This is a genomic window from Pseudonocardia sp. ICBG601 (assembly GCF_020496245.1).
This window is the reverse complement of sequence record NZ_JAHLJA010000148.1, coordinates 3394004-3451674: the sequence shown is the minus strand read 5'-3', so window position 1 is coordinate 3451674 and position 57671 is coordinate 3394004. Positions and strand designations below refer to the sequence as shown.

The 57671-nt window shown below is 74.1% G+C and carries 29 protein-coding genes and 2 pseudogenes (1 of these 31 cut by a window edge); 10 read left to right on the top strand and 21 right to left on the bottom strand.

Features of this window, described 5'->3' with window-relative positions:
- Window positions 1-480: 480 nt before the first annotated feature.
- Window positions 481-1740 (bottom strand): CdaR family transcriptional regulator, encoded by a 1260-nt coding sequence (locus KPL57_RS70775; RefSeq protein ID WP_226349877.1) that lies wholly within the window; start codon window positions 1738-1740, stop codon window positions 481-483.
- 319 nt (window positions 1741-2059) lie between these two features.
- Here KPL57_RS70775 and KPL57_RS45670 point away from each other — a divergent pair, with 319 nt between their 5' ends.
- From KPL57_RS45670 to dapA, 3 genes are all read left to right on the top strand, one after another.
- Window positions 2060-3427, top strand: coding sequence for an MFS transporter (locus KPL57_RS45670; protein ID WP_226349878.1), 1368 nt, complete (start codon window positions 2060-2062; stop codon window positions 3425-3427).
- Between the two features lie 86 nt (window positions 3428-3513).
- Complete coding sequence (locus tag KPL57_RS45665) at window positions 3514-4920, top strand: NAD(P)/FAD-dependent oxidoreductase (RefSeq protein ID WP_226349879.1); 1407 nt, start codon at window positions 3514-3516, stop codon at window positions 4918-4920.
- Between the two features lie 50 nt (window positions 4921-4970).
- Complete coding sequence (gene dapA, locus KPL57_RS45660) at window positions 4971-5849, top strand: 4-hydroxy-tetrahydrodipicolinate synthase (protein WP_226349880.1); 879 nt, start codon at window positions 4971-4973, stop codon at window positions 5847-5849.
- Between the two features lie 127 nt (window positions 5850-5976).
- Here dapA and KPL57_RS45655 read toward each other — a convergent pair whose 3' ends face one another.
- Entirely contained in the window at window positions 5977-6639 is a 663-nt protein-coding gene (locus KPL57_RS45655; protein WP_226349881.1) for a TetR/AcrR family transcriptional regulator, read from the bottom strand.
- A 74-nt stretch (window positions 6640-6713) separates the two neighbouring features.
- Here KPL57_RS45655 and KPL57_RS45650 point away from each other — a divergent pair, with 74 nt between their 5' ends.
- A complete protein-coding gene (locus tag KPL57_RS45650) occupies window positions 6714-8165 on the top strand; it encodes an MFS transporter (protein WP_226349882.1) in 1452 nt (483 codons plus the stop codon).
- Window positions 8162-9349, top strand: coding sequence for a cytochrome P450 (locus KPL57_RS45645; RefSeq protein ID WP_226356572.1), 1188 nt, complete (start codon window positions 8162-8164; stop codon window positions 9347-9349). The genes KPL57_RS45650 and KPL57_RS45645 overlap by 4 nt, the downstream gene beginning before the upstream one ends.
- 128 nt (window positions 9350-9477) lie before the next feature.
- On the opposite strand, the gene KPL57_RS45640 is transcribed toward KPL57_RS45645, so the two are convergent.
- A complete protein-coding gene (locus tag KPL57_RS45640) occupies window positions 9478-10140 on the bottom strand; it encodes a response regulator transcription factor (RefSeq protein WP_226356571.1) in 663 nt (220 codons plus the stop codon).
- Entirely contained in the window at window positions 10137-11396 is a 1260-nt protein-coding gene (locus KPL57_RS45635; protein ID WP_226356570.1) for a sensor histidine kinase, read from the bottom strand. The genes KPL57_RS45640 and KPL57_RS45635 overlap by 4 nt, the downstream gene beginning before the upstream one ends.
- A gap of 502 nt (window positions 11397-11898) precedes the next feature.
- On the opposite strand from KPL57_RS45635, the gene KPL57_RS45630 reads away from it, so the two are divergent.
- Window positions 11899-12786 carry a CPBP family intramembrane glutamic endopeptidase gene (locus KPL57_RS45630; protein WP_226356569.1) on the top strand — a complete coding sequence of 296 codons (888 nt, stop codon included), beginning with the start codon at window positions 11899-11901 and terminating at the stop codon, window positions 12784-12786.
- 612 nt (window positions 12787-13398) lie between these two features.
- Here the strand turns inward: KPL57_RS45630 and istB are convergent.
- From istB to KPL57_RS45600, 6 genes are all read right to left on the bottom strand, one after another.
- Window positions 13399-14196, bottom strand: coding sequence for an IS21-like element helper ATPase IstB (istB, locus tag KPL57_RS45625; protein WP_226356568.1), 798 nt, complete (start codon window positions 14194-14196; stop codon window positions 13399-13401).
- Window positions 14196-15452: an IS21 family transposase gene (gene istA / locus KPL57_RS45620; protein WP_226356567.1), complete on the bottom strand. Its 1257-nt coding sequence runs from the start codon at window positions 15450-15452 to the stop codon at window positions 14196-14198. Before istA ends, istB begins: the two co-directional genes overlap by 1 nt.
- 279 nt (window positions 15453-15731) lie before the next feature.
- The gene (locus KPL57_RS45615; RefSeq protein ID WP_226356566.1) at window positions 15732-15995 is read right to left on the bottom strand and encodes a hypothetical protein; all 264 of its coding nucleotides are present in this window, start codon (window positions 15993-15995) and stop codon (window positions 15732-15734) included.
- A 1416-nt stretch (window positions 15996-17411) separates the two neighbouring features.
- On the bottom strand, window positions 17412-17810 hold the full coding sequence (locus tag KPL57_RS45610) for a DoxX family protein (RefSeq protein WP_226356565.1): 399 nt from the start codon (window positions 17808-17810) through the stop codon (window positions 17412-17414).
- Window positions 17811-17920: 110 nt separating this feature from the next.
- Window positions 17921-18637 carry a thioesterase II family protein gene (locus tag KPL57_RS45605; RefSeq protein ID WP_226356564.1) on the bottom strand — a complete coding sequence of 239 codons (717 nt, stop codon included), beginning with the start codon at window positions 18635-18637 and terminating at the stop codon, window positions 17921-17923.
- A 50-nt stretch (window positions 18638-18687) separates the two neighbouring features.
- Window positions 18688-19578 carry an ROK family protein gene (locus KPL57_RS45600; RefSeq protein WP_226356563.1) on the bottom strand — a complete coding sequence of 297 codons (891 nt, stop codon included), beginning with the start codon at window positions 19576-19578 and terminating at the stop codon, window positions 18688-18690.
- 275 nt (window positions 19579-19853) lie between these two features.
- On the opposite strand from KPL57_RS45600, the gene KPL57_RS45595 reads away from it, so the two are divergent.
- The gene (locus KPL57_RS45595) at window positions 19854-21278 is read left to right on the top strand and encodes an MFS transporter (RefSeq protein ID WP_226356562.1); all 1425 of its coding nucleotides are present in this window, start codon (window positions 19854-19856) and stop codon (window positions 21276-21278) included.
- A gap of 10 nt (window positions 21279-21288) precedes the next feature.
- Here the strand turns inward: KPL57_RS45595 and KPL57_RS45590 are convergent, their stop codons facing one another.
- The 9 genes and pseudogenes from KPL57_RS45590 to KPL57_RS45550 form a co-directional block, all read right to left on the bottom strand.
- Complete coding sequence (locus KPL57_RS45590; RefSeq protein ID WP_226356561.1) at window positions 21289-22479, bottom strand: 3-deoxy-7-phosphoheptulonate synthase; 1191 nt, start codon at window positions 22477-22479, stop codon at window positions 21289-21291.
- The gene (locus KPL57_RS45585) at window positions 22476-24044 is read right to left on the bottom strand and encodes a bifunctional 3-(3-hydroxy-phenyl)propionate/3-hydroxycinnamic acid hydroxylase (RefSeq protein ID WP_226356560.1); all 1569 of its coding nucleotides are present in this window, start codon (window positions 24042-24044) and stop codon (window positions 22476-22478) included. The genes KPL57_RS45590 and KPL57_RS45585 overlap by 4 nt, the downstream gene beginning before the upstream one ends.
- Window positions 24041-24814, bottom strand: a complete 774-nt coding sequence (locus KPL57_RS45580; protein WP_226356559.1) for an arylamine N-acetyltransferase — start codon at window positions 24812-24814, stop codon at window positions 24041-24043. Before KPL57_RS45580 ends, KPL57_RS45585 begins: the two co-directional genes overlap by 4 nt.
- Window positions 24801-27875, bottom strand: a pseudogene (locus KPL57_RS45575) (type I polyketide synthase); the annotation flags it as partial. The gene KPL57_RS45580 and the pseudogene KPL57_RS45575, both read right to left, overlap by 14 nt.
- Window positions 27876-27880: 5 nt before the next feature.
- Window positions 27881-33052, bottom strand: a pseudogene (locus KPL57_RS45570) (SDR family NAD(P)-dependent oxidoreductase); the annotation flags it as partial.
- Between the two features lie 5 nt (window positions 33053-33057).
- A complete protein-coding gene (locus KPL57_RS45565; protein ID WP_226356556.1) occupies window positions 33058-45993 on the bottom strand; it encodes a type I polyketide synthase in 12936 nt (4311 codons plus the stop codon).
- A 51-nt stretch (window positions 45994-46044) separates the two neighbouring features.
- Entirely contained in the window at window positions 46045-46731 is a 687-nt protein-coding gene (locus KPL57_RS45560; protein ID WP_226356555.1) for an HAD-IA family hydrolase, read from the bottom strand.
- The gene (locus KPL57_RS45555; RefSeq protein ID WP_226356554.1) at window positions 46728-47825 is read right to left on the bottom strand and encodes a Gfo/Idh/MocA family protein; all 1098 of its coding nucleotides are present in this window, start codon (window positions 47823-47825) and stop codon (window positions 46728-46730) included. The genes KPL57_RS45560 and KPL57_RS45555 overlap by 4 nt, the downstream gene beginning before the upstream one ends.
- Window positions 47822-48988 carry a DegT/DnrJ/EryC1/StrS family aminotransferase gene (locus KPL57_RS45550; protein WP_226356553.1) on the bottom strand — a complete coding sequence of 389 codons (1167 nt, stop codon included), beginning with the start codon at window positions 48986-48988 and terminating at the stop codon, window positions 47822-47824. Before KPL57_RS45550 ends, KPL57_RS45555 begins: the two co-directional genes overlap by 4 nt.
- A gap of 210 nt (window positions 48989-49198) precedes the next feature.
- Here KPL57_RS45550 and KPL57_RS45545 point away from each other — a divergent pair, with 210 nt between their 5' ends.
- Together KPL57_RS45545 and KPL57_RS45540 are read left to right on the top strand one after the other, a co-directional pair.
- Window positions 49199-49657 (top strand): type II 3-dehydroquinate dehydratase, encoded by a 459-nt coding sequence (locus KPL57_RS45545; protein WP_226356552.1) that lies wholly within the window; start codon window positions 49199-49201, stop codon window positions 49655-49657.
- Window positions 49654-50721, top strand: a complete 1068-nt coding sequence (locus KPL57_RS45540) for a 3-dehydroquinate synthase (protein WP_226356551.1) — start codon at window positions 49654-49656, stop codon at window positions 50719-50721. Before KPL57_RS45545 ends, KPL57_RS45540 begins: the two co-directional genes overlap by 4 nt.
- Here the strand turns inward: KPL57_RS45540 and KPL57_RS70770 are convergent.
- Entirely contained in the window at window positions 50705-53383 is a 2679-nt protein-coding gene (locus KPL57_RS70770) for a LuxR C-terminal-related transcriptional regulator (RefSeq protein ID WP_226356550.1), read from the bottom strand. The two genes, KPL57_RS45540 and KPL57_RS70770, sit on opposite strands and share 17 nt — an antisense overlap.
- Before the next feature lie 161 nt (window positions 53384-53544).
- On the bottom strand, window positions 53545-56199 hold the full coding sequence (locus KPL57_RS45530; protein ID WP_226356549.1) for a BTAD domain-containing putative transcriptional regulator: 2655 nt from the start codon (window positions 56197-56199) through the stop codon (window positions 53545-53547).
- A gap of 389 nt (window positions 56200-56588) precedes the next feature.
- On the opposite strand from KPL57_RS45530, the gene KPL57_RS45525 reads away from it, so the two are divergent.
- Window positions 56589-57671: the 5' portion of an ABC transporter substrate-binding protein gene (locus KPL57_RS45525; RefSeq protein ID WP_226356548.1), read on the top strand. Its footprint extends 540 nt past the window's final position; the window shows 1083 of its 1623 coding nt (coding positions 1-1083); its start codon is at window positions 56589-56591; its stop codon lies beyond the right edge, outside the window.

Here is a 57671-nt window from a genome sequence, read left to right as displayed (position 1 = left end):
TGATCGCAGCGCCGCCCGGTCGCACCGGGTCGTGGAGCGCGGGTGGCACTCCTGGGCGACGAGTTGCTGGTCCCGGTTCGTGGGATCGGACCCGTCCGCGTCGGGGTCCTAGCCATCTGCGCGACGCTGTGGACACTGCCGTGCGCGCGTTTGATCATCGACCCTGGTGGTGACCGACGGCGGACTCGTCGTCGCCCGTTGTGCCCACGGCACGCTGATCCTGGTAGACCCGGCGGCGGGTACCGTTCGGTGTCCTGCTGATCTCCTGCCACCGCAGGCGCCCAGCTCCACCGCACGTGCGACGGCCATGACCATTCGTGAACATGCTGGCTCTGGCTCTGGCTCCGCCGCAGCTGCTCGATCAGATCCAGGTCGGACGCCGGACGATCATCCGGAGTTTCCCGTTCCGGACCGGGGAGCTCCGCGCGCCCACGCATCCCGTCTCACGGTACGGACGAGCCGTCGGGACGGGTGTCGGTCTCAGGTCCGCCCGCCGCTGCGGGCCTCGACGATGCGTCGCAGCTTGGTGCCCATGTGCAGCGCCAACCGCCCGTTCCCGTCCTGCATCGAGACCCCGGACAACGACTCGATCCGCCCGAGTCGGTAGTACAGCGTCGATCGGTGGATCTGTAGGCGCGCGGCGGTCCGGGTCGCCTCGCAGCCCTCGTCGAGGTAGACCTCCAGCGTCTCCGCCAGGCCGGGCCCCGACTCGTGGGCGAGCAGATTGCGCAGCGGACCCGGATACAGCGACGGTCGGAGTTCGTCGTCGGGTAGGCGCAGCAGGACGGCGAAGACCCCCAGGTCGTCCTCGCCGACGATGTCGCCGAGTGCGGGGAGCATTGTCGCCGCGCGCACGGTCAGCAGGGCGACGTCGTAGGAGTCGACGGTGGCATCGGTCCCCACACCGGATCTCCCGAGGCCCGCGACGACCCGGCTCCGGCAGAGCCTCGCCGCCTCCGCGACCGCCTGGGTGGCCACGGAGCGGGGCGTCCCCGTCATGGTCGCCTCGCCGGTCAGGACGAGGACGGCCCTGGTCGCCACCACGGACAGCAGGGGGCGTGAGATCCCGTGGTCGCGGGCGGCCCGCTCCACTCCCGCGGCCAGACCCGACTCACACACGTCCGTCTCGTGCCCGGCCTCGGCAACGTCGACCACCAGCGTGACGACCGGCGCGGTCCCCTCGACGCCGAGCTCGGCACCCAGCGCAGTGCGGGCGAGGGCACGCGTAGCGGCGGCGGGCGCGACGAGGTCACGGACGAGCTCCCCACGCCGCCGGCCGTCCTGCTCGTGGATCACCAGCCGCCGGTACATCAGCAGCCCGACCTCGGCGGCGGCCGCCGCGGCGAGGTCGACCTCCCACTCCTGCACTCCGTCGTCGATGAGGAACAGGTGGCCGAAGGGGATGCCGTGCGCCCGCGCGGGACAGACGACACGGGCTTTGAAGCCGAAGTCCGGAGCCGCCGGGGTCCGTCCCGGCGCACGCCAGTCGTAGATGCCATGGGCGCGGAAGTGCGCCATGACCCGCGGGTCCGACTCGCGCTGGATGAGTGCGTGGACACGCATGTCGTCCTCGTCACCGAAGTGCCGGCTGACGGCGACCAGACGGCCCCGGCCGTCGTCGACCGCGACCGACCGGCCCAATCTCGCCGCGAGCGCGTCGACGACCTGCTGGAGGCCGTCGGCCACCGCCCCGGTCGGCAGGTCCGGGCCTCCCGGTCCCCGGGCTCGCGGGGCCGTCACCGGCGGACGGGGCCGCGGGTGACGACCGCAAGGTCGGTGGTCACGTCAGTCCCCCGGTCACATCGGTGCGTCGGCGTTCGAGCGTCCGAAGGTATGCGCCCCCAGCAGAGGGGTCAACGGTAGGCGACGGCGGCGCGGTGAGACGGATCATCAGTTCATAGAGCTGCATCCGACACCGTGTCGGAGTGAAGGGTCCGAGGTTCGGACGGTGGCCGGAAGCCGCCACCGCGCTCTCGCTGACACCGTCGTCGGTACGCGCCGCTGGCCACGCGGAGCGTTGCCGCACAGTCGCGGCACGGCACCCGAATCCGGAGTCCCGATGTCCCACAATGTGCTCGAAGACGCGCCGTTGTCCCGCTTCCACAAGAAGCTTGCGCTGTTCTCGTCGGGCGGACCGTTCCTCGACGGCTACGTGCTGTCGATCATCGGTGTCGCCCTCGTCCAGGCTTCACCGACGCTGGGCCTCACCCCGTCCGAGGAGGGTCTGGTCGGTGCCGCCGCGCTGATCGGCATCTTCCTCGGGGCGTTCGTCGGCGGGTGGCTGACCGATATCTTCGGACGGCATCTGCTGTTCACGATCGACCTCATCGCGATCATCGTCTTCTCGGCCCTGCAGTTCTTCGTCACCGACGCGTTCTGGCTGATCGTCATGAGGCTGCTCGTCGGCGTCGCCGTCGGCGCCGACTACCCGATCGCCACGTCCCTGCTCGCGGAGTTCTCGCCGCGGAAGTACCGCGGTCCGCTGCTGGGCGCGTTCGTCACCATGTGGTTCGTCGGGGCGGCCGCGGCCTACCTGGTCGGCGAGCTGCTGCTGGCCCACGAGGACGGCTGGCGCTGGATGCTCGCGAGCGCCGCGCTCCCGGGCCTGATCATCGTGCTCTGCCGGATCGGCACGCCGGAGTCGCCGCGGTGGCTGCTGAAGAAGGGGCGCACCGAGGAGGCCACGGCCGTCATGAAGAAGGTCTTCGGCCCGGACGCCTCGGTCGACGACATCGAGCCCGAGGTCCAGGAGAACCTGCGGATCGGTGCCCTGCTCCGGGCCGGCTACGGCAAGCGGATGCTGTTCATCACGCTGTTCTGGACGTGCTCGATCGTCCCGCTGTTCGCCATCTACGCGTTCGGCCCGAAGATCCTCGGGGCACTGAGCCTGGAGGAGGGCGCGGACACGATCGGCGCGGCCGTCATCACCGTGATGTTCATGGTCGGCTGCGTGGTCTCGTTGCTTCTGGTGAACCGGATGGGCCGCCGGTCGCTGATCATCCACAGCTTCCTGTGGGCCGGCCTGGCGATGCTGCTGCTCGGCATCTTCCCGGACGCCCCCACCCTTGTGGTCATGGGTCTGTTCGTCGCCTACGCCGTGTTCATCGGTGGCTCCCAGATCCTCCAGTGGATCTACCCGAACGAGCTGTTCCCGACCGAGATCCGAGGCGCCGCGGTGGGTCTGGCCTCGTCGCTGTCGCGGATCGGAGCAGCTGTCGGGACGTTCCTCGTCCCGCTGTCGCTGTCCGGTCTCGGGATCGGCCCCACGATGCTCATCGGTGCGGTGATCACGCTGCTGGGGCTGGTCGTGTCCTGGCTCTGGGCACCCGAGACCCGCGACCTCGGTCTGGGCGAGGCGGCCGCGCTCGGCGCCGCGGACTCCCGGGCACGGTCCGCGGTCAGCTCCTCCGACGCACCGTCGTCCTGACCCGGTCGACCCGGTCCCCCGGGGCCAGTTCGAACCCCCGCACCGCGAGAACCGTTCCGCCCGTAACAGCACACGAGGAGTACGACGTGAAGGACGTAGTGATCGTCGGAGCCGGCTTGTCCGGTCTGGCGGCGGCCTGGCGCCTGCGCCACTGGGACACCGTGGTGCTGGAGTCCGGCGACAGGGTTGGGGGGCGGATCCGCTCGGAACGGCGTGGACCGTACTTCCTCAACTGGGGTGGGCACGTCTTCGCCGGGGCGAACACCGCGACCGCGGCCCTGCTGGGCGAGACCGGTGTCGGCTCGGTGAAAGTGCCGGGTTCGCTCACGGGGCTCGCGATGAACGGCAAGCTCCTGCTCAAGGGCCGGGTCGAGAGCTACCCGGTGCGCATCCCGATGTCGATCGCGTCACGGATCGCCCTGGTCCGTGCCGGCGCCAGGGTCGGTCTCGACGTCCTGCGCTACGCCCGCGCAGTCTCCGTCCGCCCCGGCGAGAGCCCCCGGGCCCGGCAGGAGCGCATCTACGCCTTCGAGAACGACCGGACCTTCGCCGAGTACACCGGCTCATTGCCCGAGGACGCCGAGGCCCTGTTCCGGCCCACCGTCACGCGTTCGGCCGCCGACCCCGACGAGCTGGCCGCCGGCGCCGGGATCGGCTACTTCAGCCTGGTCTGGAACATCGGCCAGGGCCTGGACCGCAGCATCTCCGGCGGCCCGTCCGTGCTCACCGAGACCATCGCCGCGTCGATGCGTGACCGGATCCGACTCGGCGCCCACGTCCAAGAGGTCGTGCACCGCCGCGAATCGGTCGTCGTCCGCTACACCTGCGACGGGGTCGACCACGAGGTCGAGGGCCGCACCGTCGTCCTCGCCGCGCCCGCACCGGTCGCGCACCGCGTCGGCGTGGACCTGCCCGGTGACGTTCGAGAGGCGCTGTCGAAGATCGTCTACGGGCCCTACGTCAGCGCCGCGTTCCTGACCGACGAGACCGGTCCTCGCCCGTGGGACGGTGCCTACGGAATCGCCACACCCAAGCGGTCGTTCAACGTCGCCCTCAACATGGGCAACATCGCCCGCGGCGCCGAGACCACCCACCGCCGGCCGGGCGGCAGCCTGATGACGTTCTCCCCCGCCGGCCTGGCCCGCACCCTCCTCGACCGGTCCGACGACGAGATCCTCGACATCTACACCCGCGATCTCGATCAGGTGCTGCCCGGCTCCGCGGACGTCATCTCCGAGGCCCACGTCCAGCGCTGGCCCACCGGAGCCCCGTACTGCTTCCCGGGGCGCGGTGCCCTGCAAGCGGCCCTCACCCGACCGGCCGAACGCGTGTTCCTGGCCGGCGACTACCTCGGCACGCTCTACACCGAGACCGCCGTCTCCTCCGGCTTCACCGCCGCGCAGGAGGCCGCCGGCGTCCTCGCGACCGAACGTCAGACCCGCGGCGGACGCCGTGCGGAGGCGCCGGTCGTCGCCTCCGCCGTCGCGTCCTGAGACCGACCACCGGCATCCGTCCACACCGTCCACCGTCAGGAGAAATCGACATGACCCAGCACCTGCAGGGCGTCCTCACCGCGCTCGCCACCCCTTTCGACGCCGACGGCGCCGTCGACGTCGACGCACTCCGGTTCCTCGTCGACCGCTCGATCGACGGGGGTGTCGACGGCCTCGTGGCCTGCGGCTCCACCGGCGAGTTCGCCGCGCTGAGCACCGACGAGCGACGCCTCGTCGTCGACACCGTCGTGGAGCACACCGCGGGTCGGGTACCCGTGGTCGCCCAGACCGGCGCCACCAGCACCGCGGAGGCGATCCGGCTGACCGACGAGGCCCGGATCTCCGGCGCCGACGTCGCCATGCTCGTGACGCCCTACTACGAGCCGCTGACCGTGCCCGAGACCGTCGACTACCTGCGCGAGGTCGCCGGGGCGACGGATCTGCCCGTCATGCTCTACAACATCCCCGCGGCCACCGGAGTCAACCTCGACCCCGACACCGTCGGCACTCTCGCTCGCGAGATCGACACCATCCGCTACGTTAAGGACTCCAGCGCGAACATGGAGCAGGCGCTGCAGCTCATCCACCACCACGCCGACCACGTCGCCACGTTCGTCGGCTGGGACAGCCTGATCCACGCCTCGCTGGTGGAGGGCGCGGCCGGTGTCCTCGCGGGCGCCGCGAACGTCGTACCGGCCGAGATCGTCGCGGTCTACCGGGCGGTGCGCCACGGCGACCACGACCGGGCCCTCGCGGCGTGGAAGCACGTGTACCCGGTGATCGACGCGCTCATCTCGGTACCGTTCATGCCCGCGATCAAGAGCGCGCTGGCCTCGCTGGGCCACCCCGTCGGCTCACCGCGACGCCCCGTCGCCGACCTCACACCGGTGCAGGCACGGCACATCGAGAAGCGACTCGCCGCACTCTGAGGCGAGGACGGTCAGTGCCGTCGTCCACACGCGCGGGCGGCAGCCCTACCCGGTCACGGCGCACCGCGACCCGTCCGGGAACGTCACCGGCGACGGCCGGGATCAGACGGGTGCCGCATGTGCGTGGCTAGTCGGCCCGCATCGTGTTGCTCACCGGCGCCCTCCAGATCCCCACCAAGGCGTCGACGAGACCGTCCGCAGCCTCGTCCCATGACGACCGCGGCGTGGGCAGTCCGTCGGCCAGCGCCCGCTCCCGCTCCGCGAAGTGGTGCACCAGCAGTTGACGGCAGATGTCGCCGCGCTCGAGCCGCACATCGGGCGGGAGCGTCGGCAGCGCGCTGTTCAGTCCGTCGAGGACGGTGGTCAGCGACCGGGACCCGAGCGACTCCCCCACCATGACCTCGCGGAACTCGGGATCGGTCATGACCTGCGCTCCGAACCGGGCGTACCAGGTCGGCACCCGCTGCTCGGCCAGGTGCTCGGCGACCGGGCGCACCAGACAGTCCACCCAGCCGCGCACGCCCGGTGCGGGACCGAGCGCGGCCACCATCGCCTCGCGTCGCGCGTCCATCGCAGCGGCGTGCCTTCGGACCAGCGCCCGTACGAGGTCGGCCTTCGTGCCGAAGTGGTAGCCGACGACGGTGTTGTTGCCCTGCCCCGCCGCCTCGGCGACGGCACGGTTGGACACCGCACGCACCCCGTGTTCGGCGAAGAGCCGCTCCGCCGCATCCAGGATGCGTTTGCGGGTCGCCCCCGCCCGGTCCACGTGTTGCCGGTCCACTCTGTCCATCTCGCCTCCCTCTCCGCAGACAGTCAACTACCCGCACTTGATTTCAGTCAACTGATTGACTTAGCGTTCGTGACATGACTCGTCCCGACACGACGCCCGGTTCCCCGCCGACCGGGCCCGTCCCCGGGGAACGCGCCCCGGCGTTGGTCGCCGTCCTCGCCGCGGCCGGCATCGTGGTCTCGCTGCAACAGACCGTGGTGATCCCGTTGGTCCCGCTGTTCCCGCGGCTGCTCGGCGCCGATCCGGCCGACACCGCCTGGATCGTCACCGCAACCCTGCTCGCGGGCGCCGTCGCCGTTCCCGTCGTGGGCCGTCTCGCCGACATGGTCGGCAAGCGCCGCATGCTCCTGGTGTGCCTGGGGGTGCTGGTCATCGGCTCGACCGTCGCCGCGCTCAGCGCCACGCTGGTCCCGCTCCTCGTGGGCCGGGTGCTGCAAGGGCTGGCCGCGGGTGTCGTCCCGCTCGGCATCAGCCTGATGCGCGACCTGCTCCCGGCCGAGCGGGTCGGGTCGGGCACCGCGACGATGAGCGCCTCGCTCGGCGTCGGTGGCGCGCTGGGCCTGCCCCTGTCGGCGCTGGTCGTGCAGGCCACGGACTGGCACGCGTTGTTCTGGGCCGCCGCCGCGCTCGGAGCCGTCGTCATCACCCTCGTCGCCCGCCTGGTGCCGGAGTCGCCGCAGCGCACCGGCGGCCGGTTCGACCTGCTCGGGGCCCTTCTGCTCTCGGTCGCGCTGGTCACGTTGCTGCTGGCCGTGTCCAAGGGTGGCGGCTGGGGCTGGGCCGCACCGCCGACACTGTGGCTGCTCAGCGCCGCCGCCCTCGCACTCGCACTGTTCTGCCTGCACGAGCTGCGCACCCCCGAACCGTTGATCGACCTGCGGGTCAGCCGGCGCCGTCCGCTGCTGCTCACCAACATCGCCTCCGCCGTGTTCGGCTTCTCGATGTTCGCGATGTCGCTGGTGTTCCCGCAGCTGCTGCAGCTGCCGAAGGAGACCGGCTACGGGCTCGGGCAGTCGATCCTGGTCGCCGGGCTGGTCCTGGCCCCCGGCGGACTCTGCATGATGGCGATGTCGCCGGTGTCGGCGCGGATCAGTGCCGCCCGCGGGCCGCGGACCACACTGATGGTCGGCGCGGTCGTCGTTGCCACCGGGTACGGACTGGGGGCGGCGTTCCACGCCGCGATCTGGCAGCTCGTGCTCAGCTCGGTCGTCATCAGCTCCGGGGTCGGTCTCGCCTACGGGGCCATGCCCGCGCTGGTCATGGCAGCCGTGCCGGTCACCCAGACCGCGGCCGCCAACAGCCTCAACAACCTGATGCGCGCCATCGGGCTGTCCACCGCCGGTGCCGTCGCGGGTGTGCTGTTGGCCCGCATGACGACGACCGTGGGCGGCGTCGCCGTCCCGACCGAGACCGCGTTCCTCGTCGTGATGCTGCTCGGAGCCGGCTCCGCACTCGTCGCCGTCGCGATCACCGCCGCGATCCCCCGTCGCCCCGCCATCGACTCCGTCCGGGAGGACCACTCATGACCACCACCGAGCTCGATCTGCGCCGCACCGGCTTCGGACCCGCCCCCGCAGCGGAGGCGCTGCGCGACCAGCCCCTCCGCCGGGTACCGACCCCCTTCGGCCCGCAGGCGTGGATGCTGACCCGCCACGCCGACGTCCGCCGGATGCTCGGCGACGCCGACTCCTTCCGCAACGGGTGGACCCCCGCCGACCTGGAGGGCTCCCCGGGCCGCGACCCCCGCCAGCTCTCCGGGGATCGCAGCGGAAACCTCCTCTCGCTCGACCCGCCCGACCACACCCGACTGCGCCGCCTGCTCACCCCCGAGTTCACGGTGCGCCGGATGCGCCGCCTCCAGCCGCGCATCGCGCAGATCGTCGACGACCACCTCGACGCGCTCGAGCACACCGGCTCGCCCGCGGACCTGGTCACCCACTACGCGCTACCCATCCCCTCGCTGGTCATCTGCGAGCTGCTCGGCGTGCCACCGGCCGACCAGGAGGAGTTTCAGACCCGAACCGCCCGCCAACTCGACACGACCACCGGTGAGCAGGAACGAGTCGCGCTCGCCGCCGAAGCGCTGGCCTACATGCAGGACCTCGTCGACCGCGCCCGCCGCGACCCCGGCGAGGACCTGATCGGCATGCTGATCCGCGAGCACGCCGACGCCCTCACCGACGCCGAGCTCGTCGGCGTCGCCAACCTCCTCCTGGTCGCCGGCCACGAGACCACCTCCAACATGCTCAGCCTCGGCACCCTCGCGCTGCTGCGCCACCCCGAGCAGCTCGCCCTCGTCCGCGACGAACCCGAGGCCGTGCCCGCAGCCGTCGAGGAGCTGCTGCGCTGGCTGTCGATCGTCAACTCCGGCTCGCCGCGCCTGGCCGCGCGCGACGTGGAGATCAGCGGCACGACGATCCGCAAGGGGGAACTCGTGCTGTTCCATCTACCCGCCGCGAACCGCGACCCCGAGATCACCGAGCGACCCGGACACCTCGACATCACCCGCCCCCCGACCAACCACGTCGCCTTCGGGCACGGCATCCACCACTGCCTGGGTGCCCCGCTGGCCCGGATGGAGATGAAGGTCGCGTTCCCGGCGCTGCTGCGCCGGTTCCCGGACCTGCGGCTGATCGACGACGGCGACGACGTCGCCTGGGCCGGGCACAGGGCGATCTTCGGGCTGGAGAAGCTCCCGGTCGCCTGGTGACGGAGGCTCTACTGCGATCACGGCATCCCACGGCGACGGCCGGGCTGGGACCAGCCTCGCCCCACGGCCCCGGCTCGCACACCGAACGGGAGCGGATCGCCGCCGCCGAGGTGATCGAGAACGCACACTCAGGGCACGGCGACGATGTGGTTCTGATACGCCCACACCACGGCTTGCAACCGCGAGCTGACGCCCAGTTTGGGTAGCATCCGGGCCAAGTGTGATTTCACCGTCGACGTTTCCACGACCAGCGCATCGGCGATGTCGTAATTGGACATTCCCTGAGCCAGCAGCAGCAGGATCTCGTGCTCGCGCGGGGTCAACAGATCCTCCGCCCGCCGGCCGGCCACGGGCTGTAGACGCCGACGGTGCACGAACTCGCGCAGGATTCGGCGGGTGAGGGTCTGGTCGATGGTGCCCTGGCCGGCCGCGACCTGACGGATCGCGTGCACGATGTCGTCCGGTTCGGAGTCTTTGAGCAGGAACCCGGAAGCGCCCGCCTCCAGTGCCCCGAACACGTAGTCGTCGAGGTCGAAGGTCGTCAGTACGAGCACCGGCACCTGCGGGTCGGCGTGGGGCGAGCACAGCTCGCGGGCCACCTCGATTCCGTTGCGCCCGGGCATACGGATGTCCAGGCACGCCACGTCGGGTACCAGCTCGTGGGCCATCGCCGCTGCCTCGTCGCCGTCGCGGGCAACACCGACCACATCGACATCCGGTTCGGCCCGGAGCAGTGCTGCCAGGCCGGTGCGAACCAGCGGCTGGTCGTCGGCGATCAGGACACGGATCATGCAGAATTCTCCCGGGACGCGCTGCCGGCGCGCAGCGTACCGACCGTCTCGACGAGCGGAACGCGCAGTCGGATCCTCCAGCCGCCCTCTGGTGTCGGGCCGTAGTCCAGGTCGGCGCCGACGAGTTCGGCCCGTTCGGTCATGCCCACCAACCCCAGTCCCCAACCACGTCCCGGGGCGGGTCCGGTCGGGACGCCGTTGGCCACCACCACGGTGAACCACCCATCGCTCTCCTGGCCGATCGCGACCGTGCAGGGCGCCCCCGGTGCGTGCACGCTTGCATTGGCCAACGCCTCCTGCACCGTGCGGTGCACGACCAACTGGGCCAGCGGCCCCGGCTCGGCCAACCGCGTGGGCATCCGCAGCACGACCTCCGTACCGAGCTCACGGCGTGCCTCGACGAGACCGGCCACCGCGTCGAGCGTTCCGGGAGGGCGGGTCACGTCGTCGTCCTCCCGCAACAGACCCACGAGTCGGCGCAGGTCGGCGAGTACGGAGCGGCTCTGCTCGCGGATCTGCCCGGCTCCCTCCTTCGCCGCAACCGGGTCGGTGTCGATCTGGCGCCCGACCGCGGCAGCCAGCATCGCGATCCCGGACATGTGGTGTGCGGCGATGTCGTGCAGCTCCCGCGACAGCTCGGTGCGCTGGCGCGCCACGGCGGCCGCGACCAGCGCCTGCTGCTCGCGGCGCAGTGCGGCGAGCTCGAGACGGCGCGCCTCGTGCGTGGCCCGTCGGGACGCCACGACCGAACCGACCAGCGCCGGCAGGCCCACCACCAGCGCTGCTTGGAGCACCACGCTGACGGCCACCGTTCCCGGCGTCGCCGTCACGGCTCGGATGGTGAGCGCCTGTCCCGTGCCCACCAGCACACCCGAGATGACGAGCCACGGTGCAAGCCGGCGTAACGGATGCGCGACGACGACCAGGAAGACCGCGGCCAGCACGGCCACCGCGGACACTGTGTACGCCGGGCCCGGATCGAGCGGCACCAACGCGAGCGGGACGGCGGTCACCGCCATGAGCACCAGCACCGGCGACCGGCTCGCCCAGGCGATCGTCACCGCCTGCAGCAGCACCACCGCGGCCACCGCCCACCACAGGACACCACCCAGCACTCCGACCGGGCCCAGGCCCGGGTCTGCGGCGGCCGCGGACGGCAGGAACAGCAGGAACCCGACGGCGAACACCGCACTGCCGAACCCCGCCGCAGCATGCAACCGCTGCGTCGCTCGAGGTGGATCAGCGGACTTCGACATGCAACACGGACCCCCGGATCCGACGAGCGCAGTGAGGACACGACCGCCTCTCGAGATCATCGCCCACATCGTCCGGCGGCCACTGCATTTTCCGCGGAGTTGCATCGAAGGAACGATGATGGCCTGTCACACACCGCCACCGGGACCTCACCGTTGCCGGGCTTGCATCCTTCGATGGCATCGGCCGACCTCGTCCTTCGGCATCTCGTCCCGGCCCACCCGAGCAACCCAGACTCCTCCCCATGACACCTCCGAACCGAGCCTGGGGCCCGGTCGACCACACGATCCCGCTCGCTACGTCCCGGCTCGGCCCGTGCCCGCCGGACGGTGATCGCAGCGTCGGTGTGCCGGGCTTGGTGCGTCGCCACCCGCTGCTGAGCTTCTTCCTGCTCGCGAACCTGATGAGCTGGGCGGCCTGGACCCCGTATGTCCTGTCCCAGAACGGGTTGGGGCTCTGGAACTTCCGGTTCCCGGAGTTGTCCGGCACCTCCAGCTCCTCGGCGTGCTGCCCGGCGCCTACCTCGGCCCCATCGCCTCCGCGCTGGTCGTCACCGCCGTCGCCGACGGACGCCCCGGACTGCGTCGTTGGCTGGCCCGCATGTGGCGCTGGCGAGTCGGAGGCCGTTGGTACGCCATCACCCTGCTCGGGGTCCCCGCCGCCATGCTCGCCACCGGCTACCTCTACTCCGGCGGGCAGATCGCCACCCCGTCGATCATGGTCCTCGCCGCCTACCTGCCCGTGCTCCTGCTTCAGATGATCACCACCGGTCTGGCCGAGGAGCCCGGCTGGCGCGACTTCGCCCTGCCCCGCGTTCAGCGCCGCTTCGGCCCGTTCGGCGGGACCATGCTCCTGGGCCCGATCTGGGCGCTCTGGCACGCACCGCTGTTCCTCACCGAGTGGGGCGGCTGGCCCGAGGCGAGCTGGACCCGCCCGGTCGCGTTCCTGATCTTCTGCCTCGGGTTCAACGTGGTCATGACCTGGATCTTCAACCGCACCGGGGAGAGCCTGCCCCTGGCCATGCTCGCCCACGTCGGGGTCAACACCTTCGCCTCGGTCATGTGGACCGAGATGTTCCCGACCCTCGACGGGGACCTCGCCATGCACGCCATGGCCACCGGGGCTGTCGTCGCCGCGGTCGCCATCCTGTGCACGACTCGCGGCCGTCTGGGCTACACCGGGCCCGTCGAGCACCGAATCTCGCGCACACCGCGCCGCGGCCTGAACCGCCCCGTGGTCTGGACCTCGCTCGTCCTTGCCCTCTCCGTCAACGCCACCACCTCGGTCGTCGGATTGCCCGTCGTCCTCAGCGCAGCGTTCGGGCTGGCCGCCCTCGGACTGGCCACGCTGCTGACCCACGACCACTACCGCCGCCGCTCCGCACCACAGTGACCACGGCGCCGCGGAGCGGTGGACCGCCAGCCACAGCTGGTGGCCCACCGCGGTCCCGGTGCCGAGCCGTGGCCGACTGCGCTGTCCCGACTCGGACAAGGCAGCCCACCACCTCACGGGGCTCTTAATGTTCGACCCTCGCGAACGGCAGCCGCTCGGGCGTCGAGCCAACCACGCCCGAGGACGACACTCACGCATACGTCAAGCGGATCGTCACACTCTCTTCCTCGACGGGGCGCGTCGAGCACACCGAGTAAGACTGCCACCAGTCTCCGCGCACCCAAGCATCGTGTGGTCGCAGCCAGGGACAGTCTGATGGGCAGACGTCGTGCTTCGGCTGTGACACGACGACGACCGGCTGTTGGTCAGCGTGGGCAACGGCTCCCGCCCAGACGACGGCAGAGGCAGCCTCGTCCGGAACCGGGTTGGCCGGACTGTGGGAACGAGCGAGGGCCGTCGGTGGCAAGTTGCGGGAGTGACGGGACGCCGATGACTCGCGGCTGACGGCGAGCCTGACTCGGGCCAGCGTCGCGGGCGCACGCTGTCAACTCCGGCTGAACTCTGACCCGGCGTGGTCCGGCTGAAAACTGACCCACCTGTGGTTGTGGATCGTCAGTTGTCAGTCTTGCCGGTCGGGACGCGGCCGAGGTCGCGGTCTTTGAGCCGGTAGCTATCGCCTTTGAGGGAGATGACCTCGGCGTGATGGACGAGACGGTCGATCATCGCGGCGGCGACGACGTCGTCACCGAAGACCTCGCCCCAGCGCCCGAAGGGCTTGTTACTGGTGACGATCAGGGACGCCCGTTCGTAGCGGGACGACACAAGCTGGAAGAACAGGTTCGCAGCCTCGGCTTCGAACGGGATGTAGCCGACCTCATCGATGATCAGCAGTGGGACCCGGCCCAGCTTCACGAGTTCGTCTTGGAGCCGGCCAGCGTGGTGGGCCTCGGCCAGGCGGGCGACCCATTCCGCGGCGGTGGCGAACAGGGTGCGGTGCCCGGCCTGACACACCCGGATCCCGAGCCCGACCGAAAGGTGGGTCTTCCCGGTCCCGGGCGGACCGAGGAACACCACGTTGTCTTTCGCGGTGATGAAATCCAGGGTTCCGAGGTGGGAGATCACGTCGCGTTTCAGCGAGCCCTGGTGGTCGAAATCGAAGTCCTCCAACGACTTCCGCGCGGGGAAGCGTGCCGCCCGGATGCGTCCCTCCCCGCCGTGGGACTCGCGGGCGGCGACCTCGCGTTGCAGGCAGGCAGCCAGGAACTCCTCGTGGGTCCAGTTCTCGACTCGGGCTCGTTCGGCCAGGCGCTCGACCGCCCCGGCCAGCGACGGGGCCTTCAACGCGCGGGTCAGATAGGCCAGCTCGGCGGCCACGTTGCGACCGGTGCTGGTGGTTTTGGTCGTCGCCATCAGGCACTCGCCGCCTCGGCCGCGTCGGTGTTGTGCGGGTCGGTGAGACCGAAGATGCGGTCGTAGTCGGCCAGGTCGCGGTGCTCGACGCCGGTGTCGGGTCCGCGGCGATGGGTCTGGGCCCGGTGCGCGCAGCGCAGCCGGACCGCCGCGGCGGCGTGGGCCGGGTCGGTGATGCTCTGGTGCCGAGCCCAGCACCGGCGGTGGCGGGCGACCTCGACACCGTCGCAGGTGACCACGACCTGCTCGAGGTCGGCGACCAGATCGACACGACGCCCGATGACTTGCGGGTGGACCGAGTAGTCGTTGGCGTCGCAGCGCAGGTAGTGATCGCGCGCCAGCCGGGTCGAGAACCGCCAACCCAGTGCCGGCGCGACCGGCGGCAACGCCAGCATCGCGGCCCGATCGCTGTCCCAACGCTCGACCGGACGCGCACCGATCCGCCGGTGCCGGCGAGTGTTGGCGCGGGCCAGCCAGTCGGTGAGCTGGGAGTTGAAGTCCGTCGGGCCGGTGAAACAACGACCAGGCAGAAATGAGGTCTCGAAGTAGCCGTTGACCCGCTCGACCAGCCCCTTGGCCTCCGGATCGCGGGGCCGGCACTGGATCACCCGGATCCCCAGCGCGCCGCGGAAACCCTGCATCGCCTCGGTCAGCTGCGGGCGGCCCGCTCGCCAGGACCCGATCGCGGACTCGTTGTCCCAGACCAGCGCTTTGGGCACCCTGCCCCAGGCCGAAAGCAGCGCCCAATGCCCGGCCAGCAGATCCTCACCCCGCCGGGAGGGGATCATCCGGGCGGTGATGATCCTGGAATAGCCCGAGACCATCACCAGTACCGGCGGGCGCACCACCTGGTCGAACCCGGCTGGGACCTCGACCGGCGGGAACCACAGGTCGCACTGGGCCAGCTCGCCGGGCTGATACTCGATGCGCGAGACCGGATCCGGGACCCGGAACTGCGGCCGGAGCTCGGCGATCCGGTCGAACAGGACCGTCCTGCCCCGCGTCCACCTGATCCTCTCTCCGATCACCGTCGAGGGCATGTCCGGGAACTGGCACAGCAGATCGCGGATCTGCGGCTCGACCGCATCGACGATCGAGCCCTTCACCGGCCGCCGGTAGGTCGGCGGAGCATCACTGGCCAGCGCCTTCTTCACCGTGTTCTTCGAGACCCCCAGATGCCGCGCGATCGCCCGGATCGGCATCTTCTCGGACCGGTGCAACCGGCGGATCTCCGCCCAGTCCTCCACCCTCAACACCTCACGATGGTCGGAGGTGGGTCAACATTCACCCGGAACCAGAGGGTCAGGATTCACCCGGAGCCGACACACGCCTGACGAGAACGCCCGAACAAGCAGTTCGGTAATAGACGACGGCACGAGACGGCCCGGATGTCGCCGTCGCGCCTGGGGGCATGGCCGCATGCGTCGCCGAGGCGCGATCGCCGGTGCCACCCAGTCCCTGCACGAGCGGCGGCCGGGCCAGGTCGCAGCGCGATGGCGGCGACCCGGCCCGGCCGTGGACAGGTTCCGGGGACGTCAGCGGGCGCCCCCGGGTGGGCAGGTCGGTGCGTGCGGGTGCTCGAACGCGGCGCCGCAGCCGTGCGGGGGCGGCGGGCAGGGCAGCGCCGGGGTGCAGCGCAGCAGCAGACCGCACTGCTCGTGCAGCAGCCCGACCCCTCCGCGGGGGCCGAGCATTCGCCATAGCGGGTCGGCGTCGCTGCCCGGCTCGCTGCACCCCGCGCAGCGGCGACGCGCGATCCCGGCCGCATCGGTCACCGCATCCGGCACGTGCTGGGGCACCGTCGGAGCGGCCCGGGGACCGCCCGGTAGGGGTGCTATCTCACGGCGACGTCCGCTTGGTCCGCGACGACGCCGGTCTGGTCATCGGTCTCGTGACCTTCCTCGACCGCCTTCAACACCGCCTCACCTACGCAGGAGGACACCAAGCCCTACGGGACGGTGACAGGCCCAAGTCCGAGGATGACATCACAGACTGGATCAAGCGCCGGATCGAGGACGACCTCCCTGCCCGTGTCGTCCCGGAACGAGAGCTACAGGTGATGCGCCGCAAGACGTGCGTTCGAACGGGGCCCGACCATGATCTGCACCGCAGAGATGACCATCTCACCGGCCGGTGGACCAGTCCCCATGCTTTACGTGCCCCACCAGGGATTCGAATCTGCGATTGACGATCGCTCTTGCCGATCAAGGCAGTCTCGCCGTCCCCGACACAACCAGCTGACCGGTTCCCATGCTTGCGGCGCCCTGCCGGGGACACAGCGCAGGTTCGGGCCCCGCCGGGGCGGCAAGGCCGCCGCCAGCTCCCCGGAGCCGACCCCATTACCTGACGCCCACGACCGAACGACGACCCTGAGCACACGCCCCGCAGCGAGCACCGAACGGAACCCAACCGCGTCACACCGCACGACGTTCACCCGAACGGCATAGCAATCGTGGAGCAGAACCCTGACCTCATTTCGCACCGTGGAGCGACGTGCTCCACGTTTGCTCCAGAATGAGACCACAGTGGACCCAGTCATGATCATACAAGTCGATCATTTGAGGATCATGGCAGCCGACGATTCCGCAGGTCAGAAGCAGAAAGGGCGGCACCACCCGAAGATGATACCGCCTCATTCTGACCGTCGGGACGACAGGATTTGAACCTGCGACCCCTTGACCCCCAGGGTCATCCCACTAGTGGCCCCACCAGGCGAAACACGCATCCGCGCAGGTCACGTGCCGCACTACCGTGCAGGTCGATGCCACTGAGTTCGGCCCCGCGCAGGGCCGTTGCTCCATGATTGCTCCAGCCGGCCAGTTAATGATCTTCGCGTTGGATTGCGGTTGACTAAGCATCCTGGTGCTAGCCGAATGCCGGCCCGGATACCGCTCACCCCCGGTCAGTCCCGCCGAACTCAAGGACCTCATTTCGCCCGAGTTCCAGCAGCCGGATACGGAGCCGCTCCTGACGTGCGCCAAGAGAACCTCGTGCTGCGGAGGCGCGGAGGACGACCACCGCACGATCCTGGACGTAGCTCCGCTCCCACGCCTCGCCCTGGTCGACCAGCCGACCCCCGGCTCGTCGAGACCGCCGCGGCCGCCCTCGACGTCGTGCTGTCACCGGCCGGGAGCCATCCACCCCCGGCGAGCTGACCGGCGGGCCGCGGCCCTGGCACGGTGCCCCGGGCCGGCTGCCGGACCCACGTCGTCAGCTCACGGCGCTTCCCGGGCGGGCTCCGTCACGGGCGTCCGGGCACCGGGCGCCGTACGCGCCGAGATCACGTGGAGTGCTGTCAGGGCACCGGCGACCACGAGCAGGACGAGAGCGGACGTGCCTGCCGGGACGAGGTCACCGCGCAGGACGTGGAAGCCGACCGCCCCCAGGAGCAGCAGCAGAAGACCGACGGACGCGGCAAGACCGATCGCACGTACGCGGAGTCCCGCCAGCAGTCCGAGAGCGCCTGCGACCTCGAGCAGCCCGATGACCACCACCAGAGCCGCCGGAAGGCCCAGCTGCTCCACGAACGTCGCCGTCGAGACGATCTTGCCGCCACCGATGGCGAGGAAGGCGACAGCGCCGAGTACCGACACGACACCGAGTGCGACGCGCACGGAGGACTCCCTTCGTCCGGGACCCTCGGTCCCGAGTTCGGACCGCAGGAGTCACGCCTGCGGTCGGGTCCATACTCCGACTCGCGGTCCATCCGCCACCCACCGCCGGGTCATCGGTCGGCCACTCGGAGCAGCTTCCTGAACACCGCGAACAGGAACGGCGCATCGGTGTCGAGGTAGAAGTGCCCGCCCGGGCGGGTGAACAGCCGGAAGGGCCCCGTCGTCACGGCGCGCCAGCCCTGCGCGTCGGCGGACGTGGCGCGGGGGTCGGCGTCTCCGACGACCGCCGTGACCGGGATGTCCAGCGGCGGGCCCGGGCGGAACCGGTGGCGGTCGAGGAGCCCGTAGTCACCGCGGATGACCGGCAGGAAGGCCGCGCGCACCTCCGGATCGCCGAGCAACGCCGTTCCGCGGCCGCCGAGCCGCCGGACGTCCGCGAGCACGGCCTCGTCGTCGGCCGGCAACCGCTCGGTGCAGGCCGACCGCGGTGACCGTCGTCCGGACACCACCAGAGCGGCGGACGGTGCACCGCGGGCCTGCAGCACCCGGCTCACCTCGTGGGCGACCACGGCGCCCATGCTGTGCCCGAACAGGACGGTGCGCCGCGACGCGGCGAGCGGCGCGACGACATCGGCCACCGCGGTGGCGAGGGTCATGAGATCGTCGGGGGCGGCCTCGGACCGGCGGTCGAAACGCCCCGGATAGTGGACGGGGAGGGCCGCCACGTCCGGCGCCAGCTCGACCGACCAGCGGTGGAAGTAGGCGGCGGTACCGCCCGCGTGCGGGAAGCACAGGAGTAACGGCGCCGCGGGGTCGACGTCACGCACGGGGACCAGCCAGGGGCGAGCCGCCGCCAACGCGGGCCCGGGAGCCGGGCTCACGGCACGGCCTCGGCCCGGAGGGACCTGGCCAGCGACAGCGCCCCGTGGAGGGACGACGTCCCCCCGAGCGCGGCCGCACGGACCTCCGGGACGGGATGCCCCACCCGCGCGTGTCCCGCCACCTCGTCCGCGACGACGGCTGCCAGGTCCGTGACACCGGCGGCGAACCCTCCGCCGATCACGGCGAGATCGACCCGCAACAGCTCCCCCACCCCGATGACCGCGGCGGCCAACGCCCGACCCGCCGCCCGGACCGCCCCGTCCGCCCACGGGGCACCGGCGCGCCATCCGTCGAGCAGCTGCTCATGGCCGGTCTCGTGTCCGAACGCGGCGCCCGCGGCCCGCAGCACCGCGGGCCCGGATGCGATCCCCTGCAGGCATCCGCGTCTGCCGCAGTCGCATCGTGGGCCGTCGAGCGCGACGATCATGTGCCCCACCTCGCAGGATCCGCGTCCCGACCGAGGGAGCAGCCGGCCGTCGGAGACGATCCCGCCGCCCACACCGGTTCCTACCCCGAGGTAGACCACATCCGACCGGCCGGCGTGCTCGGCCTCGGCCAGCGCCGCGAGATCTCCGTCGTCCGCGGTCGCGGTGGGGGTCGCGGGGAACAGATCCGCGACGAACCCGGCCCAGTCCAGGCCCACCCAGCTCGGGCGGTTCGGCCAGCTCGTCACGTTCCCCGACACGGCGACGGTCGCGGGGAGGGACACGCCGACGGCGCGGGATCCGCTCCCCATCGTGGCCACCGCTGCGCGCAGGAGAGCGAGATCGTCGGACCTGCTCGCCCCCTCTGACCACCGCACGACCGTCTCGTGCGGTGGGGTTCCGGCTCCCTCGCGACGCAGGGCGACCTTCGTCCCGCCGATGTCGATCGCCAGGATGCTCACCGGTCGCACCGCACGGGTGTGTCGGGCATCGTCCGTCCTCACCTGCTCGGGTAGCCGTCGCAGGTCAGCATCGGCGGCGACGCCCATCGCGGGCTCATCCCATGGTCACCGGCCGGGCACGTTCGGTGATCCGGGCCACAGCGACGTCGTCGGGCCCGCGCCGACCAGGACGGTCACATCGCTGTTCCCCAGGCGACCCGAATGTTCCCTCTACTGCCGGTCGCGCTGCCCACCGATGCTGCGAGACGCACACCCGTCTCGACGAAGGGACCCCCGTGTCCGCCGCTCCGTCCCGCACCGTCCCCCGCCCGGGGCTCACCCTGGCCCTGCTCGCCTTCGCCCAATTCATGACCGCGATCGACTTCGACATCGTCTTCGTCGCGCTCCCCGAGATCGGCCGCGACCTCGGCTTCACCGAACAGTCACTGCAGACCGTCGTCAGCGCCTACACCGTCGTCCTCGGCGGCTTCCTCCTGCTCGGCGGGCGGGCCGCGGACCGGCTGGGAGCGCGGCGCATGTTCGTCGTCGGGCTCGTGGTCTTCGGACTGTCCTCACTCGTCGCGGGCCTCGCGAGCGGCCCGACCGTGCTCGTGCTCGCCCGCGCCGTACAGGGGCTCGGCGCGGCGCTGCTCACCCCGTCCACCCTGAAGCTCGTCACCGCGCACTTCGCCGAGGGCCCCGCACGCAACAAAGCCCTCGCGGTCTGGGGAGCCGCGGGCGCGACCGGCGCCGCGGTCGGCGCCCTCGGCGGCGGGGTCCTCACCAGCCTGCTCGGCTGGGAATGGGTCTTCTTCGTCAACGTGCCCCTGATGGCCATCGCGCTCGCCGCGACACCGTCCCTGCTCAGCCGCGACCACGCGACGAGTGCCGGCGGGTTCGACCTGCCCGGCGCCGTCCTCGCCACCGCGGGGTTCACCCTCGTCGTCCTCGGCCTGGTGTCGGGCCCGGAGGTCGGCTGGCTCACCCCGCGCGGCGTCGGCGCGCTCGTACTCGGTCTCGTGCTGGTGGGCCTGTTCGTGCTCGTGGAGTCCCGCACCCACGACCCACTCGTACCCCTGCGCCTGTTCCGCAACCGCAACGTCGTCGCCGCCACCGTGGTGATCTTCGTCTTCATGGGGACCGTCGGCACCCAGTACTACCTGTTCACCACCTACCTGCAGACGGTGCTGGGCTACTCCCCGCTCACCGCGGGCTTCGCCTTCCTGCCGCTCAGCATCTGCAGCCTGCTCGCGTCGATGACGCTGGTCCCCCTGCTGCTGGGCAGGCTCGGCATCCGCACCACCCTCGTCATCGGTATGACGGGCGTGACCGCGTCGCTGGTGGTGCTGGCCCTCGGGATGTCCGTCGGCGGCTCCTACTGGGCCGTCCTGCCCGGTGTGCTCCTGTGGGGCACCTCGGCCGGGCTCGCGTTCCCCCCGCTGTTCGTCTCGGTGTCCACCGGCGTGGCACCCGAACAGCAGGGCGTCGCCTCCGCCCTGGCCTCGACCTCGCAGTACCTGGGCTCAGCGGTCGGCCTGGCCGCCCTGGTCGCGGTGGCCGGCGCCGGGCTGGGCCCCGACGCGACCCCGGACGCCGTCGTCGCGGGGCTGCGGCTCGCCGGGTGGGTGGCCGCGGCGGTCACCCTGGTCGGGGTCGGCCTGGCCGCGGCCATCCTGCGCCCTTCGCGCACCGCCCCGCAGGAGCAGCTGACGGGCGCATGAGCGGGTCCGGTCAGGCGAACTCGTGCGCGGCGACCGCGGCGACCTCGACCGCCTGCGCGCGGTTGAGCCGCGGGTCGCAGGCGGTGCGGTAGCGGTCGCCGAGGTCACCGGGTGCGACGGCGCCGCCGACGCACTCGGTGACGTCGTCGCCGGTGAGCTCGAGGTGCAGACCGCCGGGGTGGGTGCCCGCCGCCCGGTGCGCCGCGGCGTAGGCGCGCACCTCGGCCAGGACGCGGTCCAGACGGCGGGTCTTCAGTCCCGAGGCGGAGGTCTCGGTGTTGGCGTGCAGGGGATCGCACAGCCACGCGACCGGATGTCCGGCGGTCGCGACGGCCGCCAGGATCGGCGGCAGCGCATCCGCCACCCGCTCGGCACCCATCCGGACGATCAGCGAGAGCCGCCCCGGGAGGCGGCCCGGATCGAGCAGCCGCAGGTAGGACGAGACCTCGGCGGGTGTCGCTCCCGGCCCGATCTTGATCCCGACGGGGTTGTCCAGCAGGCGGAGCAGGGCGACGTGCGCCCCGTCGGCGTGCCGGGTGCGTTCGCCGATCCAGAGGAAGTGGCCCGATCCCCCGTAGAGGCCGGCCGTGGAGCGTCGGACCAGGGCGGACTCGTAGTCCAGCAGCAGCGCCTCGTGCCCGGCGAACACCTTCTGCGGGTGCGTCCGGATGCGGTCCAGGACGCTCGCCGCGTCCGCGTACGCGCGCAGCATCCGCTGGGGGTCGGCCGCGCGGGCGGCGCGCGTCCCGGTCGCCGAGTTGACGATGTCCCCCCGGTAGACCGGCAGGCCGTCGGCGTCCGAGGAGTTCGAGCGCGGCTTGGCGTACTGGCCCGCCATCCGGGCGATCCGCACGACCGGGGTGGTCGCGCCGCCGCGCAGCACGTCGGCGACGGCGCCCAGCGTCGCGAGGTTGCCCAGCAGGTGCTCGCGGGTGTTGCCGTCGAAGGTCTCCGCGCAGTCACCGCCGTGTACGACGAGGGCCTCGCCGCGCGCGACCTCGGCGAGACGGGTGCGCAGACCGACGACCTCGTCGGCGGCGACGAGCGGCGGCATGAGCGCCAGGGCACGACGGACCGCCGAGACCCGGCCCGGGTCGGGCCAGTCGGGCTGTTGGAGCGCGGGTCGCGCGGTGGCGGCGGCGATGCGCGCGGCGGCAGCACCGAGCGGGTCGGTCGGCAGCACGGGGGCCAGGGGGGTCATACCGGGGAGAGCCTTTCCGAACCGAGGTGGATGAGGAGGTCGTCGACGAGGGCTCGCGCCCCGGTCGTGTCGCTCGCCCCGCCGAAGAGGTAGAAGTCCGGACGGACCAGCGCGGCGACCGCGCCGGCGTCGGCCAACAGCGGCAGGTACACGTCGTCGTGGTCCTGGAGCACGCCCGCGGCGTCGCTCCCGGCCGGGGCGACCTGCACCAGGTGGGCACCGAGCCCGGCGAGCCGGGTGCGCCGTGCCGGATCGAGGAGCTCCTCGACCGGCAGCGTCGACAGCAGGACGAACCCGGTGCCGACGATGTCGTCGAACAGCCCGGTCACGCCGTCGCGCGTGACCGTTCCCTGGGGGCCGAGCACGCCGCCCAGCCCGGTGGGGTCCCTGCGGAGCACGCCTCGGGTCAGCGCGGTGACCGCGGGTTCGGCCGGTGTCCCGCGCCGGCGCGCGGCCGCGGCCGCCATCGCCGTGTCGCGGTCCGCGGCGGCCTTCGGGTCGGTCTGGCAGATGACCCGGCCGAGGTTCATCGACATGCCGATGGCGTGCTGCACGTGCGCCCGGCGTTCGACGGTGTAGCTGTCCAGCAGCGAGTCGGCGGCCGCGCCCCGCAGGACGAGGTCGAGCTTCCACGCGAGGTTCGCTGCGTCCCGCAGCCCCGAGCACATGCCCTGCCCGGCGAACGGCGGCATCAGGTGCGCGGCGTCCCCGGCGAGCAGGACCCGCCCGGAGCGCCAGTCGTTCGCGAACCGCGCCTGGAACGTGTAGACGGCGTGCCGGTCGAGGGTGGCGTTGCCCGGGTCGAGCCCGAACAGCCCCAGCAGCCGCCACGCCGAGTCGGCCGTGCCGAAGTCCGCCGGGTCCTCGTCGGGCAGCCGCATGAACTCCCACCGCCGGTGACCGGGTCCTGCCGACACCGCGGTGCGCGGGCGGGCGGGGTCGCAGACCTGCAGGTTGTTCGGCTCGAGGACCCGTCCGTCGTGCACGGTGACGTCGCAGGTCAGCCAGTCGTCGAAGTAGCCGAAGTCGGTCACGGGGAGGTCGAGGGCCGCGCGCACGGTGCTGTTGGCCCCGTCGCACCCGACGAGCCACGAGGCCTCGACCTCGAGCGGGTCCGGCCCCGCGGTCACCACCCGTACCCGGTCGGCGTCCTGGTCGAGGGCGATCACCTCGTGGCCCCGCAGCACGGTGACCCCTGGCGACGACTCGGCGCGCTCGGCCAGGGCCGACTCGAGGCCCGGCTGGTACACCGCGCTGGAGTCCGGGTGGCCCGACCGGCCGCGATCGGAGACGTCGACCTCGAACAGGACGGTGCCCGCGCCGTTCTGCCAGACGTAGTCCCGGGAGGGCTCCGTGACCTCGGCGAGCCGGTCACCGATGCCGGTGGCGGCGAGGATCCGGCCCGACTCGCCATCGAAGGAGACCGCGCGCGGCATCGGGTAGGGCCGGGGCCAACGCTCGAGCACCACGATCCGGCGTCCGGGGCGCGCCAGCAGCAGGGTCGCCACCTGCCCCACCGGGCCGAAGCCGACCACGACGACGTCGGCCTGCAGCGGCCCGCTCACCTCGGGCGCCGCAGGATGTCCGCCACGGCCTCGTCCAGGTCCGTCTGCGTCACCAGTCCGCGCAGTGTGTCCTTCCCGTCGTCGACGACGAGCAGCCTGCGCCCGATGAGGATCTTCTGGCCGTTGTCGGTGGCCCGGCCCCGCACGACCGTGCCCGCACCGGCGAGGAGGCGGGCGAACTCCTCCAGCCCGGTGTCCGGCCGCTGCCACTCGGCCAGGTCGCGAGGGTCGGTGTGCAGCCGGTAGACGGGCTGCCAGTCACCGACGCGGCCACGCCGCTGCACCACCTGGTAGCCGCCGTCGGGGACGACCCGGAAGTCGGCGCCCGACTGGTGCTGGACCTGCTCGCTCACCCGCAGTGGCTCGAGGTAGGAGGGCCCGACGAACCCGACGTCGACCAGCAGCAGCTCGCCCTCGACCCGTGCGAATGACAGGACGTGCTCGAGGTCCGGGCCGAACGAGCCGTCGGCCTGCCGGATCCCGGCCGCGAGCACTCCCACCTCGTAGCCGAGCCGGGCCAGCAGCTCCCGGAACAGGCCGTTGAGCTCGTAGCAGACGCCGCCGCGATCTCCGGTGACGATCTCGTCGAAGACCGCGTCGACGTCGATGTCGATCCCGGCCCACAGGTCGAGTCCCCGGCCCGCGTTGAGCGAGCTGTCGTACGGCAGGGTCGCCAGGTGGCGGCGGTGCAGCAGGGCGAGCGCCTCGCGGGTCGGTTCGGGGCGACTCGGCTGCCCGAGAACGGCGAGATAGCGGTCAACGTCGAACATCGGCGAGCTCCTGTGCGAGGTGGTCGGCGAGCAGCTGCGGCGTGGGGTGGTCGAAGATCAGCAGCGAGGGCAGCTCCAGGCCCGTCCGCGCCGCCAGCCGGTCCCGCACCTCCACCGCGGTCAGGGACGTGAACCCCGTCTCGAAGAACACCGCGTCCGGTGCGACGGCCTCGGGCCCGGGGTGCCCGAGGACCGCGGCGGCGGCGGCGCGCACGATCTCGGTCAGCGCGGCCACGAGCTCGTCCTCGGGGAGCACGGCCAGATCCGGCCCGGCGGTCAGGGTGTCGGTGTCGGTGTCGGTCACGGTGTCGGTCTCCGGTCGGGGTGTGGTCGTCACCTGGGGACTCTCCGAATCGAGCCAGTACCGTCGGCGCTGGAAGGCGTAGGTGGGCAGGGTGGTCGGGCGGGTGGACGTGCCCGCGTACAACGGGGACCAGTCCACGGGCACCCCGTGGACGTGCAGGGTGGCCAGCGAGGTCAGGAAGCGAGCGGGTCCGCCGTCGTCGCGGCGCAGGGAGCCGGTCACGGCCGCGACCGCGCCGGTCCCGTCGAGGCTCTCCTGGACGGCGCTGGTCAGGACGGGGTGGGCGCCGGCCTCGACGAACACCCGGTAGCCCTGTGCGACCAGCGCCGACGTGGCGTCGGCGAAGCCGACGGGTCGTCGGAGGTTGCGGTACCAGTAGTCCGCGTCGAGGGCCGTGCCGTCGACCCAGGCCCCCTCGACGGTCGAGTAGAAGGGGATGGTCGACGCCTGCGGGCGCACACTCGCCAGCGCCTCGCGCAGCTCGGTCTCGATCTTCTCGACGTGGGCGGTGTGCGAGGCATAGTCGACGGGGACCAGGCGTGCCCGGCCGCCCTCGGCCTCGACCTCGGCGACCAGCTCCCGCACCGCGTCGGGATCACCGGCGACGACGACGGACCGCGGGCTGTTCACCGCCGCGATCTCGAGCTCGTCCGCCCGGTGCCGGAGCCGGTCCGCGACCTCGTCGGGGGTGAGTGCCAGCGAGGCCATGCTCCCGTGCCCGGACAGCGTCTGCCCGATCAGCCTGCTGCGCGCCGCGACGACGAGCGCGCCGTCGGCGAGCGACAGGGCACCGGCCACGGTGGCGGCGGCGATCTCGCCCTGCGAGTGGCCGACGACGGCGTCCGGGCGAATCCCGAAGGACTCCCAGAGCCGGGCCAGCGCCACCCCGACCGCGAACGACACCGGTTGGACCACGTCCACCCGATCCAGCCCGGGAGCGCCGGACGCCCGGGTGAGCACCGCGCGCAGGTCCCAGTCGACGTGTGAACCCAGCGCCGTGGCCACCTCGTCGATCGCCTCCGTGAAGCGTGGCCAGGCCAGCAGCTCGGCGCCCATGCCCGCCCACTGCGCGCCCTGGCCGGGCAGGACCAGCGCGGTCCGGCCGTCGACCCGGGCGGACCCGGTGACCACGTGCGGGGCCGGGTCGCCCGCCGCCAGCGCGTGCAGCCCCGAGACCGCCTCCGCGCGCGACCCGGCGACGACGACCGCGCGGTGGGCGAGTGCCGCGCGGGAGGTGGTGAGGGACAGGGCGACGTCGGCGAGCCCGGTCTGTCCGACGTCGAGGGCGTCCGCGAGCCGGGCGGCCTGGGCCCGTAACCCCTCGGCGTCGACGCCGGACACCGCGAGCGGCACCGTTGCCGGTGGCGGGCCCGTCGGGCCGTCGTCGGCGGACGCCGACGGCGCCTCCTCCACGATCACGTGGGCGTTCGTCCCGCTGACCCCGAAGGAGGACACCCCGGCCCGGCGCGGGCTCCCACCCGGACGCCACTCCCGGGCCTCGGTGAGCAGCTCGACCGCGCCGCCGGACCAGTCCACCTGCGACGACGGCCGGTCCACGTGCAGGGTGGCCGGCAGGACGCCGTGCCGCATCGCCTCGAGGATCTTGATGATCCCCGCGACCCCGGCGGCCGCCTGGGTGTGGCCGATGTTGGACTTGAGCGAGCCGAGCAGCAGGGGCCGGTCGGCGGGCCGGTCGCGCCCGTAGGTGACCAGCAGGGCCTGGGCCTCGATCGGGTCGCCCAGCGTGGTCCCCGTCCCGTGCCCCTCGACGGCGTCGACGTCGGCCGGGCCGAGTCCGGCATCGGCGAGCGCCCGCGTGATCACCCGCTGCTGGGCGGGCCCGCTCGGGGCGGTGAGCCCGTTCGACGCGCCGTCCTGGTTGACCGCGGAGCCCCGGACGAGCCCCAGCACGGGGTGGCCGTTGCGGTGGGCGTCGGACAGACGTTCGAGCAGGAGCATCGCGGCCCCCTCGGCCCAGCCGGTGCCGTCCGCGGCGTCGGCGAAGGCCTTGCAGCGTCCGTCCGGGGCCAGCCCGCGCTGGCGGGAGAACTCGACGAACGGCGCGGGTCCGAAGAGGAGGGCGACACCGCCGGCCAGTGCGAGCGAGCACTCGCCGGCGCGCAGCGCCTGCGCCGCGAGATGCACGCCGACCAGCGAGGAGGAGCAGGCCGTGTCCACCGTGATCGCGGGCCCCTGCAGGCCGAGGGTGTAGGCGACCCGCCCGGACACCACGCTCCCGGAGTTGCCCGTACCGAGGAAGCCCTCCAACCCTTCGGGCACCTCGCGCAGTCCGGAGGCGTAGTCGTGGTACATCACACCGGTGTAGACCCCGGTGTCGCTGCCCTGCAGCGACGTGGGGTCGATGCCGGCCCGTTCCACGAGCTCCCAGGACAGCTCGAGCAGCAACCGCTGCTGCGGGTCCATCGCCAGCGCCTCGCGCGGGGAGATGCCGAAGAAGCCGGCGTCGAAGTCCCCCGCACCGTCGACGAAGCCGCCCTCCCGGACGTACGAGCGGCCCGCCGCGCCGGGGTCGGGGTCGTAGAGGGCCTCGACGTCCCAGCCGCGGTCGGTCGGGAACTCCGCGACCGCGTCCCGGCCCGCGGCGACGAGCTCCCACAGGTCCTCCGGTGAACGGACACCGCCGGGCAGCCGGCAGGCCGCCGCCACGACGGCGATGGGCTCCGAGCGCGTCACCGCGCCGCTGCGCAGCCGCTCGTTCTCCACCAACGCGGCCCGCAGAGCCGCCACCAACCGGTCGTCGGTCATCGGCCGGCACCTCCCAACGCTCGTGCGATCAGGTCGTCGACCTGCATGGACTCGATGAGGTCGATCTCGCCCGGCACCGCGGCCGCCGGCACGTCCGGTGCGGGCTCGCCCCACAGCTCGTCGCGTAGCCGCCGGGCGAGCGCCGTGGGCGTCGGATGGTCGAAGACCACCGTCGCGGGCAGTGCCACCCCGGCCGCGGCGGCCAGCCGGTTGCGCAGTTCGACGGCGGCGAGCGAGTCGAACCCGGCCTCACGGAAGGCCTGGGTGGCGGCCACGGCGTCGATGTCGGCGTGGCCGAGCACCGCCGCGGTCTGCCTGCGGACCAGCTCGACGAGCTCGCGCACCCGGTCGGCGTCGGTCCGCTCCGAGAGTCGGTCCCGCAGCGACACCGGGGGTGCGGACGGCGTCCCGGCGGCGCCTGTGGGGGCGGTGGGGCGCGGGGCCCGGACCAGGTCGCCCAGCAGGACGGGCAACGTCCCGTCCGCTGCCTGTCCGCGCAGGGCCGCGACGTCGAAACGGGTCGGCAGCACCACCGGGTCCGCACCGCCCAGGCCCGCGTCGAAGAGCGCGAGCGCCTCCTCCGTCGAGAGCCCGCGCAGCCCCGCGCGGTCGAGCCGGCGGCGGTCCGCCCCGGCCGTGAGGCCGCTGGTCTCCGACCACAGCCCCCAGGCCAGCGAGACGGCGGGGAGGTCCGCGGCGCGGCGCAGGGCGGCGAGCCCGTCGAGGAACCCGTTGGCCGCCGCGTAGTTCCCCTGCCCCGGGGTGCCGAACGTGCCGGCGCCCGAGGAGAACAGCACCAGGTCCGCCAGGTCGGCGTCCCGGGTCAGCTCGTGCAGGTTCCAGGCGCCGTCGACCTTGGGTCGGAACACCGCGTCCACACGCTCGGGAGTCAGTGCGGTCAGCACGCCGTCGTCGAGCACACCCGCCGCGTGGACCACCGCCGTCAGCGGATGGTCGGCGGGGACCGCGGCGAGCACGGCCGCCAGTGCCGCCCGGTCGGCGACGTCGGCCGCGGCGAACCGCACCTGCGTGCCGATCTCGGCCAGCTCGGCCCGCAGCGCGGGGTCCTCCGTCGCGGTGCGGCCGACGAGCACGAGGTGCCGGACGCCACGGGTGCGGGCGACGTGCCGGGCCACGGCGGTTCCGAGGGTGCCCGTGCCGCCGGTGATCAGCACCGTCCCGTCGGGGTCCCACGGGCGACCGGCGCCCCCGGCGGACGCGCGGGCGAGCCGGGGCACGAAGGCCTCGCCTGCGCGGAGCAGCACCTGCGGCTCCCCCGACGCGACGACGGCGGGCAGCAGGGGGTCCGCGGCGTCCGCGGCGGCGACCAGCGTGATCCGGCCGGGCTCCTCCGACTGCGCGGTGCGCACCAGGCCCCACACGCCCCCGGTGACCGGGTCGTCGAGGTCCGCGCCGGTCACGACGACCACCGGACCCTCGACGGCGCGCAGCGCGTCGAGCACGGTCGTCGCGGCGGCCCGGGCGGCGGCGGGCGGTGCTCCCGGGTCCGCGGCGGTGAGGTCGACGACGGGCGGCAGGTCCGTGGCCGACGCGCCTGCCAGGACGAGCGGGCGCCACACGACCCGGTACAGGTCGTCGACCGGGGCCGGTCCCGCCTCCGCGGCGGGCCGCAGGGTCGCCTCCGCGGCGGGCCGCAGTGTCAGCGCCTCGACCGTCGCCACGAGCCCGCCCGCCGGGTCCGTGGCCACGAGTGCGAAGACGTCCTGGCCGAGCCGCCGCACGCGCACCCGCAGGGCGGTGGCCCCGGTCGCGTGTACCCGCACGCCCTCCCAGGCGAAGGGGAGCAACCGACGGCGGGCCTCGGCGGGCCGCACGAGGCTCATGGCCTGCAGGGCCGCGTCGAGCAGCGCAGGGTGCACGACGAACGGGGGACCGTCGGTCACCGCCTCCGCGGGCAGGGCGACGTCGACGACGATCTCGTCCGCGTCGGTCGTCCGCCACGCCGCCCGCAGACCGCGGAAGGCGGGGCCGTACCCGTACCCCCGGTCACCGAGGTCGGTGTAGAAGGCGTCGAGCGCGATCCGCTCCCCGGGGTCCGCGAGGACCTGTCCGGCCGGGTGCTCGCCGACACCGAGGTAGCCGCGGGCGTGGCGGGTCCAGTCGTCCGGGCCGTCCTGTCGTCGGGCATGGACGCCGACCGGACGCCTGCCCGTGCCGTCGACCTCGCCCACGGTCACCCGGACCTCGACCGCGCCGCGGTCCGGCAGCGTCAGCGGCTCCTCGACCAGCAGCTCCTCCACGACGGGGGACCCGGACTCCTCGGCTGCGGGCAGCACGAGCTCCAGCAGCCCGGTGGCGGGGAGCAGGACCCGGCCCTCGACCGCATGATCGGCCAGCCAGGGGTGCCGGGACAGGGAGAGGACCCCCGATCCGACCGCGCCACCGGTCTCGGGCAGCGAGACCACGGCGTCGAGCAGGGGGTGGTGGAGGTTCCGGTCGTCGCCGGGGCGCAGCCAGTACCGCTCGTGACGGAACGGGTAGGTGGGGAGGTCGACCGGCCCGGGGGGTTCGGCACCGAACGCGGGCCGCAGGTCCACCGGGACCCCACGGATCCAGAGCTGTGCGGCCGAGGCGAGGAACCGGTCGAGGCCGCCGTCGTCGCGGCGCAGCGTCCCGGTCACCACCGACGGCTCGCCCGCCGCGTCGAGCGCCTCCTCGATCGCGCCGGTCAGCACGGCGTGCGGACTGACCTCGACGAACGCCCGGTGCCCGTCCGCGACCAGTGCCTCGACCGCCTCGGCGAACCGGACGGTCCGGCGCAGGTTCCGGTACCAGTAGTCGCCGTCGAGCTCGCCCGGCCGCACCCAACGCCCGTCGACCGTGGAGTAGAAGGGCACGAGCGGCCGCCCCGGTCGCAGCCCGTCGAGAGCCCGCAGGATCTCCGTCTCGGTGTGGTCCACCGCGGCGGTGTGCGAGGCGTAGTCGACCGGGATGCGACGGACCCGCACCCCCGCCGCGTCGAGTTCGGTGGCCAGGTCGTCGAGGGCCGCCCGCTCGCCCGCGAGCACCACCGACGAGGGTCCGTTCACCGCGGCGACCTCGGCCCGCCCCGCGGCCCGGTTCCGCGCCAGCGCCTCGGGCAGTCCGACCGCCAGCATCCCGCCGCCCCCGGCCGGGCCCGCGGCGATGGCACGACTGCGCGCGACGACGACCCGGGCCGCGTCCGACAGGGACAGGACGCCCGCCACGTACGCCGCGGCGATCTCGCCCTGGGAGTGGCCGACGACCGCGTCCGGCACCACGCCGTGGGCCCGCCACAGCGCGGCCAGCCCCACGGCCACGGCGAAGGACAGCGGTTGGACGACGTCGACCCGGGTCGGTCCGGGCACCGCCCGCACCTGGGCCACCGGGTCCCAGTCGACCAGCTCGGCCAGGGCCGCGGCCGCCTCGTCGAAGGCGTGGGCGAACACGGGAGACTCGTCGAGCAACGCGGCGCCCATCCCGGACCACTGGGCACCCTGACCGGGAAAGACCAGGACGGTGCGACCGTCGACGTCCGCGCGGCCGGTCACCAGGTTCGCCGCGGGCCGGGAGCCGGCGAGCGCGCGCAGGCCCGAGGCGGTCCGCTCGGCGCTCGCCGCGACCACGACCGCGCGCTCGTCGAGGGCGGCCCGAGTGGTCGCGAGGCCGAACCCGAGGGCGCGCGGGTCCCGGTCGGCGACGGCGAGCAGGCGTTCCGCCTGGGCCCGCAGTGCCGCAGCGGATCGCCCGGAGATCGCGAGCGGCACCGGCGCGCCCGTCGGTGCCGTGCGGGGCGCCTCCTCGGGCGTCACCTCCTCGAGCACGACGTGGGCGTTCGTCCCGCTCACCCCGAACGAGGACACGGCCGCCCGCCGGGGCCCGTCCGGCGAGGCCCAGTCCCTGTTCTCGGTGAGCAGCGCCACGTCGCCGTCGGACCAGTCGACCTTCGACGTCGGCGTCTCGGCGTGCAGGGTCCTGGGCAGCGTCCGGTGGCGCAGCGCGCCGATCACCTTCAGGATCCCGGCGACCCCCGCCGCGGCCTGGGTGTGGCCGAGGTTGGACTTGACCGAGCCCAGGTGGACGGGCCGCCGCGGGCTGCGGCCCTGCCCGTAGGTGGCGAGGACGGCCTGGGCCTCGATCGGGTCCCCGAGCGGTGTGCCCGTGCCGTGCGCCTCGACCAGGTCGACGTCGGCGGTGGTCAGGCCCGCGTCGGTCAGCGCGGCGCGGATGACCCGCTCCTGCGACGGGCCGTTCGGTGCCGTGAGCCCGGCCGAGGCCCCGTCCTGGTTGACCGCGGTCCCGCGGATCACCGCGAGCACCGGGTGGCCGTGGCGGCGGGCGTCGGAGAGGCGCTCCAGCAGCAGGAGCCCGGCGCCCTCGGCCAGGCCGGTGCCGTCCGCGCCGTCGGCGAACGCCTTGCAGCGCCCGTCGCGGGCCAGGCCGCGCTGGCGGGCGAAGTCCACGAACACCTCGGGGGTGCCCATGATCGCGGCGCCACCGGCGAGCGCGAGGTCGGTCTCCCCCGAGCGCAGGGACCGAACCGCGAGGTGGACCGCCACCAGCGACGACGAGCACGCCGTGTCCACGGTGAGCGCCGGACCCTGCAGGCCCAGGGTGTAGGAGATCCGGCCCGAGGCGACGCTGCCCGAGTTGCCGATCCCGAAGTAGCCCTCCAGTCCCTCCGGCAGCGTGATCCGGTTCGCCGCGTAGTCGTGGTACATCAGGCCCGCGTAGACGCCGACCGGGGCGCCGCGGAGCGAGGTCGGGTCGATCCGCCCCCGTTCGAAGGCCTCCCAGGCCAGTTCCAGCAGCTGCCGCTGCTGGGGGTCGATCGCCAGTGCCTCGCGTGGGGAGATGCCGAACAGCGCCGCGTCGAAGCCGCCCGCCTCGTCGAGGAATCCGCCCTCAGTGGCGTAGGTGGTGCCGACCCGGTCGGCGTCGTCGTCGAACAGCGCGTCCAGCGGCCAGCCGCGGTCGACCGGGAAGGGCGCGATCGCGTCGCGGCCCTCGGCCACCAGCCGCCACAGGTCCTCCGGGGTGCGCACCCCGCCGGGCAGCCGGCAGGCGCCCGACACGACCGCGATCGGCTCGGAGCGCGCGTCCTCCAGCTCCTGCAGCCGGGCCCGCGTCCGGCGCAGCTCGCCGAGCGTGGCCTTGAGGTACTCGCGCAGCTTGTCGTCGTCCGCCATCGCTACCGTCCCAATTCCTGATCGAGGAGCGCGAAGAGTTCGTCGTCGGTGTCGGTGCCGGTGTCGACGGCCGCCTCGGCCGGCCCGGCCCAGGAGCGCGCCAGCTCGGCGAGCCGGAGCGCGACCTGCTCCCGGACGCCGCCGTCGGCCGCTGCCAGCGCCCGTTCCAGCCGGTCGAGCTCGGCGAGGGCCGGGTCCGGCGGCGGGGCGGACCCCGCGTCCGGCCCCGCGTCGGCCCCTGCCTCGGACCCTGTGTCGACCCCGAGGCGCTCCCGGAGCACGGCGGCGAGGGCGGCCGGGTTCGGGTGGTCGAACGCCGCCGTGGCCGGAAGGCGTTCGCCGGTGGCCGCGGCGATCCGGTTGCGCAGCTCCACAGCCGTGAGCGAGTCGATGCCGATCTCGGTGAAGGCCCGGCCGGGCCGCACCGCCGCCGGCCCGTCGTGGCCCAGCACGTCCGCGGCCAGGCCACGGACGAGGTCCAGCACGGCACGCCCCCTGGCCGCGGGCTCCAGGCCCGCGAGCCGGGTCCGCAGGTCCACCGGGGTGTCACCGCCCTCGGGTGCCGCGTGGCGGGTCGGTCGTGGGGCTCGGACGAGCCCCCGAAGCAGGGGCTGGACGTCCGGGAGTCGCCGGACCGCGCCGAGGTCCAGCGCCGTCGCGACCAGGGCGGCCTCCCCCGCGACCAGGCCGGCGTCCAGGAGGGCGAGGCCTTCCCCGTTCGACAGCCCGGCCTCGCCGCCGCGCGCCAACCTGGCCCGCCCGGCGTCGCCGAGCTCACCGGTGAGCGCGCTGGCCTGCTCCCAGAACCCCCACGCCAGCGAGAGGGCGGGGAGCCCGGCGGCCGCCCGCCGTCGGGCGAGCCCGTCGAGGAAGCCGTTGGCGGCCGCGTAGTTCGCCTGGCCCGCGCTGCCGAAGGTGCCCGCCCCGGAGGAGAAGAGCACGAAGGCGGCGAGGTCCCGACCCTCGGTCAGCTCGTGCAGGTGCCATGCGGCGTCCGCCTTGGCACGGAGCACGGTGTCGAGCCGAGCCGGGGTGAGGCTCTCGACCACACCGTCGTCGAGCACTCCCGCGGTGTGCACCACACCCGTCAGATCCGGCGCGGCATCGAGCAGCGCGGCGACCTGTGCCCGGTCCCCGACATCGGCGGCGACGAGGGACACCTCCGCACCCAGCGCCACGAGCTCCGACCGGAGCTCCCGGGCGCCGGGCGCACCGGGCCCGCTGCGGCTCGTGAGCAGCAGCCGTCGCACCCCGTGGTCGGTGACCAGGTGCCGGGCGACCAGGCCGCCCAGGGTTCCGGTGCCTCCGGTGACGAGCACGGTGCCCGCGCCGAACCCCCGGGTGGCGGGCGCGGACGGCACCGGGACGAGCCTGGGCGCCGCGAGCTGCCCGTCGCGGAGGCGCAGCTGGGGCTCACCCGCCCCGACCAGGGTGGTCAGGGGCGGTTCCGGCTGGTCGGTGTCGACGAGGACCAACCGTCCGGGGTGCTCGGTCTGCGCGGACCGGACGAGTCCCCAGACGGCCGCGGCCGCGGGGTCGTCGCTGCCACCGGTCAGGACGACCAGGGGCTCCGCCGCGGCGGAGGCGAGGTGGGTCTGGACACCGGCGAGGGCGGACTCGGTGAGTGCCCGCACCCGGTCCAGGACGGTCCCGACCGCGCCCGGCCTCAGGTCCAGCACGGGCGGCGTGTCACCACCGCCGGATGCCGTGACGGGCACCCACTCGGTGCGGTACAGCGCCCCGGCCCGCGGTGTCAGGCCGGCCCGCGGCGCGGGCCGCAGGACCAGCGACCGCAACGACGCCACGGGTGCGCCCGTCGGGTCCGCGACACTCACCTGCACGCCGTCGGCGCTCGGTGCGGCGTACACCCGCAGCGTGGTCGCGCCGGTCCGCCGCAGCGCGAACCCGTGCCATGCGAAGGGCAGCAGCACCTCGTCGGATCCGGCCTGGGGAGCGGCCCCCAGGTTCGCCGACTGGAGGGCGGCGTCGAACAGCGCCGGGTGCAACCCGAAGGAGCTGCCCCGCAGCTCCGGCGGGAGCGCGACCTCGGCGAACACCTCGGTGCCGCGCCGCCACGCCGCCCGCAGGCCCCGGAACGCCGGCCCGTACTCCAGCCCTGCCTGCGCCTGCCGCGGGTAGAACTCGTCCAGCTCGACGGGCTCGGCGTCGCCGGGCGGCCACTGCGTGGGCACCGTGCCCTGGTCCGCCGGCGCCGGGGACGGCTCCGTGACCGCCCGGCCGCGGGCGTGGCGCGTCCATACGCCGTCGGGCCCGGTGTCCTCGGCCCGGGCGTGCAGCTCGATCCCGCCGTCGGCCGTCACGGTCACCCGCAGCTGCAGGGCGCCGCGTTCCGGCAGCAGCAGTGGGGCCTCCACCACCAGCTCGTCGACGGCGGCCAGGCCGGCTTCGTCGGCGACCCGCGCGACGAGCTCCAGGATCGCGGCACCGGGCACGAGGACCGTGCCGGTGACCGCGTGGTCGGCCAGCCACGGGTGGGTCGCGAGCGAGACCCGACCGGTCGCCACCGCACCGCCCGCCCCTGGCAGACCGACGACCGCGCCGAGCAGGGGGTGCTCCACGGGGTCGAGGCCGGCGGTGCGCACGTCACCGACACCGCCGGGCACCGCGTCCAGCCAGAACCTCTGGTGCTGGAACGCATAGGTGGGGAGTGCGACGGGCCGGGCGCCCTCGAGCAGGGGGGACCAGTCGACGCCGATCCCGCGGACCGCGAGCGCCGCGGTGGCGGCGAGGAACCGCGCCGGACCGCCGTCGTCGCGCCGCAGGGTGCCGGTCACCACCGTCGGCTGCTCGTGGCGGTCGAGCTCCTGGGCGACGTCGAAGGTGAGCACCGGGTGGGCGCTGACCTCGACGAACGCCCGGTGCCCTGCCTCGACCAGCCCGGCGACGGCCTCCCCGAAGCGGACCGGGCTGCGCAGGTTGCGGTACCAGTAGGCCGCGTCGAGGGCCTCGCCGCAGACCCAGCCACCGTCCACGCCGGACCAGATCGGCACCGAGCCCGCCCGGGGGGCGAGCCCGGCCAGTGCCGCGGCGAGGTCGGCCTCGACCGCCTCGACCGCCGAGGTGTGCGAGGCGTAGTCGACCGGGATCCGGCGCACCCGGACACCGTCGGCGTCGAGCACCGCGACCACCTCGTCCAGGGCCTGCGGAGGACCTGCCACCACGACGGAGCCCGGGCCGTTGACCGCGGCGGTCTCGAGCCCGGGCCAGGCCCGCAGCCGCTCGGCCGCGTCGGCGGCGGGGAGACCGACGGAGACCATGCCGCCGCGGCCGGCGAGCCGCTGCGCGATGACCCGGCTGCGCAGCGCCACGACCCGCACGGCGTCGTCCAGGGTGAGCGCCCCGGCCACGTACGCGGCGGCGACCTCGCCCTGCGAGTGCCCGACGACGGCGTCGGGCTCCACCCCGAGCGAACGCCAGAGCCCCGCGAGAGCGATCCCGACGGCGAACGACGCCGGCTGCACCACGTCGACCCGGTCCAGCGACGGCGCTCCCGGCTCGGAGCGCAGCACCGCCCACAGGTCCCAGTCCACGTACCGGGCGAGCGCCTCGGCCACCTCGTCCAGTGCCGCGGCGAACACCGGCGACGCCGCGGCGAGCTCCACGCCCATGCCCACCCACTGCGTGCCCTGGCCGGGGAAGACGAACACCCGCTTGCCCGTCACGTCGGCCTCCCCGGTGAGGACCTCGGCGCCCGACCGCAGCCCGGCGACCCCGTCCTCGCGGGTGGCCGCCAGGACCACCGCGCGGTGGCGGAACGCCGACCGCAGGCCCAGCGACAGCGCGACGTCCGCGGGGACGAGGCCGGGACGCTCCTCGATGAGGTCCGCGAGCCGCTCCTGCTGCGCGGCCAACGCCTGCTCGGTCCGCCCCGACACCAGCCAGGGCACCGGCGTCGCGGCGGGCCGCTCCTCGACCGGCTCGGGAGCTTCGGGTGTCTCGGGGGCCGGCGGCTCCTCCAGGATCACGTGCGCGTTGGTGCCGCTGACCCCGAAGGCCGACACCCCCGCCCGCCGCGTCCGCTCCCCCGCGGGCCACTCCCGTGGCGCGGTCAGCAGCTCCGCGGCTCCGCTCGTCCAGTCCACGTGCGACGACGGCCGGTCGACGTGCGCGGTCGCGGGCAACCGGCCGTGCCGCAGCGACTCGACGATCTTGATGACGCCCGCGACACCGGCGGCGGCCTGGGTGTGGCCGATGTTCGACTTGACCGACCCGATCAGCAGCGGTGCCGCGTCCGCACGGTCCCGGCCGTAGGTGGCGAGCAGCGCCTGGGCCTCGATCGGATCGCCGAGCGCGGTGCCGGTCCCGTGCGCCTCGACGACGTCGACGTCCGCCGCGGCCAGGCCGGCGTCCGCCCAGGCGGCCCGGATGACCCGCTCCTGGGACGGTCCGTTCGGGGCCGTCAGCCCATTCGACGCGCCGTCCTGGTTCACCGCGCTGCCGCGCACCACCGCCAGCACGGGATGGCCGAGCCTGCGCGCGTCGGAGAGCCGCTCGAGCAGCAGCACCCCCACTCCCTCGGCCATCCCGAAGCCGTCGGCACCCTCGGCGAACGCCTTGCAGCGCCCGTCCTCGGCCAGCCCGCGCTGCCGGGAGAACCCGACGATGCCGTCGGGCGTCGACATGATCGACACCCCGCCCGCCAGCGCCAGCGAGACCTCGCCCGCGGCCAGCGCGCGGGTGGCCAGGTGCAGCGCCACCAGCGACGACGAGCAGGCCGTGTCGACGGTGAGAGCAGGCCCCTCCAGGCCGAGCGCGTAGGCGATCCGGCCGGACAGCACGCTGCCCGCGTTGCCGGTCACCAGGTAGCCCTCGTCGGCCCCCGCGCCGCGCTGGTCACCCGTGCCGTAGTCCTGACCGTGGGTGCCGACGAACACGCCGGTGGGGCTGCCGCGCAGCCCGGCCGGGTCGATGCCCGCCCGCTCCAGGGTCTCCCAGGACACCTCCAGCAGCAGCCGCTGCTGCGGGTCCATCGCCAGTGCCTCGCGCGGGTTGATGCCGAAGAACTCGGCGTCGAACCCGGCGACGTCGTCGAGGAAGCCGCCCGCTCGGACGTACGTCGTGCCCGCGCGGTCGGGATCGGCCGCGAACACCGCGTCCAGGTCCCAGCCGCGGTCGGTGGGGAAGGGACCGATGGCGTCGCCCCCGGCCTCGACGAACCGCCAGAGCGCGTCGGGGGAGGTGATGCCGCCGGGGAACCGGCAGCCCGCGGCGACGATCGCGACCGCGTCGTCGTCCGGGGTCGCGACGCGACGCGTCGGCGCGGTGGGCACGCCACGTCGCAGGCCGACGAGCTCGGTCAGCAGGTGCGCGGCCAGCGCCTCCGGGGTCGGATGGTCGAACACCACGGTGGCCGGGAGCCGCACGCCCGTGCTCGCGGTGAGCCGGTTGCGCAGCTCCACCCCGGTGAGCGAGTCGAACCCGAGGTCCTTGAACGCGCGCGCGGCGTCGACCGCCGTCGCCGCACCGTGGCCGAGGACGTCCGCGACGTGGGTCCGGACCTCGTCGAGGACGGCGGCGGCCCGCTCCTTCTCGGGGAGACCGGCGATGCGTCCGGCCAGGCCTTCCGTCCTCGGCACGGTCGCCCGGCGGGGGGCCAGCTCGCGCAGGAGCGCGGGCACCTCGCCGGAGGCGCGCACCGCGGCCAGGTCGAGCCGGATCGGCACCAGTGTGGGCGCGTCACCTGCCAGGGCCCGGTCGAACAGCGCGAGACCCTCCTCGTCGGACAGCGCCACGGTGCCGACCCGGGCCATCCGGGCGAGATCGGCCTCGGCGAGCCGGCCGCCCATCCCCGCCTGCTGCTCCCACAGACCCCAGGCGAGCGCGGTCGCGGGCTGCCCGGCGGCGTGGCGCCTGGCCGCGAGGCTCTCCAGGAACGCGTTGCCCGCCGCGTAGTTGGCCTGTCCCGCCCCGCCGAAGGTCGACGCCGCCGACGAGAACAGGACGAACGCCGCCAGGTCCCGACCGGCGGTCAGCTCGTGCAGGTGCCAGGCCGCGTCCGCCTTCGTGCGCACGACCCGGTCCCACCGCTGCGCGTCGAGGGCGGCGAGGACACCGTCGGAGACGATCCCCGCGGCGTGCACCACGCCGACGAGCCGGTCCCCGACGAGCTCCAGGGCCTCCGCGAGGACCGCGCGGTCCGCCGCGTCGCCGGTCACCACGTGCACCGAGGCACCGGCGCGGACCAGCTCCTCGCGCTGTGCGTCCGGCACTCCGGAGCGGGTCACGAGGACCAGCTCGGACACCCCGTGTGCGGTCACCAGGTGCCGGGCGACCAGCCGACCCAGCCCGCCGGTCGCCCCGGTCACCAGCACCGCGCCGCCCGCGAGGCCGGCCGGACGGGCGTCCGGCACCTGCACCCGGCGCATGCGCGGCACGAGGGCGATCCCGTCCCGGACGGCGACCCGCGGTTCGTCGCCGTCGACGGCGAGGCCGGTCCGGACGGCCGCCTCGTCGACCCGGTCCAGCTCCAGCAGGCGGATCCGGCCGGGGTGCTCGGACTGCGCGGAGCGCACGAGCCCGGCGACGACGTCCCCCGCCGGGTCACCGGCCTGCACGGCGACGACGACGTCGGTCACGGACTCGTCGCCCAGCCACCTCGCCAGCGCCGTCAGCGCACCGAGCCCCGCGGCACGCGCCCGTTCCGGCACGCTCGGCCCGACCGGGCCGGTCCCCGGCACCAGGACCGGGGTCCCCGGGCCCGCCGGGTCCTCGTCCGGGGCCATGAGCCGCAGCTCGCCGGGATAGTCACCGCCGGGTGCCACCACCCAGGCGATCTCGAACAGCGAGTCGTCGCGTGCCGCCGGGACCGGCCGCAGGACGAGCCGGTCGACCTCCAGCACCGGGGCGCCGGACGGGTCGGTCGCACGGAGCGAGATCGCATCCGGCCCGGCGGGCACGAGGGTGACGTGCAGTGTCCGGTCTCCCGTGGCGTACCGGCGGACGCCTGCCCACGAGAAGGCCAGCCGCGCGCCCCGGCCGGCGTCGAGCAGGTCGGTCACCGGCACCGGGTGCAGGGCGGCGTCGAGGAGCGCCGGGTGGAGGCCGTAGCCCGCGGCGTCGACCGCGTCGGGCAGGGTGATCTCGGCGTGCACCCGCTCGTCGTCGCGCCACACGGCGCGCACCGCGTGGAAGCCCGGCCCGTAGTCGACGGTCAGCCGCTCGTAGAGCCCGGCGACCTCGACCGGCTCCCCCGCCGGCGGCCAGGCGGTCGTCTCCGCGCGCGGCGCGGGTGTGTCGGCCAGGAGGGTGCCGGTGGCGTGCTCGGCCCACGGCTCCTCCGGCCGCGACCGCACGTGCACGGCCACCGCGCGCCGTCCACCCTCCTCCGGGCCGACCTCGACCTGCAGGTCGATCGCCCCCGCGGCGGGGACGACGATCGGTGCGGAGACCGTGAGCTCCTCGACCACGGGTGCGCCCAGCCGGTCGGCGAGCGCGGCCACCGCGTCGAGCAGCGCCGTGCCGGGCAGCAGGACCGCGCCGTCGACCACGTGGTCGGCGAGCCAGGGATGGTCCCGGACGGAGAGCCGCGAGACGGCGAGGCTCGCGTCGCGGCCCGCGAGGGGGACCACGGCGTCGAGCAGCGGGTGGTCCGCCGCCTCGATCCCGGCCGCCGCCACCCCGGCGGGCGCCGTCGACCCGAGCCAGAACCGCTCCCGCTGGAACGGGTAGGTGGGCAGGTCGACGCGCACCGCACCCGTCCCCGCGAAGACCGGCGCCCAGTCGACCGGCAGCCCCCGCACGAACAGCGCCGCCGCCGATCGCAGGAACCGGCCGAGGCCGCCGTCGTCGCGGCGCAGGGTGCCGGTGACGACGGCACGGGCGACGTCGAGGCGCTCCAGGCCCGCCTCGATCGGGTAGGTCAGCACGGGGTGCGGGCTCACCTCGACGAACGCGGCGAACCCGGCGCCCACGAGCCCGTCCACGGCCGCACCGAAGCGGACCGGCCTGCGGAGGTTGCGGAACCAGTAGCCGGCGTCGAGCTCCTCGCCGGAGACCCACCCGTCCTCCACGGTGGACCAGAACGGGATCCGGGCCCGGCCGGGCCGGATGCCGGCCAGCGCGGTGAGGATCTCCGGCCGGGTCGGGTCGACCGCCGCGGTGTGCGACGCGTAGTCCACCGGGATCACCCGGGCCCGGACACCGTCGGCCTCCAGCTCGGCGGCCAGGTCCGCGACGGCGGTCCGCTCTCCCGCGAGCACGACCGCGGAGGGTCCGTTGACCGCGGCGAGCTCGACGCGGCCCCTCGCCCGGGCCACCGCCTCGTCCTCGGCGAGCGAGACGGCGAGCATCCCCCCGTGACCCGCCGGCCCCGAGGCGATCGCACGGCTGCGCGCGACCACGACCTCCACGGCGTCGGCCAGGCCGAGCACCCCGGCCACGTGCGCGGCGACGACCTCACCCTGGGAGTGCCCGACGACGGCGTCCGGCACGATCCCGAACTCTCCCCAGAGCCGGGCCAGGCCGACCCCCACCGCGAAGGACGCCGGCTGCAGCACGTCCACCCTCTCCAGCGACGGTGCGCCCGGCTCGGACCGCAGGACCGCCCACAGGTCCCAGTCGACGACCGGCGCCAGCGCGGCCGCGACCTCGTCGACGGCCTCGGCGAACACCGGGGAGGACTCGGCCAGCTCCGTGCCCATCCCCACCCACTGCGCACCCTGCCCGGGGAACACGAACACGGTCCGGCCCGCGACGTCCGCGACCCCGGTGACCACCGCGGCGGGCGCGCCCGAGGCGAGCTCGTCGAGCCCGGCCAGCGCCTCCCCCGTGGTGGAGGCGACCACGACCCCGCGATGGTCCAGCGTCGCGCGCGCGGTGGCCAGCGACCACCCGACATCGGCGAGCGTGTGCTCCTTCCCGGCCGCGTCCTCGGTGTCCAGCGCGGCCCGCAGCCGGGACGCGAACGCCTCCCGAGCCGCGTCGCCCCGCCCGGTGACGATCCAGGGGACGGCGGCAGGTGCCACCCGCGGCGCGGACACCACCGCAGGGTCGAGCGCCTCCTCGACGATCACGTGCGCGTTCGTCCCGCTGACCCCGAACGACGACACCGCGGCGCGCCGGGGCCCGGTCGCCGCGGTCCACCGCCGAGCCTCGGTGAGCAGCTCGACGGCTCCACTCGTCCAGTCCACCTGTGCGGACGGCCGGTCGACGTGGAGGGTGCGGGGCAGCGTCCCCGCGTGCAGCGCACCGATCACCTTGATGATCCCGGCGACGCCCGCGGCCGCCTGGGTGTGCCCGATGTTCGACTTCAGCGAGCCGAGGTGCAGCGGCCGGTCCGCCGTCCGCTCCCGGCCGTAGGTGGCCAGCAGCGCCTGGGCCTCGATCGGGTCGCCCAGCGTCGTCCCCGTCCCGTGGGCCTCCACGAGGTCGACGTCGGCCCCGGAGAGACCGGCGTCGGCCCAGGCCGCACGGATCACCCGCTCCTGCGACGGGCCGCTCGGCGCGGTCAGCCCGTTCGACGCGCCGTCCTGGTTGACCGCGGTGCCGCGCACCACGGCCAGCACCGGATGGCCCAGCCTGCGCGCGTCGGACAGCCGCTCGAGCAGCAGCAGCCCGGCCCCCTCGGACCAGCCCGTCCCGTCCGCGGTGTCGGCGAAGGCCTTGCACCGTCCGTCCGGGGCGAGCGCGCGCTGCCGGGAGAACTCCAGGAAGACACCCGGGGTCGCCATCACGGCCGCCCCGCCCGCCAGGGCCAGCGTGCTCTCGCCGCTGCGCAGCGACTGCACCGCCAGGTGCAACGCGACCAGCGACGACGAGCACGCGGTGTCCACCGTGATCGCGGGCCCCTCCAGCCCCAGCGTGTAGGCGATCCGCCCCGAGGCGACGCTGCCCGCCGTCCCGATCCCGAGGTAGCCCGCCACCTCGTCGGGGACCTGGTCGTGGCGGCTCGCGTAGTCGTGGTGCATGACGCCGGTGAAGGTGCCGACGTCGGCACCACGCAGCGACCGCGGGTCCACCCCCGCGCGTTCGAAGGCCTCCCAGGCCAGCTCCAGGAGCAACCGCTGCTGGGGGTCGGCCGCGGCGGCCTCGCGCGGGGAGATGCCGAAGAGGTCCGCGTCGAAGTCGGCGACGTCGTAGAGGAACCCGCCGCGTCGGACCGAGGTGCGCCCGGGACGGCCGGGCTCGGGGTCGTAGAGGCCCTCGACGTCCCAGCCCCGGTCGACCGGGAAGTCGCCGATCGCGTCGCGTTCCTCCGCGACGAGCCGCCAGAGGTCCTCGGGCGAGGTCACACCACCGGGCAGACGGCAGCTCGCGGCCACGATCGCGATGGGCTCGCCGGGCGCGGCCGTCCGCTCCCGGACCGCCACGGAGGAGGTGCGACCGCCGCGCAGCACCTCGTCGAGGTGGTCGGCGAGTGCGTCCGGGGTCGGGTGGTCGAAGGCCGCCGTCGCGGACAGGGTGACACCGAAGTGCGCGGCCAGGACGGTCCGCAGCCGGACCGCGGCGAGCGAGCTCAGGCCGAGTTCCCGGAACGGCCGGTCGGGGCGCAGGTCGGCGGGGTCGCGCACGCCGAGGAGCTCGGCCGCGGCCGAGCGCACGGCCCCGACCAGCGTCCGGCGCCGTTCGGCCGCGGTGAGCCCGTCGAGCCGGGCCCGGCCCTCACCCGAACCCGGGCCCGTCTGCTCGACGACGAGGTGGCGCAGTGTGGGCACCTCCGCCGCCGCGCGCTCGTCGAGCCGCAGGATCACCGAGTCGCCGGGGGGCTGGTCGAGGGCGGCATCGAAGGCCGACAGCAGCTCCGCCGGCTCCAGCGGCACGGTCGCCCCGAGGCCGGGTGCCGTGTCGGGAAGGGTGTCGAGGACGGTGGGGTCGAGAGCCGTCGGCCCCACCGCGAGCACCGTGGTGGGGAGTCCGCCACCACGCCGGGCCGCCGCCCACTCGGACAGGGCGCGAGCGGCCCCTGCGGTGCCGTAGCCGTCACCCGGGGCCAGCGCGGTCAGGACCACGAGGGTCGTCTCCGGTGCCGAGGCCGCGACGTCCACCAGGACCGCCGCGACCCGCCCCGGGTCGGCGGTCGGGTGTGTCTGGACGACGGTGCCGAACCGACCGCCCGCGGCGCCGACGGCGACGCGCACCAGCTCGGGGTCATTCGGCGAGCCGGCCACGACGACGACCCGGGCGCCCTGGCGGCGCAGCTCCTCGGCGAGCGGCCCGGCGCCGTCGGCCTGGCCCCAGTCGCTGAGCAGCACGACCTCGCGCACCCCGTGCGCACCGACGAGGTGGGTGGCGACCGCCGCGGCCACGGCCGAGTCCGCGCCCGTGACCAGCACGGGATCGGCGATCCGGGCCGCCGGGCCGGTGTCGCCGGCGGGCACGCGGACCAGGCGCCCGTCCTCGACGCGCAGGAGGTGCTCGTGGTGGCTCGCACCGGTCGCGACCAGCCGGGAGGGCCGCTCGAGGAGCAGGTGGCGGGTCACCTTTCCCGACGCGGTGCGCGGGATCTCGGCGATCAGTCGGATCTCCTCGGGCACCTTGAACGGCGACAGCTCGGTGCGGCAGGCCGCGAGGAGGGCGCCCGGGTCGAGGCCGTCGCGACCGTCCGGCCCTGGCACCACGTAGGCGACGGGGACCTCGCCCAGCACGGGGTGCGGGCGGCCGCCGACGGCCACGTCCCGGACACCGGCACCGCGCCGCAGCACGGTCTCGACCTCGACGGGGTGGATGTTCTCCCCACCCCGGATGATCAGCTCCTTGATCCGGCCGGTGACCGTCAGGAACCCGGCTCCGTCCTGTGTGGCCAGGTCGCCGGTGCGGTACCACCCGCCGCCGAACGCCGCTGCGGTCTCCTCGGGCCGGCGGTGGTAGCCCACCGCGACGCTGGGCCCGCGCACCCACACCTCGCCCTCCGCGCCGGTCGCGGTGTCCGCACCCGTCGTCGTGTCGACCAGCCGGACCTCCAGCCCGGGCACCGGCTGCCCGCACGAGCCGTCGACCCGTGGTCCGTCCGGCCGGACCATGGCGATGGAGCCGCAGGTCTCGGTGCTGCCGTAGGCGTCGAGCAGCGGCACGCCGAAGATCTCCTCGACGTCGGCCCGCAGCGCGGCGGTGGTCACGGCGCCACCGACGAGCCCGATGCGCAGGTCCGGAGCGGTGAAGCCGGTGTCGCGAGCCGCCGCGACCAGGTGGTGGTAGACGGTCGGGACGCCGGCCAGGAAGGTGGTTCGGTCCTCCCGCAGAGCGGCGAGGACCTCGTCGGCGGCGAACCCGTCCAGGATGCGGGAGGTGGCCCCCACCGAGACCACGGCGAGGAAGCCCGCGATGTGGGACAGGCTGTGGAACAGCGGCAGTGGCCAGAGCACCCGGTCCTCGGCCGAGAGTCCGGGGATCGGCACGTAGCAGGACGCGACGGACCAGAGGGCGTTGCGCTGGGTCGAGAGCACGCCCTTCGGCAGCCCGGTCGTCCCGGAGGTGTAGAGCATCCACGCCGGCTCGTCGAGGTCGAGGTCGTCGCGGGCGGACACCGCGGGCGCGGTCCGGGCGAGCGCCTCGAAGGACTCCGTGCCGTCGGGGAGCCGCCCCTCCCCCGTCACCAGGACCCGGACGTCGCGCGCTGCGATGCGGCGCACGAGGGCTGCCCGCGCCCGGTCGGTCACGACGACCCGCGCTCCGCTGTCCCCGAGCAGGTGGTCGAGCTCGCTCGCGCTGACCTGCGGGTTCAGCGGGACACCCACTGCAGCCGCCCGGGTCGCGGCGAGGTAGCCCTCGATCACCTCGACCGCGTTGCCCAGCAGGATCGCCACCCGGTCACCGCGGCCCACCCCGCCCGACGCCAGGTGCCCGGCGAGCCGCGCCGTGCGGGCCTCGAGCTCGGCGTAGGTGACCGCGCGGCGCGCGTCCTGGAAAGCGACGGTGGTGCCGGACTCCGCCGCGTGCGCCAGCAGGGTCTCCGGCAGCGGGCGGATCAGATCGCTTCGCATGGTCCTCGTTCTCTCCGGCCGCCGCGGCGGCTCGTCTCTGCGGTGTCGGGCTCAGGCGGCTCGGACGAGCGCCAACACGTCGGTCGGGACCGTGGCGACCACGTCCGGCCCCTCGGCCCGCAGCGCCGCTTCCTCGGTCGTGCCCCAGAGCGCGGCGACCGAGCGGACCCGCGCCCCGCGTGCGCTGCGCAGGTCGGTGACGGCGTCACCGACCATCACGGCCCGCTCCGGCGCGACGTCGAGCAGGTCGAGCGCGCGGAGCACGATGTCCGGGGCGGGCTTCGGCCGGCTGATCTCGTCCGACCCGATCACGTGGCGGAACCTGCCGAGCACCCCCAGCCCGTCGAGCAGGGACCGGGCACGGACCCCCGCCTTGCCGGTCGCGACCGCGAGCGGCACGTCCCGGGCGTCCAGCTCGGCCAGCAGATCGGCGACCCCGGGGAACAGCGACACGCGGTCCGCGAGGCGGTAGCTCTCCCGGACGAAGGGCTCCTCCATCTCCAGGGGGAGCGCCATGATCCGCATGATGTCGGGGAAGAACCGGCCGAGATGCCGGTTGTACTCGGCGAACGGAGCCTCTCCCGGTCCGACGACCTCGGCGTAGGCGATGCCGAACGCTTCGCGCATCACGTCGAAGCTGTCCACCAGGACTCCGTCGAGGTCGAAGACGACGGCGTCGGCGGGGGTGGTCGGTCCGACGACCGTGAGGACGTGCGACGACTCGGTGTGCACCGTCATGGTCGGCTCCCCGTTCCCAGCGTGGTCGGCTCGGTGGCCCGGGCCGAGGTGTAGATCCGGTCGATCAGGGCGACGGCCCGTTCGGCCTCCGCGATGGCCACCCCGCGGCTGCTCGGGTCGCGCAGCAGCGCCGGCAGCTCGACGAGCTGGCGGTCGTACTCGCTCCCGATCGGCTCGTCGACCGGGTCGAGCTCGGTGGTCACCCCGGCCCGTGTGGTGGTGAGGGTCGATCCGCCCTCGCGATGGGGGCTGAAGCCGAAGGTCGCCCGCAGCCGCACGACGGCCCGGCTCCCCTCGACGGTCAGCACCGTCGTGTCCCGCACCTCGTGCGAGGCCCAGCTCGCGCGCAGGGACACGGACACGCCGGACCGGGTGACGAGGAAGGCGCGCACGGTGTCCTCGACGTCACCGTGGGCCCGCTCGCGGGTGTCGGCGTCGGGGCGCCATCCCGCCCGCCGGGTGGGATCGTTGACGAAGTCGCCGGACACCGCGGCCGCGACGTGCTCGGCCTCCAGCCGTCCCAGTACGGGGGTCGCGGCGTCGAGGAGGTGCCATCCCAGGTCGAGGAGCGCGCCGCCGCCTGCCGTCCGACGGTCGGTGAACCAGCCGCCCGCGTCCGGGACACCCCGCGCACGGACCCACGAGAGGTCGACGTGGCGCAGTTCGCCCACCGTGGCCGCGGCATCCACCAGGGCACGGACGTCGGCCCGGTAGCGGGCGGCGCTGCCGGCGAGCAGCACCGCCCCGCCCACCCGCTCGGCCTCGGCCAGCTCGGCGGCCTGTGCAGCGTCCAGGCAGACCGGCTTCTCCACGAAGACGGCGATCCCGCGCCGCAGCAGACCGCTCGCGACGGCGGCGTGGGCGTGGTTGGGCACCGCCACGACAGCGAGGTCGATCGCGGCGGGATCGAGCTGGTCGGCGCCGGTGTACCGGGCCGCCGCGGCGGCCAGGTCCGCAGCGGCCGCCGACGCCCGGGGATCCGCGTCGACCAGGGCGGTGACGACGTAGCCGGGGAGCGAGGCGAGCCTGGGCAACCAGATGGACCGCGCCGCCCACCCGGCACCGACGACGGCGACCCGGACGGCTGCGCTCACAGTGCCGCCACCGTCTCGGCGACGATCGCGGCGACCCGTTCGATGTCGGCCTCCGGGGCGAGCAGGGTCCGGTGGTGCAGCCAGACGGTGTCGGCGGTGATCTCCTCCGAGTTCGGGCAGCGGCGTGCGAGGTCGTCCACGCTCTCGTCCGGGGCGCCGGTCTCCCAGAACGCGGCGGTGCGGTAGACGGCGCGGAACGCGACGAAGGCCGGTAGGCCGCGCGCCACCAGCTGGTCGACGAGCAGGTTGCGGCGCTCCTCGCCGATGCCCGGCAGCCGGAACAGCGCCATGTAGTGCGGGTTCCGGTCGGCGCGCTCGTCGTCGGCCTGAGGTACGACCCCCGGGATCTCGGCGAGCAGTGAGCGCAGGAGCGGCCACCGCTGCTCCCTGGTCTCGATCTGGCCGTCGAGCCGCTCCAGCTGGGCCCGCAGCACGCTCGCCGAGAACTCGTTGAGCCGGAAGTTGGACCCGGAGGTGCGGTGGAAGTAGCCGCGATCGGTCCGCGGTCGCCCGCAGCTGTGCCGGACGAAGCCCTCCTCGTACAGCCCGGCGTCGGGGAACAGGACGGCTCCGCCCTCGCCCGCGGTCATCAGCTTGCCGTTCTGGAAGCTGAACGCCGCCACCGAGCCGAGCTCACCGATCCGCTTCCCCCGCCAGCGGGCGCCGTGGGCGTGCGCCGCGTCCTGCACGATCGACACCCCGCTGTCCGCGGCGATCTTGTTCAGGGCGTCGATGTCGGCGACCAGGCCTGCCATGTGCACGGGCATGATCGCCCGGGTCCGCGGCGTGATGGCGGCGGCGGCCGCGTCCGGGTCGATGTTGAGGGTCTGCGGGTCCACGTCGACCGGGACCGCCGTGGCGCCGAGCCGCTGGGCCGCCTGGGACGACGAGATGAACGTGAACGCGGGGACCACCACCTCGGTGCCCGGCCCGACGCCGAGGACCTCGAGGGCGAGCTCGAGGGCGTGGGTGCCGTTGGTCACGGCGAGCGCGTGCTCGGATCCGTGGTACTGCGCGAACTCCTGCTCGAAGGAGTCGACCTCGCTGCCCCCGATCCGCCACCACTGCCCCTGTTCCAGTGCCCGGATCAGACCGGTCCGTTCGGAATCGGAGTACTGAGGCCACGCCGGGAGCTCCGGCGCGGGCTGCAGGTGGTCGGCCATGACGCATCACTTCTCTCTGACGGTGGAATGCGCGACATCGCGGGAAACTGCCCGACACCTGCCGGGACCATTCGAGGGTAACCCTGGTAAATCGGGGCGTCACCGCCCCTAACGCCCCCTAGGAACCCCTATTTCATCGCCTCGGCCGCCAACCCCGGAAGATTCTCCTAGAATTGTTCGTGCATTACGACACCATCCGCGAGGAGAACCGTGCCATCGCTATTTCTGTTGAACGGGCCCAATCTGGGAACGCTGGGGACGAGACAGCCGGAGATCTACGGGACGACGACGCTGGACCAGATCGCCGAGCACGTGGCGGCCGAGGTCGCCGGCCGAGGCTGGACCGTGGAGTCGGTACAGCTCGACGGTGAGGGTGAGCTGGTCCGCGCGGTGCAGGACAGGTACGACACGGTGGGTGCGATCGTGAACCCCGGGGCCCTGATGATCCACGGCTGGAGCCTGCGCGACGCCCTCGCCGCCTACCCGCGGCCATGGGTCGAGGTCCACCTGTCCAACGTCTGGGCCCGGGAGACCTTCCGCCACGAGTCGATCCTGTCCGCGCTGGCGGCCGGGGTGATCGTCGGGCTCGGCGCGACCGGCTACCGGCTCGCCGCCCGGGCACTGCTCGACCTGGTCCCTGCTCCGGAGCCGGGGGCGGGCACACGGTGAGCCGCGACGACGCGCACCGGGTGCGGGTGGACCTCGGTGCCCGCTCCTACGACGTCCACATCGGATCCGGGGTCCGGCATCTCCTGCCCCGCATCGTGTCCGGGCTCGGCGCCGACCGGGTCGTGGTCGTCTCGGCCCGGCCTGCCGGGGCCGTGCCGCCGCCCGGAGTGCCGGCGGTCGAGGTCACGCTGACCGACGGGGAGCACGACAAGACCCTCGGCCAGGTGGAGTCCCTGTGCCGGGAGTTCGCCGCGGCCGGGCTCACGCGGGCCGGCGCGGTGGTGTCCTGCGGCGGTGGCACCACGACCGACGTCGTCGGGCTCGCCGCCGCGCTGTACCACCGGGGCGTCCCCGTGATCCACCTGCCCACGTCGCTGCTGGCGCAGGTCGACGCGAGCGTGGGTGGCAAGACCGCGGTGAACCTGCCCGAGGGCAAGAACCTCGTCGGCGCCTACTGGCAGCCCGCCGCGGTGCTGTGCGACACCGACTACCTGCGCACGCTTCCCGCCCGCGAGCACACCAACGGGCTCGGCGAGATCGCCCGGGCCCACTTCATCGGCACCGGCGACCTGCGCGGGCGACCGTTGGCAGAGCAGATCGCGACGAGCGTGGCGATGAAGGCCGCCGTCGTCGCGAGCGACGAGCGGGACGCGGGGCGCCGTCACGTCCTCAACTACGGGCACACCCTCGGCCATGCGTTGGAGGTGGCGACCGGGTTCCGGCTCCGCCACGGCGAGGCGGTCGCGGTCGGTACGGTGTTCGCCGGGGTGCTGGCACACGAGCTCGGCCGCATCGACGCGGCGCGGGCCGCCGAGCACCGGGAGGTCGTGGCGCACTACGGGCTGCCGACCACGCTGCCGGACGGGGTCGGCGTCGACAGACTCGTCACCCTCATGCGCTCGGACAAGAAGGCGGTCGCGCACGGCCTGACGTTCGTGCTCGACGGGCCCGCCGGACCCGAGCTGGTGCCGGACGTCCCGGTCGACGTGGTGACCCGGGCCCTGCGGGCCATGCCGTCCTCCCCGCTCCCCGCCGGGACCGGGCCGGTCAGCTCGCCCGGTTGACCTCGGCCCACAGGTCCGGCGGGAGGTCGCGACGCCGGCGCACGCCGAGCTTGCGGTAGACCCGGGTCAGATGCTGCTCGACCGTGCTGGGCGTGATGAACAGGCGCGCCCCGATCTCGCGGTTCGAGTAGCCCCGCACGGCCAGACCCGCCACCCGCCGCTCGGAGTCCGAGAGGGCGGAGGCCACGGTCCCGGGACCGTCGGTGTCGCTCTGGTCGGCCCCGCTGACGTGCTCCAGCTCCCGCACGAGCGGGGCGACGCTGGCGACCCGGGCCAGATGCAGGGCACGCCGCGACGTCAGCCGTGCGGTGCGGATCTCCTCCGCCGCGCGGTAGGCCTCGCTCAGGTCCGACAGGACGAAGGCCTGCCCGACGATGTCGCCCACCGACTCGAACAGCTCCAGGGCCTCGGTGAGCATGCCGATCCGACGCTCCGCCGCGCTCGCCGCGGCGAGTACCCGCAACGCGGACGCGCGGGTCCGTGGGTCCCGGGTCGAGACCAGCTCGTGGGCGATCCGGCGCGCCTCGGCGGACTCTCCCAGCTGCAGCCGGGCCGTCGCGGTCCCGAGGCGCCATGCGACCGACTCGCCCGCGACGTCACGTCCCCAGCGGGTGAGCATCGCCCCGCACTCGGTGAAGTCCGCCAAGGCCGCCGCGGGGTGCCCCGTCGCCATCCGGAACCGGGCCCGGCCGAGGCGGTAGCGCAACCCCGCGAGCCCCACGTCCATCGCCGCCGGAACCGTGCTCACCAACCACCGGGCGGCCTCGTCGAGCCGCCCGGTCCCGACGAGTGCATCCACCAGCACGCCGAGCGGCGCCCCGACCTCGATCCCCCACGCGGCCACGGGCAGGACGCGCAGGGCGTCGGCGGCCCACCGCGTGGCCGCGGCGAGGTCGCCCTGCTCGAGGGCGATCGCGGCCAGCACCGCCGCGGTCCTCGCCTGCCCCGTCACCGGCTGCCCCTCGGCCAGCAGCTGCTCCCCGCGGGCCAGCGCGTCGGCCGCCCGGCCGGCCCGGGCCAGCACCTCGAGAGCGAGCACCATCGCCTCCTCGGACCAGGTGCTCCCCCGGCCGTGCCGCACGTCGCGCAGCACGATCTCGGCGTGTGTCACGACGTGACCGGGGGTCCCGTGCTCGAGGGCGTCGGCGAGCAGGGCCGCGGACTGCAGCCACGGGTCGGTCTCCGGCCGCACCCGGGTCTCCCGGGCCCGGCCCGCCCACGGCTGCCTCGGCACCGCGATCGCCCCGGGGGCGCGGTGGCGCGCCCACGTCTCCAACGCCGACAGCGTCGGCGTGTCCAGTTCGGCGCGCCGCGCCAGGTCCGCCAGGAGCGCGGTGGCCTCCGCCATGCGGCCGTGCCACGCCAGCTGCCGCACGGCTTCCGCGGCGTCGTGGTCGCCGACGCCCCGGCGCAGCGCCTCGTCGAGCGGGGGCAGCGCCGCGAGCGGACGGACCCGCCACAGCACCGCGGCGAGCCGGGCCGCGAGCGACGCCGTCCGCTCCGCCGCGCCGTGGTGCCGGGCCACCTGCAGGCACCGAGCCGCGTGTTCGGGCTCGTCGTCGAGCACCGCCCGGTCGGCCGCCTCGACGAGCGCGTCGACCGCCCACGGAGCGCCCGGTCGGCACCGGTCCGCCGCCAGGAGGTGGTCGACGACCACCGTGGCGGGCCGCCCGGACTCGTGCGCCACACCCGCGGCCGCGAGGTGCATGTCGGCCCGGCGCGCCGGGTCGACGCGATCGAGCACGGCGTCGCGCACCGCGGCGTCCGGGAACCGCGGCTCGGCGGGCAGCCCCGCCTGCGCGAGGGTCTGCAGGGACACCTCCGCGGCCTCCCGGCCGACCTGGGCGACCCGCGCGATCTCCGTGACCGAGTCGGCCGGGGCCGAGCAGAAGTGTCCGAGGACGGCCAGCGCGGCTGCCACCTCGGTCACCACGGGTCCACCGCGATGGACCCCGCCGGCGACCGCCCGGGCGTACCCCTCCAACGCCGGGGCGGCCCCCCGCACGTGGTCCTCGACCAGCGCGTCGAGCAGCAGCGGACTGCCGCCCGACAGCGCGACCGCGCGCCCGGCCAGCTCCGCCGCCCGCTCCGCGCCCAGGCGCGCGGCCAGGTGCTCCCGCACCTCGTCCGGGGAGAAGCGGTCGATGCGCAGGCGCTCGACCCGCAACGTCCGGGACAGCTCCGCGACGAAGGCCACGGAGTCCGCCGCGGCGGGGACCGGGGTCTGCAACGCGGCGACCAGCACGACCTGGCGTGCGGGTATCCGCCGGAGGAGGAACAGCACGAACTCCAGGGACTCGGGGTCGGCGAGCTGGAGGTCGTCGAGCACGAGCATCAGCCGCGAGTCGGCTCCCCCCGCCTGCTCGACGACGTCCCCGGCCAGCGACGCGAACCGGAGCACCCGGTCCTCGGGCGTCACCGGGTCCGGTGACCGGCGGGGGGCCAGCTGCCGGGCGAACCCGAGCGGCACGGTCCGCTCGGCGCGCGAGCCGGTCGCCGACAGCACGGCATGGCCGCGCTGCGCGGCACGGTCGGCGATCGCCCGCAGCACCGCGGTCCGTCCGACGCCGACCGGCCCCTCGACCAGGAGCGCGCATCCACCACACGGCTCGCCGCCCAGCAGCTCCCCGATCCGGCGGTCCACCACATCCCGTCCGACCACGACCACGACTCCTTCACGTCACTCCGGGTTGCGGGTCGTGACACGCCGGACGTCGCAGGACGCCGCTGCCCTCGCCACCATCGGCCGACCCGCGCCCCGATCGTCACCGAGGGCACCCACTGGGCGGGAACTGTCCCGTCATCGCCCGCCGTGGTCCGGGTTCACCCCGAGAGCCGACCCCGCGTCGGGACGGGAGTCTCGGCCCCTGCGTACGCGCGGCCACGAGCCGTCGCCCACCGGGTCCGCCGCTCGAGGCGGTCCCGGCGACGCAGCTGGGACACGACCACGTGCCGCAGCAGGGGGTGCCGGAAGGCGTACACCAGCTCTCCGGTGTCGGGGCGCCGTCCGCTGCGCATCAGCAGGCCGTGCCGCTCCAACCGGTCGAGGACGGCGGCGACCTCCTGCTCGTCGGCGCCGCTCATCTCGCGGAGCGGCCCGACCCACACCTCGGTACCGATGACCGCGGCGTCCTGCAGCACGGACTTCTCCCGCTGCGGGAGCGTGTCCAGGCGCGCCGCCAGGATGGTGTGGACGGCATGCGGGATCCGGATCCGCCCGGTCCCCGGCTCACCGGGCTCCCCGCCGTCCGCGGACGGGATCGTGAGCGTGGGGATCACCGGAGCCCGGCCCCCGATGTCGGACCGCAGCATCAGGACGTACTCGCTGGCGAACAAGGGGTTGCCGCCGACCCGGTCGACGAGCTGGGCTCCGCAGACCAGCGGCGACCCGCCCGTCCCTCCGGGCGCGGCCTCCTCGCGCAGGCGGCGGTCCAGCAGCCCGACCAGCTCTCGGATCTCGTCGTCGGACAGCGGTCCCACGGTCCGGACCGTGGTGGCCGTGGTGCCGCCACCCCAGCCCGGGCGCCGGCGGACCAGCTCCGGTCGCGCGGTGGCCAGCACGAGCAACGGCACCGGGCCGAGCCTGCGGTCGAGCCCCTCGACGAGGTCGAGCAGCGCCGCGTCCGCGGTCTGCAGGTCCTCGAGGACGACGACCAGCGGCCTGCGCCGCGCGAACTCCTCGATGAAGCGGATCCACGCCGCCGCCACCTGCTCGACCTCGACGGGGGCGCGGGTGCTCTCGCACAGCTCGACGAGCGGGCGCAGGCCCGACACCATCCACTCGGCCGTGCGGGCGTCGTCGGCGAGGCCGTGCACGGCGCGGGTGAGCTTGCGGAGCCCGGTCGGGCCGTCGTCGGCGGCCGAGATGCCGCAGCATTCCTTCACGACGCCGGCGAGTGGCGTGACCGGCGCGTTCCACCCGAACCGCGGTGTCCGGCCCGTGACGACCTGTGCCCGTCCCTCCACCAGGGTGCGGAACTCGCGGACCACGCGGCTCTTCCCGACGCCCGGCTCGCCGAACAGCATCACCGACTGCGGCAGCCGGGCCCGGACGACCTCCTCGACCAGCTGTGTCAGCATCGCCGTCTCGGCGGTGCGCCCGACGAACGGTCCGCTGAACGTGGCGTTCTCGTGCTCCGGTCGTACCCCGAGGACCTGACCGTCCGGGGCGTAGGCGACCGCGCCCCGGCTGGCCAGCCGGCTTGCAGCACAGACCCGCACCTCACCCGGGCCCAGGTCGGCGAGCTGCTGCAGGCAGCCGTCGACCACCTCGCCGGTCACCTCCGCGTCGCCCGCTGCCCGGGCGGTCACGAGCGCCTCGCCGGTCGCGACGGCGAACCCGGCACGCGCGCGGGGTCCCACGGGTCCGGCGCTGCCGTCGAGCCGGCGCCTGATCGAGCAGGCCGCCCGGATCGCCCGCTCGGCGTCGTCCTCGTGGGTGCGGCGCAGACCGAAGACCGCCTGCCAGGTCGTGCCCAGCCGACTGTGCAGGGTCCCGCCGAAGATGCCCACCTCCGCCTCCAGCACCGCCCGCAGTTCGCGCGCGCGCTCGGCCACCGCCTCGGGGTCGTCGTCCCGGTCCACGGGCTCCGCCCGCACCAGCAACACGCTGACCCACTTGCGCTCGTACACGGTCCCGGGACCGGCGCCCGTCTCGGGCGCACCAGCAGGCGTGGCCGGTTCGGCCGGGGCCGGAGTGTCCCCGGGCGCCGCAACCGGGGTGAGCACCTCGTCGTGGTGCAGGATCGCCCGCTCCAGCTCCTGCAGCTCGGGACCGGGGTCCAGCCCGTACTCGGTCCGCAGCGCGCTGCGGGCCCGACGGAACACGTCGAGGGCATCGGTCTGGCGACCCGAGCGGTAGAGCGCCAGCATCAGCTGGCCGCACAGCCGCTCACGAGCGGGCTCGGCATCACGGGCGGCTTCGAGCTCGTGCAGGACCTCCTGGTGCCGACCGAGGGCGAGTTCGGCCTCCACACGGTCCTCGAAGGCCGCCAGCCGGGCCTTCTCCAGGGCGGCGAGTTCCGGCCAGTCCATGCCCGTCTCGGCGAGGTCGGCGAACGCGGGACCGCGCCACAGGCCCAGCCCGTCCCGCAGTGCCTGCGCGGCCCCCGCCCAGTCGCCCACGGCCAGCCGGGTCCGCCCCCACTCGGTCAGCGCCTGGAACCGCAGCATGTCGACCCGGGTCTCCGGCACCCGCAGCAGGTACCCCGGGGCCCGGGTGACCAGCTCCACCTCCACCGCGCCACTCGCGGCCTCGGCGATCCGCTGGCGCAGCCCGGACACCGCGTTCTGCAGCATCTTGCGGGCCGTCGGCGGCGGGTCCTCGCCCCACAGCGCATCGACCAGGCGGCTCGTCGCCACCGTACGGTTCGCGTTCAGCAGCAGGTAGCCCAGCGTCGCCCGCTGGTGGACCCCACCGAGCGCGAGCGCTCTACCGGCGGAGCGTAGTTCGATCGACCCCAGGACGTTGAACTGCATCCGACACTCCCGACGCGAACTCCGATGTACCCGATGACGGTCCGGGACGGACGGCACTCGGGCCGGTGGTCCCGGTGCCGGCACATCGCGCGTGGGTCGACATCGCGTCGGTCCTCTCGTCGGCCGTCGTCGCGGCCGTGCTCCCGGGCGCGCGAGGACACGATAACGGCCCGTCCCCCATCCGTGGCCGCCCGACGACGACAATCCCGGATCGCGGAACACCAGGGAATGTGACCGGACAATGTCGATAGGGGTCGGTAGGGGCCCGGACAGGGGTTTCGTCGCCGTCCGCTCACGTAGCGTCGGCGCAAATCCAGCCCCTCGTCCCGCCGAGCCGAGTTCTCGACTGGGCCGCCGGCACCCTTTCCCGCACGAGGAGACCACCGACCGTGTCCATTCGACGCGCCACACTCGGCGCGGGCGCCGCCCTGGCAGCCATCGCCGTTCTGCTCAGCGCCTGCTCGACCGGCCCGGCGGCGAGCGGGACGCCCCCGACCGGCGAACCGGTCAGTGGCGGCAGGCTCACCTACGCCCTGAGCACCGATCCGCTGTCGTTCAACCCGTCCGGCAACAATGCCGGCAACGACTCGTGGACGGTCACCCGACAGTTGTTCGACTCGTTGTTGTACCTCGACCCGAACAGCAAGAAGCTCGAACCGTGGCTGGCGAAGAGCTGGTCGAGCAACGCCGACGCGACGGCGTTCACCTTCGAGCTGCGTGACGACGCCACGTTCTCCGACGGGAGCAAGGTCACCGCGAACGACGTCAAGGCGACCTTCGACGACCTGGTCGCGAACAAGGCGAAGAGTCCCGGCACGGCAAGCTTCTTCAGCGGCTACCGGACCACCGACGCGGTCGACGCCGACACCGTGACGGTCCGGTTCTCCACACCGAACGCCGCGTTCCCCGCCAACACGGCGGGCGTGATGCTCGGCATCGTGTCGCAGGCGACGACGAGGATCCCCTACGACGAGCGCGCGACCGGCAAGGGCGTGGTCGGCTCGGGTCCGTTCGTCCTGCAGAACTACACCAAGGACGTCTCCACCACCCTGGTGCGGCGGCCCGACTACGCGGGGGCACCCGCCGGGTTCGCCACCACCGGGGCAGCGCACCTGGACGCGATCGACTTCACGGTCGTGCCCGAGTCGACGGTCCGGTCGGGCAGCCTGACCTCCGGCTCGGTCGATGTGATCAACGGTGTCGACCCGACGGCGGTGGGCGAGCTGGAAGGGGCGGGCACCGTGGTGAGCCGCTCCACGCCGGGCTACGTCAACGGCCTCTACTTCAACGTGTCCCGGCCCGCGACGGGTGACCTCGCCGTGCGGCGGGGCATCGCCCACGCCGTGGACGCCGGGCAGATCCGCGACACCGCGGTGACCGACGAGTTCGCGGTGGGCACCAGCATCCTGTCCGCGGCGACCCCCGGGTGGTCCGACCAGAGCTCGTGGTTCGGGTTCGACGCGGCCACGGCC

Excerpts from the sequence above, each read along its gene's own strand:
- KPL57_RS45560 (WP_226356555.1), bottom strand. The coding sequence starts at position 46,731 with ATGACGGTGCACACCGAGTCGTCGCACGTCCTCACGGTCGTCGGACCG.
- KPL57_RS45530 (WP_226356549.1), bottom strand. The coding sequence starts at position 56,199 with ATGCAGTTCAACGTCCTGGGGTCGATCGAACTACGCTCCGCCGGTAGA.
- KPL57_RS45670 (WP_226349878.1), top strand. The coding sequence starts at position 2,060 with ATGTCCCACAATGTGCTCGAAGACGCGCCGTTGTCCCGCTTCCACAAG.
- KPL57_RS45645 (WP_226356572.1), top strand. The coding sequence starts at position 8,162 with ATGACCACCACCGAGCTCGATCTGCGCCGCACCGGCTTCGGACCCGCC.
- KPL57_RS45590 (WP_226356561.1), bottom strand. The coding sequence starts at position 22,479 with ATGACCCCCCTGGCCCCCGTGCTGCCGACCGACCCGCTCGGTGCTGCC.
- KPL57_RS45640 (WP_226356571.1), bottom strand. The coding sequence starts at position 10,140 with ATGATCCGTGTCCTGATCGCCGACGACCAGCCGCTGGTTCGCACCGGC.
- KPL57_RS45565 (WP_226356556.1), bottom strand. The coding sequence starts at position 45,993 with ATGCGAAGCGATCTGATCCGCCCGCTGCCGGAGACCCTGCTGGCGCAC.
- KPL57_RS45655 (WP_226349881.1), bottom strand. The coding sequence starts at position 6,639 with ATGGACAGAGTGGACCGGCAACACGTGGACCGGGCGGGGGCGACCCGC.
- dapA (WP_226349880.1), top strand. The coding sequence starts at position 4,971 with ATGACCCAGCACCTGCAGGGCGTCCTCACCGCGCTCGCCACCCCTTTC.
- KPL57_RS45580 (WP_226356559.1), bottom strand. The coding sequence starts at position 24,814 with ATGTTCGACGTTGACCGCTATCTCGCCGTTCTCGGGCAGCCGAGTCGC.
- KPL57_RS45635 (WP_226356570.1), bottom strand. The coding sequence starts at position 11,396 with ATGTCGAAGTCCGCTGATCCACCTCGAGCGACGCAGCGGTTGCATGCT.
- KPL57_RS45650 (WP_226349882.1), top strand. The coding sequence starts at position 6,714 with ATGACTCGTCCCGACACGACGCCCGGTTCCCCGCCGACCGGGCCCGTC.
- KPL57_RS45550 (WP_226356553.1), bottom strand. The coding sequence starts at position 48,988 with ATGGCCGACCACCTGCAGCCCGCGCCGGAGCTCCCGGCGTGGCCTCAG.
- istB (WP_226356568.1), bottom strand. The coding sequence starts at position 14,196 with ATGGCGACGACCAAAACCACCAGCACCGGTCGCAACGTGGCCGCCGAG.